Source organism: Streptomyces sp. NPDC048462 (assembly GCF_043200175.1).
In the GTDB taxonomy this organism is placed as follows: Bacteria; Actinomycetota; Actinomycetes; order Streptomycetales; family Streptomycetaceae; genus Streptomyces.
The window spans coordinates 1-41,147 of the sequence record NZ_JBICXG010000044.1 but is presented as its reverse complement, the minus strand read 5'-3'; the positions used below and the strand labels follow the sequence as shown (position 1 = coordinate 41,147).

At 72.3% G+C, this 41,147-nt stretch carries 37 protein-coding genes, 1 rRNA gene and 1 pseudogene; 7 read left to right on the top strand and 32 right to left on the bottom strand.

Going from position 1 to position 41,147, the window contains the following annotated elements; translation table 11 throughout:
• Positions 1–180: 180 nt before the first annotated feature.
• The 5 genes from der to aroH all read right to left on the bottom strand — a co-directional run bounded on the left by der (position 181) and on the right by aroH (position 4,659).
• Positions 181–1,650, bottom strand: coding sequence for a ribosome biogenesis GTPase Der (der, locus tag ACGFU6_RS37660; protein ID WP_393617067.1), 1,470 nt, complete (start codon positions 1,648–1,650; stop codon positions 181–183).
• A gap of 64 nt (positions 1,651–1,714) precedes the next feature.
• Positions 1,715–2,377 carry a lysophospholipid acyltransferase family protein gene (locus ACGFU6_RS37655; RefSeq protein WP_393617066.1) on the bottom strand — a complete coding sequence of 221 codons (663 nt, stop codon included), beginning with the start codon at positions 2,375–2,377 and terminating at the stop codon, positions 1,715–1,717.
• Entirely contained in the window at positions 2,374–3,090 is a 717-nt protein-coding gene (gene cmk / locus ACGFU6_RS37650) for a (d)CMP kinase (protein ID WP_393617065.1), read from the bottom strand. Before cmk ends, ACGFU6_RS37655 begins: the two co-directional genes overlap by 4 nt.
• Before the next feature lie 124 nt (positions 3,091–3,214).
• Positions 3,215–4,300 (bottom strand): prephenate dehydrogenase, encoded by a 1,086-nt coding sequence (locus tag ACGFU6_RS37645; protein WP_393617064.1) that lies wholly within the window; start codon positions 4,298–4,300, stop codon positions 3,215–3,217.
• Positions 4,297–4,659: a chorismate mutase gene (aroH, locus tag ACGFU6_RS37640; RefSeq protein ID WP_393617063.1), complete on the bottom strand. Its 363-nt coding sequence runs from the start codon at positions 4,657–4,659 to the stop codon at positions 4,297–4,299. Before aroH ends, ACGFU6_RS37645 begins: the two co-directional genes overlap by 4 nt.
• Positions 4,660–4,823: 164 nt before the next feature.
• Here aroH and ACGFU6_RS37635 point away from each other — a divergent pair, with 164 nt between their 5' ends.
• Positions 4,824–5,546, top strand: a complete 723-nt coding sequence (locus ACGFU6_RS37635) for a DNA polymerase beta superfamily protein (RefSeq protein ID WP_393617062.1) — start codon at positions 4,824–4,826, stop codon at positions 5,544–5,546.
• A gap of 327 nt (positions 5,547–5,873) precedes the next feature.
• Here ACGFU6_RS37635 and ACGFU6_RS37630 read toward each other — a convergent pair.
• The 14 genes and pseudogenes from ACGFU6_RS37630 to ACGFU6_RS37565 all read right to left on the bottom strand — a co-directional run.
• Positions 5,874–6,134, bottom strand: a pseudogene (locus ACGFU6_RS37630) (DNA polymerase beta superfamily protein); the annotation flags it as partial.
• Positions 6,135–6,149: 15 nt separating this feature from the next.
• Entirely contained in the window at positions 6,150–7,172 is a 1,023-nt protein-coding gene (locus ACGFU6_RS37625) for an ADP-ribosylglycohydrolase family protein (protein ID WP_393617061.1), read from the bottom strand.
• The gene (locus tag ACGFU6_RS37620; RefSeq protein ID WP_393617060.1) at positions 7,169–7,903 is read right to left on the bottom strand and encodes an NUDIX domain-containing protein; all 735 of its coding nucleotides are present in this window, start codon (positions 7,901–7,903) and stop codon (positions 7,169–7,171) included. The genes ACGFU6_RS37625 and ACGFU6_RS37620 overlap by 4 nt, the downstream gene beginning before the upstream one ends.
• Positions 7,900–8,979, bottom strand: coding sequence for an AAA family ATPase (locus tag ACGFU6_RS37615; protein WP_393617059.1), 1,080 nt, complete (start codon positions 8,977–8,979; stop codon positions 7,900–7,902). The genes ACGFU6_RS37620 and ACGFU6_RS37615 overlap by 4 nt, the downstream gene beginning before the upstream one ends.
• A complete protein-coding gene (pnuC, locus tag ACGFU6_RS37610) occupies positions 8,976–9,629 on the bottom strand; it encodes a nicotinamide riboside transporter PnuC (RefSeq protein WP_393617058.1) in 654 nt (217 codons plus the stop codon). The genes ACGFU6_RS37615 and pnuC overlap by 4 nt, the downstream gene beginning before the upstream one ends.
• A 130-nt stretch (positions 9,630–9,759) precedes the next feature.
• Positions 9,760–10,980: a pseudouridine synthase gene (locus tag ACGFU6_RS37605; protein ID WP_393617057.1), complete on the bottom strand. Its 1,221-nt coding sequence runs from the start codon at positions 10,978–10,980 to the stop codon at positions 9,760–9,762.
• Entirely contained in the window at positions 10,980–11,627 is a 648-nt protein-coding gene (gene scpB / locus ACGFU6_RS37600; RefSeq protein WP_393617056.1) for an SMC-Scp complex subunit ScpB, read from the bottom strand. The genes ACGFU6_RS37605 and scpB overlap by 1 nt, the downstream gene beginning before the upstream one ends.
• Positions 11,624–12,658, bottom strand: coding sequence for a segregation and condensation protein A (locus ACGFU6_RS37595; RefSeq protein ID WP_393617055.1), 1,035 nt, complete (start codon positions 12,656–12,658; stop codon positions 11,624–11,626). The genes scpB and ACGFU6_RS37595 overlap by 4 nt, the downstream gene beginning before the upstream one ends.
• A gap of 93 nt (positions 12,659–12,751) precedes the next feature.
• Positions 12,752–13,348, bottom strand: coding sequence for a hypothetical protein (locus tag ACGFU6_RS37590; RefSeq protein WP_393617071.1), 597 nt, complete (start codon positions 13,346–13,348; stop codon positions 12,752–12,754).
• Positions 13,345–14,463, bottom strand: coding sequence for a ParA family protein (locus ACGFU6_RS37585; protein ID WP_123468964.1), 1,119 nt, complete (start codon positions 14,461–14,463; stop codon positions 13,345–13,347). The genes ACGFU6_RS37590 and ACGFU6_RS37585 overlap by 4 nt, the downstream gene beginning before the upstream one ends.
• A 367-nt stretch (positions 14,464–14,830) precedes the next feature.
• Positions 14,831–15,946, bottom strand: coding sequence for an alanine dehydrogenase (ald, locus tag ACGFU6_RS37580; RefSeq protein ID WP_393617070.1), 1,116 nt, complete (start codon positions 15,944–15,946; stop codon positions 14,831–14,833).
• A gap of 143 nt (positions 15,947–16,089) precedes the next feature.
• A complete protein-coding gene (locus tag ACGFU6_RS37575) occupies positions 16,090–18,153 on the bottom strand; it encodes a tetratricopeptide repeat protein (RefSeq protein WP_393617054.1) in 2,064 nt (687 codons plus the stop codon).
• Positions 18,154–18,320: 167 nt separating this feature from the next.
• Positions 18,321–18,947 carry an NUDIX domain-containing protein gene (locus ACGFU6_RS37570; protein ID WP_393617053.1) on the bottom strand — a complete coding sequence of 209 codons (627 nt, stop codon included), beginning with the start codon at positions 18,945–18,947 and terminating at the stop codon, positions 18,321–18,323.
• An 88-nt stretch (positions 18,948–19,035) separates the two neighbouring features.
• Positions 19,036–20,709, bottom strand: coding sequence for a CTP synthase (locus ACGFU6_RS37565; protein ID WP_393617052.1), 1,674 nt, complete (start codon positions 20,707–20,709; stop codon positions 19,036–19,038).
• Positions 20,710–21,117: 408 nt separating this feature from the next.
• On the opposite strand from ACGFU6_RS37565, the gene ACGFU6_RS37560 reads away from it, so the two are divergent.
• A complete protein-coding gene (locus ACGFU6_RS37560; protein WP_393617069.1) occupies positions 21,118–22,920 on the top strand; it encodes a glycoside hydrolase family 15 protein in 1,803 nt (600 codons plus the stop codon).
• Positions 22,921–22,985: 65 nt separating this feature from the next.
• Here the strand turns inward: ACGFU6_RS37560 and ACGFU6_RS37555 are convergent, their stop codons facing one another.
• A complete protein-coding gene (locus ACGFU6_RS37555) occupies positions 22,986–23,846 on the bottom strand; it encodes a sulfurtransferase (RefSeq protein ID WP_393617051.1) in 861 nt (286 codons plus the stop codon).
• Positions 23,847–24,098: 252 nt separating this feature from the next.
• Here ACGFU6_RS37555 and ACGFU6_RS37550 point away from each other — a divergent pair, with 252 nt between their 5' ends.
• A complete protein-coding gene (locus ACGFU6_RS37550; RefSeq protein ID WP_393617050.1) occupies positions 24,099–25,724 on the top strand; it encodes a PucR family transcriptional regulator in 1,626 nt (541 codons plus the stop codon).
• Positions 25,725–25,747: 23 nt separating this feature from the next.
• Here ACGFU6_RS37550 and ACGFU6_RS37545 read toward each other — a convergent pair whose 3' ends face one another.
• The 5 genes from ACGFU6_RS37545 to ACGFU6_RS37525 form a co-directional block, all read right to left on the bottom strand.
• Positions 25,748–26,845, bottom strand: a complete 1,098-nt coding sequence (locus ACGFU6_RS37545; RefSeq protein WP_393617049.1) for a glycosyltransferase family 4 protein — start codon at positions 26,843–26,845, stop codon at positions 25,748–25,750.
• Between the two features lie 229 nt (positions 26,846–27,074).
• Positions 27,075–28,820: a DNA repair protein RecN gene (gene recN / locus ACGFU6_RS37540; RefSeq protein WP_393617048.1), complete on the bottom strand. Its 1,746-nt coding sequence runs from the start codon at positions 28,818–28,820 to the stop codon at positions 27,075–27,077.
• Positions 28,821–28,916: 96 nt separating this feature from the next.
• A complete protein-coding gene (locus ACGFU6_RS37535) occupies positions 28,917–29,822 on the bottom strand; it encodes an NAD kinase (protein ID WP_393617047.1) in 906 nt (301 codons plus the stop codon).
• Positions 29,819–30,634 (bottom strand): TlyA family RNA methyltransferase, encoded by an 816-nt coding sequence (locus ACGFU6_RS37530; protein WP_393617046.1) that lies wholly within the window; start codon positions 30,632–30,634, stop codon positions 29,819–29,821. The genes ACGFU6_RS37535 and ACGFU6_RS37530 overlap by 4 nt, the downstream gene beginning before the upstream one ends.
• Before the next feature lie 7 nt (positions 30,635–30,641).
• Positions 30,642–31,007, bottom strand: coding sequence for a hypothetical protein (locus ACGFU6_RS37525; protein WP_393617045.1), 366 nt, complete (start codon positions 31,005–31,007; stop codon positions 30,642–30,644).
• 43 nt (positions 31,008–31,050) lie between these two features.
• Between ACGFU6_RS37525 and ACGFU6_RS37520 the strand changes: the two genes are divergently transcribed.
• Complete coding sequence (locus ACGFU6_RS37520; RefSeq protein WP_024494660.1) at positions 31,051–31,398, top strand: SCP2 sterol-binding domain-containing protein; 348 nt, start codon at positions 31,051–31,053, stop codon at positions 31,396–31,398.
• 91 nt (positions 31,399–31,489) lie between these two features.
• On the opposite strand, the gene ACGFU6_RS37515 is transcribed toward ACGFU6_RS37520, so the two are convergent.
• The 4 genes from ACGFU6_RS37515 to ACGFU6_RS37500 form a co-directional block, all read right to left on the bottom strand.
• On the bottom strand, positions 31,490–32,305 hold the full coding sequence (locus ACGFU6_RS37515; RefSeq protein WP_393617044.1) for an ABC transporter ATP-binding protein: 816 nt from the start codon (positions 32,303–32,305) through the stop codon (positions 31,490–31,492).
• A gap of 77 nt (positions 32,306–32,382) precedes the next feature.
• Positions 32,383–33,372: a FecCD family ABC transporter permease gene (locus tag ACGFU6_RS37510; protein WP_393617068.1), complete on the bottom strand. Its 990-nt coding sequence runs from the start codon at positions 33,370–33,372 to the stop codon at positions 32,383–32,385.
• 83 nt (positions 33,373–33,455) lie between these two features.
• A complete protein-coding gene (locus ACGFU6_RS37505; RefSeq protein ID WP_393617043.1) occupies positions 33,456–34,415 on the bottom strand; it encodes a FecCD family ABC transporter permease in 960 nt (319 codons plus the stop codon).
• A gap of 117 nt (positions 34,416–34,532) precedes the next feature.
• Positions 34,533–35,294: an FMN-dependent NADH-azoreductase gene (locus ACGFU6_RS37500; RefSeq protein WP_393617042.1), complete on the bottom strand. Its 762-nt coding sequence runs from the start codon at positions 35,292–35,294 to the stop codon at positions 34,533–34,535.
• Positions 35,295–35,369: 75 nt separating this feature from the next.
• On the opposite strand from ACGFU6_RS37500, the gene ACGFU6_RS37495 reads away from it, so the two are divergent.
• A complete protein-coding gene (locus ACGFU6_RS37495) occupies positions 35,370–36,251 on the top strand; it encodes a sigma-70 family RNA polymerase sigma factor (protein WP_393617041.1) in 882 nt (293 codons plus the stop codon).
• A 33-nt stretch (positions 36,252–36,284) separates the two neighbouring features.
• Here ACGFU6_RS37495 and ACGFU6_RS37490 read toward each other — a convergent pair whose 3' ends face one another.
• The gene (locus ACGFU6_RS37490) at positions 36,285–37,313 is read right to left on the bottom strand and encodes an HAD-IIA family hydrolase (RefSeq protein WP_393617040.1); all 1,029 of its coding nucleotides are present in this window, start codon (positions 37,311–37,313) and stop codon (positions 36,285–36,287) included.
• 71 nt (positions 37,314–37,384) lie between these two features.
• On the opposite strand from ACGFU6_RS37490, the gene ACGFU6_RS37485 reads away from it, so the two are divergent.
• Entirely contained in the window at positions 37,385–38,662 is a 1,278-nt protein-coding gene (locus ACGFU6_RS37485; RefSeq protein WP_393617039.1) for a DUF1015 domain-containing protein, read from the top strand.
• A 63-nt stretch (positions 38,663–38,725) separates the two neighbouring features.
• Here ACGFU6_RS37485 and ACGFU6_RS37480 read toward each other — a convergent pair whose 3' ends face one another.
• A complete protein-coding gene (locus tag ACGFU6_RS37480; RefSeq protein ID WP_393617038.1) occupies positions 38,726–39,490 on the bottom strand; it encodes a tetratricopeptide repeat protein in 765 nt (254 codons plus the stop codon).
• A gap of 30 nt (positions 39,491–39,520) precedes the next feature.
• Between ACGFU6_RS37480 and ACGFU6_RS37475 the strand changes: the two genes are divergently transcribed.
• The gene (locus tag ACGFU6_RS37475) at positions 39,521–40,828 is read left to right on the top strand and encodes a hypothetical protein (protein ID WP_393617037.1); all 1,308 of its coding nucleotides are present in this window, start codon (positions 39,521–39,523) and stop codon (positions 40,826–40,828) included.
• 224 nt (positions 40,829–41,052) lie between these two features.
• Here ACGFU6_RS37475 and rrf read toward each other — a convergent pair.
• Positions 41,053–41,147 (bottom strand): 5S ribosomal RNA (rrf, locus tag ACGFU6_RS37470); the annotation flags it as partial.

The window sequence follows — 41,147 nt, the reverse complement described above, 5'->3', positions numbered from 1 at the left end:
AAACGCTCGGCTGGAAAACCCCAGCCGAGCGCCTGCGTGATCTACTGACGGCCACATAAGCCATCAGGTGTTGCGAGGACCCCAAGAATCCGCCGAGTGGTCCGGGGCTCTGTCGTGTCCGGTGGGCCCGGCGGCGTACGGCCGGGGCGCTCGCGCGCCGGGGCCGCACCGCCCGGCCGGCTACTTGTTGCGGCCGCGCTTCTCGCGGACGCGCACCGAGATGTGGATCGGGGTGCCCTCGAAGCCGAACTCCTCGCGCAGCCGGCGCTCGACGAAGCGCCGGTAGCCGTGCTCCAGGAAGCCCGAGGCGAAGAGCACGAAGCGCGGCGGCTTGGTGCCCGCCTGGGTGCCGAAGAGGATACGGGGCTGCTTGCCGCCACGGATCGGGTGCGGGTGGGAGGCGACGATCTCGCCGAGGAACGCGTTCAGGCGGCCCGTGGGAACACGGGTCTCCCAGCCGTCCAGCGCGGTCTCGATCGCCGGGACCAGCTTCTCCATGTGGCGGCCGGTGAGGGCCGAGACGTTGACCCGCGGGGCCCACGCGACCTGCGCGAGCTCCGTCTCGATCTCGCGCTCCAGGTAGTAGCGGCGCTCCTCGTCCAGGGTGTCCCACTTGTTGAAGGCCACGACGATCGCGCGCCCGGCCTCGACGGCCATGGTGACGATGCGCTGGTCCTGGACGCTGATCGACTCGCTGGAGTCGATCAGGATCACGGCGACCTCGGCCTTCTCCACGGCGGCCGCGGTACGCAGCGAGGCGTAGTAGTCCGCGCCCTCCTGCAGGTGGACGCGGCGCCGGATGCCGGCGGTGTCGATGAACTTCCAGGTGATGCCGCCGAGGTTGATCAGCTCGTCGACCGGGTCACGCGTGGTGCCGGCCAGTTCGTTGACGACGACACGGTCCTCGTTGGCCACCTTGTTCAGCAGCGAGGACTTGCCGACGTTCGGGCGGCCGATCAGCGCGATGCGGCGCGGGCCGCCGACCGCCGTGCCGAACGACTGGGCCGGTGCCTCGGGAAGCGCCTCCAGGACGGCGTCGAGCATGTCGCCGGTGCCGCGGCCGTGCAGCGAGGAGACCGGGTGCGGCTGGCCGAGGCCGAGCGACCAGAGCGCGGTGGCGTCCGCCTCGCCGCTCTGTCCGTCCACCTTGTTGGCGCAGAGCACGACGGGCTTGCCGGAGCGGCGGAGCAGCTTGACGACCGCCTCGTCGGTGTCGGTGGCGCCGACGGTGGAGTCGACCACGAAGACGACCGCGTCGGCCATCTCGATCGCGTACTCGGCCTGGGCGGCGACGGAGGCGTCCAGCCCCAGCACGTCCTGCTCCCAGCCGCCGGTGTCGACGACCTTGAAGCGGCGGCCGGCCCATTCGGCCTCGTAGCTGACGCGGTCACGCGTGACGCCCGGCTTGTCCTGGACCACGGCCTCACGACGGCCGATGATCCGGTTCACCAGTGTCGACTTGCCGACGTTGGGGCGGCCGACGACGGCGAGAGCGGGCAGCGGTCCGTGACCGGCCTCCCCGATCGCACCCTCGACGTCCTCGGGGTCGAACCCCTCCTGCGCGGCGAGCTCCATGAACTCCGCGTACTCGGCATCGCCAAGCGCTCCGTGCTCGTGGTCCGAGCCGCCGGAGTGAATCTGGTCGTTCATGAAGTCCGTTCCTCTTTGCATCATCATCGATGGACCACGCAGCACGCGGTCCACTACTCAAGTCTTACTCGGTGCGCCCGGTGAGGCGCCTGGCCTGCTCCAGGTGGCCGGTCAGCCGTCCCTGGATCCGCACCGTCGCCTCGTCGAGCGCCTTGCGCGTCCGCCGTCCGCTGCCGTCGCCCGCGTCGAAAGCCTCGCCGAAGACGACATCGACGCGGCTGCGCAGCGGCGGCAGCGCCGATATCAGCCGTCCGCGACGCCCGGTGCTTCCCAGGACCGCCACGGGCACGATCGGCGCCCCGCTGCGTACCGCGAAGTACGCGAGCCCGGCGCGCAGCGAGGCGAAGTCTCCTTCGCCCCTGGTGCCCTCGGGGAAGATCCCGAGCACTCCGCCGTCCCCCAGCACGCCGAGGGCGTGGGTGATGGCGGTGCGGTCGGCGATCGTACGGTCCACCTTCAGCTGACCGATTCCACGCAGGAACGGGTCCAGGGGGCCGACGAACGCCTCTTTCTTGATCAGGAAGTGGACGGGCCGGGGCGCGGTGCCCATCAGCATCGGACCGTCGACGTTGTGCGAGTGGTTCACCGCGAGTATGACGGGTCCCGAGGCGGGGACCCGCCACGCACCGAGCACACGGGGCCTGAACAGCCCGTACATCAGCCCGATCCCGATGGAACGCCCGACCGCCGCTCCGCGCAGCGTGGGTGCGCCCGTGGCTGGGCTCACTTCGCCGCCTGCTTCTCCCCGACGAGGGTGACGACGCACTCGATGACCTGCTTGAGGGTCAGCTCGGTGGTGTCCACCTCCACGGCGTCGGCCGCCTTGGCGAGCGGAGAGGTCTTGCGGCCGGAGTCCGCGGCGTCCCGCTTGATCAGCGCTTCCTTGGTGGCGGCGAGATCGGAGCCCTGCACCTCTCCGCTGCGGCGGGCGGCGCGCGCCTCCGGCGAGGCGGTCAGGAAGATCTTGATGTCGGCGTCGGGCAGCACGGTCGTGCCGATGTCCCGGCCCTCGACCACGATGCCCTTCTCCGCGCCCTCGGCGATCGTGCGCTGCAGCTCGGTGATCAGGGTGCGCACCTCGGGGACGGCGCTGACGGCGCTGACCTTGGAGGTGACCTCCTGGGTACGGATCGGGCCGGAGGCGTCCTCGCCGTCGACGGTGATCGTCGGGCCGGTGGGGTCGGTGCCGGAGACGATGACGGGCTTGGCGGCCGCGGTGGCCACCTCCAGCGCGTCGTGCACGTCGATGCCGTTGTTCAGCATCCACCAGGTGATCGCCCGGTACTGGGCACCGGTGTCCAGATAGCTCAGGCCGAGCTGCGTGGCGACGGCCTTGGACGTGCTGGACTTGCCGGTGCCGGAGGGCCCGTCGATGGCGACGATCACTGCGGCCGGGGCGGTCCGGGCGGCGGCGCTTACGGTTTCCACGGTGGTGGACACCTTCCTGGTACACGGGGGTGGGCGGGACGGGACGCGCGAACCCGCCCCGCACAAGGTTACCGAGTGCGGGCGCGGGTCCGACCACCCCTGTGGACAAGTGCCCGCGGGGCCCGTCTCCCAAGGGCTACTGCCGGAGCGACCAGCCGCGCTCGCGCAGGGCGGCGCCGAGGCCGGGGGCGGCGCTCGGCTCGACCATGAGCTGCACGAGACCGGCCTGCTGGCCGGTGGCGTGCTCGATCCGTACGTCCTCGACGTTGACCCCGGCCCGGCCCGCGTCGGCGAAGATCCCGGCCAGCTCGCCCGGCCGGTCGCTGATCAGGACGGCCACGACCTCGTAGGAGGCGGGGGCCGCGCCGTGCTTGCCGGGGACCCTGACCCGGCCGGCGTTGCCGCGGCGCAGGACGTCCTGGATGCCCTCGGTGCCCGCGCGGCGCTCGTCCTCGTCGGCGGACTGGAGCCCGCGCAGCGCGGTGACGGTCTCCGCCAGGTCGGCGGCGACCCCGGCGAGGACGTCTGCGACCGGTCCGGGGTTGGCGGAGAGGATGTCCACCCACATCCGGGGATCGGACGCGGCGATCCTGGTGACGTCCCTGATGCCCTGCCCGCAGAGGCGTACCGCGGTCTCGTCGGCGTCCTCGAGCCGGGCGGCGACCATCGACGAGATCAGCTGCGGGGTGTGGGAGACGAGCGCGACGGCCCGGTCGTGGGCGTCGGCGTCCATGACGACCGGCACGGCCCGGCAGAGCGCGACCAGTTCCAGGGCGAGGTTGAGGACCTCGGTGTCGGTGTCGCGGGTCGGGGTGAGGACCCAGGGGCGGCCCTCGAAGAGGTCGGCGGTGGCGGCGAGCGGACCGGAGCGCTCCTTGCCCGCCATGGGGTGCGTGCCGATGTACGGGGCGAGGTCGACGCCCAGCGCCTCCAGCTCGCGGCGCGGGCCGCCCTTGACGCTGGCCACGTCGAGGTAGCCGCGGGCGACCCCGCTGCGCATGGCGGTGGCGAGCACCGAGGCGGTGTGCGCCGGCGGCACGGCCACGATCGCCAGGTCGACCGGTCCCTCCGGCGCCTCGTCGGTGCCCGCGCCGAGCGCGGCCGCCGTCCGGGCCGACTCCGGGTCGTGGTCGACGAGGTGCACCTTGATGCCGCGCCCGGCGAGGGCGAGGGCGGCGGAGGTGCCGACGAGGCCTGTTCCGATGACAGCGGCGCTTCTCACTGGGCGATGTCCTTGCGCAGGGCGGCGGTGGCGCCGAGGTATACGTGGGCGATCTCCGACTTGGGGAGATAGGTCTCGATGTGGACGAGGATCCGGACCACCCGGGGCATCGATCCCTCGATGTCCAGCTCCTGGGCGCAGATCAGCGGTACGTCGACGATACCGATCCCGCGCGCGGCGGCGGCCGGGAAGTCGCTGTGCAGGTCCGTGGTGGCCGTGAACCAGATGCTGATCAGGTCGTCCGGGACGAGGCTGTTGCGCTCCAGGACGGCCTTGAGGAGAGCACCGACCTGCTCGCCCATGTGCCCGGCCTCGTCCCGCTCCAGCTGGACGGCTCCGCGGACCGCTCGTACCGCCACGTCGTACTCCTTGCTTGTCCGTACCGCTCCGTGCGCCTGTGTTACGGCTGTTTCAAGCGTAGAGGGGTGGCAGGGTCCCGCGCCGGGCCGCCCTGTCCGTGAGACGCGCAGGTGGCGCCGGGTCCCGGGGCGGCCCGCTCCGGCTCTCGCGTACCCTCCCCCGCATGATCACTCCGTCCGACGAGGCGCTGGTGCGCGACCACACCGTCTACTCCTGTGTGATGGGTTCGCGCGCCTTCGGGCTCGCCACGGACGGCAGCGACACCGACCGGCGCGGTGTGTTCCTGGCGCCGACCCCGTTGTTCTGGCGGTTCGACAAGCCGCCGGCCCATGTCGAGGGACCGGCCGACGAACAGTTCTCCTGGGAGCTGGAACGCTTCTGCGAACTGGCGCTGCGGGCCAATCCCAATGTGCTGGAGTGCCTGCACTCGCCGCTGGTGGAGCGGGCCGACGCGACCGGCCGCGAGCTCCTGTCGCTGCGCGGCGCGTTCCTGTCCCGGCAGGCCCACGGCACCTTCGTCCGCTACGCGCTGGGCCAGCGCAGGAAGCTGGACGCGGACGTACGGCAGCACGGGGCGCCGCGCTGGAAGCACGCCATGCACCTGCTGCGGCTGCTGGCGAGCTGCCGGGACCTGCTGCGTACGGGCGAGCTCACGATCGGGGTGGGCGAGGGCCGCGAGGGACTGCTGGCCGTCAGGCGGGGCGAGGTGCCCTGGCCCGAGGTGGAGCGGCGCATGGCCGGGCTGGCCGAGGAGAACGAGGCGGCGGCCGCCGCGTCCCCGCTGCCGGCCGAGCCGGACCGGGCGCGGATCGAGGACTTCCTGATCCGCGCCCGGCGGGCCTCGGCCCTGGCCGCGTCACCGCCCGCCGGCGGTTCAGCGGGCTGAGACCGCGCCGAGCCGCGCCCGCACCACCAGTTCGTGCAGCGCGTCGGTCCCGCCCGGCGCGTCCGGAAGGGCCGTGGCCGCCTGCGCCGCGTCCAGCACCCCGTGCAGCGACTCGACGTCCGCGGCCGCCTCCGCCGTTCGGCTTCAGCATCAGCCGGACGAACAAAGACCGGCCGGCAATTGGGAGGCAGCGTCGCGGGTCTGGGCACGCACATCTGCGGCGTTGTCGTCAATCACCATGGCTCCGCCATGTCTCAGTCCTCCGCCTTGCAACTGCACGCACCCAGACCCGCTCCTTCACCCACCCCCCAATTGCCGGCCGGTCTCACGCAGGTCATGGGTGACGAGATCCATCTCCACACCGTCCTGGTCCCACATCCGTGAGCGGGTCTCCTCGGGCTCGCGCAGGCCGAGGAGGTCCGCCGCGGGCAGGAGGTGGACCCCCCGCAGGTCCACATCCGAGTCCTTGGAGGGGAACCCGTACAGATGCGCTCCGGAGACCGTGGCGAACAGCAGCGGGTGGCGTTCCCCGGCGACGACCGGGCCGAGGTCGGTGACCGGCAGCCCGGCTTCACTGAGACGCGTCATGTCCGTGTTCATCGCTCAAGAGTCCCAGAGGGCCGCCAGGGACAGCAGGTCGCTCCGGTACTCGATCCGTTCCGACCACTCCTTGGGCCAGGCCCCCGAGCCCGTGTGGGCCCCCGCGAGTGCGCCGGTCAGGCAGCCGAGCGAGTCCGAGTCGCCCCGGGTGCAGGCGGCTCGGCGAAGGGCGGTGACCGGTTCGCCGGGGAAGAGCAGGAAGCAGTGCAGGGCAGTCGCCAGGGCCTCCTCGGCGATCCAGCCGTCGCCGGTCCTCTCGCAGGGGTCGGTCTCCGGGGACGGGTCGCGCAGGGCGTCCTGGACGCGGGCCAGGGCGGCGAGGCACTCGTCCCAGCCCCGCTGGATGTAGAGCTCGGGCGAGGAGTCGCCTGCGTAGCGCCAGAGGTCCCCGAGCCAGCGGGTGTGGTAGTTGCCGCTGTTCTCGTAGGCGTAGCTGCGCAGCTGCCCGATCAGCCCGACCGGTTCGGCGCCCTGGGCCAGCAGGTGGACCGCGCGGGCCATCAGATCGGAGGCGGCGAGCGCGGTGGGGTGTCCGTGGGTGAGGGCCGCCTGCAGCTGGGCCGCTCCGGCGCGCTGTTCGTCGCTGAGTCCGGGTACGAGTCCCACGGGCGCGACCCGCATGTTGGCACCGCAGCCCTTGGAGCCGGTCTGGCTGGCCTCCTGCCAGACGCGGTCGCTGTCGAGCATCCGGCAGGCGGTCATGCAGGTGCGGCCGGGGGCGCGGTTGTTGTCGGGCGAGTGGTACCAGTCGACGAACTCCTCGCGCACCGTACGCACCAGCCGCAGCGGGGTGAGCAGTCCGCGGTCCGTGGCGGCGCGGATGCCGCGCCCCAGGGCCAGGGTCAGCTGGGTGTCGTCGCTGACGATCGCGGGCCTCGGCAGCCGCATCTGGCGCCACGGCCCGCACTTGGCGAGGATCGAGGGGACGTTGTTGAACTCGGTCGGGAAGCCCAGCGCGTCGCCGAGCGCGAGCCCGGTCAGCGCGCCGGTGGCGGCCTGTTTGGTGATGGTCCTGGTCACGATCACGTGCTTCTTCCTTCCGGTCGCAGCAGTGGGGGGTGCAGGGCGGTCGCGGCGCCCGCCCGGTAGAGGGCGGCCGGCTTTCCCCGTCCGCCGGTACGGCGCGGTGACCCCTCGGCTGCCTGGACGAAGCCGGGCGTGGTGAGGACCTTGCGCCGGAAGTTGGGCCGGTCCAGCTCGACGCCCCAGACCGTCTCGTACACCTGCTGGAGCTCTCCCAGGGTGAATTCGGGCGGGCAGAACGCTGTGGCCAGACAGGTGTATTCGAGTTTGGCGCCGATCCTGATCCGGGCGTCGGCGAGGATGCGGTCGTGGTCGAAGGCGAGTGCGCCGGGCTCTGCGGTGTCCCACCACCCGGCGCCCGCAGCGTCGCCGCCGCCGCGCGGTTCGGGCAGATCCGGTACCAGCGCGGCGTAGGCGACGGAGACGACCCGCATCCTCGGGTCGCGGTCCGGGTCGCTGTACGTCGCCAGCTGTTCCAGGTGGAGGGCCGAGACGGTGTCCTCGCTCAGCCCGGTCTCCTCGGCCAGCTCCCGGCGGGCCGCGTTCCCGGCGGACTCGCGGGGCAGGACGAAGCCGCCGGGCAGCGCCCACCGGCCCTTGTAAGGGTCCTCGCCCCGCTCGACGAGCAGGACGTGCAGCCGGCTCTCGCGGACCGTGAAGACCGCCAGGTCGACGGTGACGGCGAACGGTTCGAACGCGTGCGGGTCGTAGCCCTCGGGCGCGGCGGCGGTCATCGCCGCTCCGGGAGCGGGTCGGCGAAGTGCCAGCCCCTGGCAAGCAGGGCGTCGACCGCCTCGACGGCCGTGGCCAGGCGCTCCTGCCGGCTTCCGGTGACCTCGATGAAATTCCTTCCTGTACGGGTGAGTTCGGCTCGGAAACGGTCGGTCATCCAGGGCCGCAGCTCCTCGCCGTCGCGCAGCCCGTCGTCCTCGAAGGCGACGCCGTCGTGGTCGGTCAGCAGCCACAGGTGATGGGCTACGCGGTCGGCGGTGCGCTCGACGAGCGGGTTGCGGCCGCCGACGTAGCGCTCGTGCCAGACGGTGGTGGCGAAGGAGTCGGTGTCGCAGACGAGCACCGGGGATCCGGTGCGGGCGACCGCCTCCTCCCGGGTGTTCTGGGCCTCGGCTATCAGCGGGAAGTCGTCGGTGGTGAAGGTGACGTCCTCCCACTGGGCGTGGGGCCAACGGGAGCGCAGCGCGGCCAGCTTCTGTTCGCTGAACTCGCGCCCGTACTCGGCGACGTACCCGGTGAGCGCCCAGACACCGCCGCGCCGGCGGTAGTGGGCGGCGAGGGCGCGGGCCAGGGTGGTGGTGCCGGTGGACTCGGCGCCCAGGACGACGATCCGGCGGGTCAGCGCGGCCCGCACCGGCGGTTCGAGGAAGTCCCAGCAGCGCGCCGGGTCCTCGCGCACCGCCGTACCGGAGACCGGGAAGACCGTACGGCCGGGGTCGACGCTGACGGGCTCGGCGCCGAAGCGGCGGGCGAGCTCGTCCCCGTACGACTCCGAGGTGAAGACGGCGTCCACCGGCTCGGGCACGGCCGAGGTGAAAACCGCCATGTGGGCGTCCCAGATCGCCGGGTCGTGGAGATCCATCCGGGTGTCGTCGACGGCGCCCACCACCGTCACGTCCGGGTGCACCTCGCGCATCCAGGCGACCCGGTCGGCGAGCGGGACGGATTCCACCGAGGCGGCGCAGACCAGCACGGTCAGCCGCTCGCAGCGGTCCTGCGCGGTGCGGACGAGATGGTGGTGGCCGGCGTGCGGCGGGTAGAACTTGCCGAGGACCAGGCCGTGCGCGAAGCGTTTCATGCCGCGGCCTCCACGAACTCCCGCTGCCGGACGGTGAGATCGCGCCGCCAGTTGCGCAGACCGATCAGGCACAGCGTCAGGAAGCCGACGTACAGCAGCGAGGTGAGGTAGAGCTCCTTGTACGCGTAGAGCGGGATGTAGACCACGTCGGCGGCGATCCACAGCCACCACGACTCGACGAGCTTGCGGCACTGCCCATACGTCGCGGCGAGGGACAGCGCGGTCGTCAGCGCGTCCCAGAAGGGCACCGTGGAGTCGGTGGCCCGGTCCAGCAGGACGGTCAGCGCGAGGGTCCCCACCACCCCCGCCGCGAGCAGCAGGGCCCACTCGGTGCGGGTGGTGCTCCGCACCGGCAGGCTGTCCGTCCCTGATCCACCCCCGTGGGTCCAGGTCCACCAGCCGTACGCGGCAAGGGCGATGAAGACGATCTGGAGCCCGGCGTCGGCGTACAGGCCGGACTGGGCGAACAGCAGGATGAAGAAGAGGTTGTTGGCGATGCCGACCGGCCAGTTGGCGAGGTGCTGGCGGGCCACGAGCCAGACACACAGCGCTCCACTGCCGAAACCCAGCACCTCGGTCCAGCTGACCGGGGTGTCCAGGACCGTCACCAGGGGCTGCCGCAGGGGATCGAGGACGTCCGCGAGACTCACACCCGCCTCCTTAATAGTCATTCTGACTATAAAGGTCGAACGCAGGTAGCAAAAGACCCGCGGCCGGTTCCTGTCCGAAATTCGGAACCCAGGAACCGGCCGCGGGCCGTGAGCGGTGGGGGCGGGCGGTCTACAGACCGACCTCGCGCATCAGCATGCCCACTTCGGTGTTGGTGAGCCGGCGCAGCCAGCCCGACTTCTGGTCGCCCAGCGGGATCGGGCCGAACGACGTCCGCACGAGCCGCTCGACCGGGAAGCCGGCCTCGGCCAGCATCCGGCGGACGATGTGCTTGCGGCCCTCGTGGAGGGTCACCTCGACCAGGTAGTTCTTGCCGGTGTTCTCGACGACGCGGAAGTGGTCGGCGCGGGCGTACCCGTCCTCCAGCTGGATGCCGTCCTTGAGCCGCTTGCCCAGGTCGCGCGGGAGCGGGCCCTGGATGGCGGCCAGGTACGTCTTCTTCACGCCGTACTTGGGGTGGGTGAGACGGTGGGCCAGCTCGCCGTGGTTGGTGAGCATGATGATGCCCTCGGTCTCGGTGTCCAGCCGGCCGACGTGGAAGAGCCGCGTCTCACGGTTGGTGACGTAGTCGCCGAGGCACTGGCGTCCGTCCGGGTCCTCCATGGAGGAGACGACACCGGCCGGCTTGTTCAGCGCGAAGAAGAGGTACGACTGGGTGGCGACGGTCAGGCCGTCGACCTTGATCTCGTCGTGGTGGACGTCGACGCGCATGCCCTGCTCGACGACGATCTCGCCGTTCACCTCGACGCGGGACTGCTCGATCAGCTCCTCGCACGCGCGGCGCGAACCCATGCCGGCCCTGGCGAGGACCTTCTGCAGCCGCTCGCCCTCCTGCTCGGCGCCGGGGTGCGTCTTGGGCGTGCTGATCTCGGGCTTGTTCGCGTACCTGTCGCGGTTGCGCTGCTCGATCTTGGCGTCGAGCTCGCGCGGACGGGCCGGGGCGCCGTGCGGGGCACGCCGGCCGCCGCTCTTCGAGCCGCTGGACGCCGCCTTCGGGCCGCCCTTGGCGCCGCCGCGGGCGGATGCGCCGCGACCCTTGCGGGTACCGCCGTCACCGCCCGGCTTGTCGTTGCCCACGTCGTAGCGGCGCTCCTCGGGGCGGGGCCGGCGGGGACGCTGGTCCTGCTTGTCCTCGCGCTCGGAGCCGGAGACCCGGGGGCTGGGGTTGGTGTTCCGGCCGGTGCCCATGTTGTTCCTGGCCCCGCTCCGGCCCGCGCCTCCGCCGGCACCGCCGCTCCGGGAGCCGCCGCCGCTCCGGCCCGCGCCTCCGCCGGCGCCACCGCTCCTGCCGCCGCCGCTGCCGCTTCCGCTGTTCCTGCCACTGCTTCGCATCAAAATTCCGTCTTGTCGTGTGCGTGAGTATCCGGGGTGTCCGGTGCGTCCGGATCGAACGACGGCACACCCTCTAGCGTCTCAGCCTCGATCGCGTCCGCCTCCGGGAGGAAGGGCGCGAGCTCCGGGAGCTCGTCCAGGCCACGCAGGCCCATTCGCTCCAGAAAGTAGTTCGTCGTCCTGTACAGGATCGCACCTGTTTCGGGTTCCGCGCCCGCTTCCTCGACCAGGCCCCTCTGGAGCAGGGTCCGCATGACCCCGTCACAGTTCACGCCGCGCACCGCGGAGACCCTGGAACGGCTCACCGGCCGGCGGTAGGCGACCACCGCGAGGGTCTCCAGCGCCGCCTGGGTGAGACGGGCGTGCTGGCCGTCCAGGACGAAGCCCTCGACCGCCGCCGCGTACTGCGGCCGGGTGTAGAAACGCCAGCCGCCGGCGACCAGCCGCAGGTCGAAGCCGCGGCGCTGCACGGTGTACTCGTCGGCCAGCTCCCGCAGCGCGTCCGCGACGGCCCGCCGGGGCCGCTCCAGCACCTTGGCCAGGTGTTCCTCGGTGGCCGGCTCGTCGACGACCATGAGCACGGCCTCCAGGGCCGGTTTCAGATCGAGGCCGGCGACGGCGGATCCGGTGACGTCCTGCTCACTCATGCCTTCACGTCCTGCCGCTCGTCCCGCATGTCCGCCGCCTCCCGGTCGAACTCGTCCGTGACCACGGGCTCGGCCCCCTGCTCCCCGGCCCAGCGCACCATGAGCTCCCCCAGCGCCTCGTCCTGGTCCAGGGTGACGGCCTTCTCCCGGTAGAGCTCCAGCAGCGCGAGGAACCGGGCGACGACGGTGAGGGTGTCCGGGGCGTCCCCGGCCAGCTCCCGGAAGCTCATCTCCCCCGCCTCCCGCAGCCGGGCCATCACGATCCCGGCCTGCTCGCGCACGCTGACCAGCGGGGCGTGGATGTGATCGATGTAGACCTGCGGCCGGGGCCTGGGCTGCATCGCCTTCACGGCCAGCCTGGCGAAGCCCTCGGCGCCGATGCTGATCACGACGTCGGGCAGCAGCTCCGCGTGGTGCGGTTCCAGTCCGACGGTACGGGGGAAGCGGCGGCCCTCCGATTCGAGGCGGTCGCTGAAGATCTCCGCGATGCGCTTGTACGCGCGGTACTGCAGCAGCCTCGCGAAGAGCAGGTCCCTGGCTTCGAGCAGCGCCAGGTCCCCCTCGTCCTCCACCTCGGCGGTGGGCAGCAGCCGGGCCGCCTTGAGGTCCAGGAGGGTCGCCGCGACGACGAGGAACTCCGTGGTCTGGTCCAGGTCCCAGTCCGGCCCCATGGCCCGGATGTAGATCATGAACTCGTCGGTGACCTTGGACAGTGCGACCTCGGTCACATCCAGCTTGTGCTTGGAGATGAGCTGGAGCAGCAGATCGAAGGGCCCCTCGAAGTTCGCCAGCCGAACGGTGAAGCGACCGTCATCGGGCGCGGGTGCGTGGACGGGCGCGGGGGCGTCGTCCCGGACCTGCGGGGCTTCGGCGGCCTGCGGCGCTTCAGCGGTCTCCGGGGTCTGCTGAGACTCCGGCGCCTCGGCCGTCTCCGGGGCCTGCGGCGCTTCAGCGGTCTCCGGGGGCCCGGCGCCCGGCCCGCGGCCCAGTGGGCGGCGGGAGGCGCGGGCGGGCTCGTCGGGTGAGGGCATGAAGATCCAGAGTGCGGCGGGACACGGAGGGCGGACGGCGGCCCGCCGTCGGGCCGGCAGGGCCCTGGCGGCAGGCTACCCGCGCCGGGCCCGTCAGCGGCCGCGCAGCCGCCGTACGAGGATGCTCGCGTCGCCCCGGGACTCCAGGTCGGCCAGGACGACGGCGACCGCCTCACGGACGATCCTGCCCCGGTCGATGGCCAGCCCGTGCTCGCCGCGCAGCACCAGCCGCGCGTGTTCCAGGTCCATCAGCTCCTCGGCGGAGACGTAGACCGTGATCTTCTCGTCGTGGCGCTCCCGGCCGCTGGGCCGGCGGTTCGCGCCGCGCCCGCCACCGCGTCTGCGCTGCTGCTGGACGACCGGCGCCGGAACCGGTTCCTGCGAGGACGGCTGCTGCGGGCGGCGCCCCGCCTGCGCGGCCACCGCCATCCGGTCGTTCTCACCGCCCCGGCTGCGCGAGTCACCCGCGTCGGCCCTGGCCGCGGAGTGCTCCTCCTGGGCGGAGGGGGCGGTCGCCGGTTCCTCCGGGCCGGTCGCCCGGGCGTCGGCCCCGGCATCGCTCTCGCCGGCCGGTGCGGGCACGCGGCCGGCCTCGCCGTTCGCCTTGCGCCGCCGTTCCGCGGGGGACGAGGACTGCAGCCCCATCCCCCCGGTGGTACGGAACAGTTCGTCGGCCCCCGGCAGACTCACTCGGCGTGACACCGGGCGAGCACCTCCCTGGCGAGCTGGCGATAGGCGGCGGCACCGACCGAGTTGGAGGCGTAGGTGGTGATGGGCTCACCGGCGACCGTGGTCTCCGGGAAGCGGACCGTGCGCCCGATGACCGTGTGGTAGACGTGGTCGTCGAAGGCCTCGACGACGCGCGCGAGGACCTCGCGGCTGTGCACCGTACGGGAGTCGTACATGGTGGCGAGGATGCCGTCGAGCTCCAGCTCCGGGTTGAGCCGCTCCTGGACCTTCTCGATGGTCTCGGTGAGCAGCGCCACACCTCGCAGCGCGAAGAACTCGCACTCGAGCGGCACTATCACCTTGTGCGCGGCGGTCAGGGCGTTCACGGTGAGCAGGCCCAGCGAGGGCTGGCAGTCGATCACGATGTAGTCGTAGTCGGCCATCAGCGGCTTCAGGGCGCGCTGCAGGGTGGACTCCCGGGCGACCTCGCTGACCAGCTGGACCTCGGCGGCCGACAGGTCGATGTTGCTCGGCAGCAGGTCCATGTTGGGCACGGCGGTCTTCAGGAGGACCTCGTCGGCCGCCATGCCCCGCTCCATGAGCAGGTTGTAGACGGTGAGGTCGAGCTCCATCGGGTTCACGCCGAGGCCGACGGACAGGGCTCCCTGCGGGTCGAAGTCGACGAGCAGGACGCGCCGGCCGTACTCCGCGAGCGCGGCACCCAGATTGATGGTCGACGTGGTCTTGCCGACGCCGCCCTTCTGGTTGCACATCGCGATGATCTTCGCGGGGCCGTGATCGGTCAGCGGGCCCGGGATCGGGAAGTAGGGCAGGGGCCGGCCGGTCGGGCCGACTCGCTCACGGCGCTGGCGGGCTGCGTCGGGCGCGAGCGTGGCCGCGTACTCCGGATCGGGCTCGTACTCGGCGTCGGGGTCGTAGAAGCGCCCCTGGGGCGCCTCGTCGAAGTCGGCGAAGTGGGCGGTGTCCCGGCCACTCTCGTTGCCGGCCATGGCGTTCACGTGTAGGCCGTCCATCATCTGGGGGGCTGTCGTCATGTGCTGGTGGGTGGCGAAGGTGCGGACAGCGACGGAGCCGACAGCCTCCAGCCCGTTCGGGCTCTGGCCCCGTGCAGGCATCCCTGGTTGAACACCCCCGGGAGTAAATGTCGACTCATTCACAAGTCGTCTTACCTCCTTGGACGTGACCAGGAAACTTATCGATAGGTCAGCGTGGCACCATGCCGACGATTGGCGACTCTATGGCGTGTCACCGGTCCGCAGCAACACAATCCGCCGGACCCGGCCCGATGTGTCGGCAATCGAACACCCCGCTGTCAAGGGCACGCAGCCCTCCGGGCACACTCTTCACGGGTGCACGAATCGGTTAAAGGGTTACGTTCGAGGCGAGTTGCGCGGGGTCCGGCAAGGGCCCGGCATGCGTCCGGCCGGACCTTGCTCGGCAAGGTCCGGCCGGGTGCGCGAGGTTGACGGAGGGGGTTGACCCTCAGCCGAGAAGCGCGCTCAGTTCGACGTGGTCGAGGCCGTGCGCCTCGGCCACCTCACGGTAAACGACCTGCCCGTCATGGGTGTTGAGCCCCTTGGCGAGTGCGGCGTCACGGCGCAGCGCCTCGGCCCAGCCCCGGTTGGCGAGCTCCACGATGTAGGGAAGCGTCGCGTTGGTGAGGGCATAGGTCGAGGTGTTCGGCACCGCGCCGGGCATGTTGGCGACGCAGTAGAAGACCGAGTCGTGAACCATGAAGGTCGGCTCGGCGTGCGTCGTCGGGTGGGAGTCCTCGAAGCAACCACCCTGATCAATTGCAATGTCGACAAGTACACTTCCGGGCTTCATCTTGGCGACGAGCTCGTTGGTGACCAGCTTCGGGGCCTTCGCTCCGGGGATGAGCACGGCGCCGACGACCAGGTCCGCCTCGACGACGGCCTTCTCCAGTTCGAAGGCGTTGGAGACGACCGTCTGCACCTTGGTGCCGAAGATCCTGTCGGCCTCGCGGAGCTTGTTGATGTCCCTGTCGAGCAGCGTGACGTGGAAGCCGAGACCGACGGCGATCTGCGTGGCGTTCCAGCCGGAGACACCGCCGCCGATGATGACGGCCCGCCCGGCCGCCGTGCCCGGGACGCCGCCGGGCAGCACACCGCGGCCGCCGACCGAACGCATCAGGTGGTACGCGCCGACCTGCGGGGCCAGCCGGCCCGCGACCTCGGACATCGGGGCGAGCAGCGGCAGCGCGCGGTTCGCGGTCTCGACGGTCTCGTAGGCGATGGCGGTGGTGCCGGACTCCAGCAGCGCGTCCGTGCACGCGCGGGAGGCGGCGAGGTGCAGGTACGTGAAGAGGGTCTGTCCCTTGCGGAGGCGGTGGTACTCCTCGGCGACCGGCTCCTTGACCTTCAGCAGCAGGTCGGCGGTGGCCCAGACCTCGTCGGCGGTGGGCAGGATCCGCGCGCCGGCGGCGACGTACTCCTCGTCCGTGATGGAGGAGCCGGCCCCGGCGTTCTCCTCGACGACGACCTGATGGCCGTGCCGGACGAGCTCGTGCACACCGGCAGGCGTGATCGCCACGCGGAACTCGTTGTTCTTGACTTCGCGGGGGATGCCGACCTTCACGTCGATCACGGTCCTTGGCTCAGAGGGTTAGCCGGGCATAGCAATACATACCCGGATAGACGCAGCGTAAATGGAGACACCGCGAAGACCCGCGGCAGAGCCAGTCTAATGAAGGGCTTCCCGCTGTCTAGCCTTACAAAGCATTAATTTTCCGTCGTCGCACTACGGATTTCGTAGGCTGCGCTCTCCTCACCCAGCAATCTGTCGGCCGTACCCCGGTGCAGACCCGCAGCTGCGGGGTCGCCGAGCCGGTCCAGCGTGTCGGCCAGCCGCAGCTCAAGGGCGGCCTGCAGCCTCACGTCCTTGGCCTGCCGCGCCCACTGCACCGCCTCCCGGCAGGTCTGCAGGGACTCCTGCGGACGGCCCGCGTACTCCTGGACCCGGGCGACCTCGCTGAGCGCCCGCGCCTGGGCGGGCAGGTCGCCGAGCCTGCGGTAGCCGGCCGCGGCCGCGCGCCAGTTCCGCAGCGCCTCGCCGTACCGGCCCGCGTAGGTGTGGACGGTGCCTAGGCGCCCGTAAAGCCGCGCCTCGTCGGCCTTCTCGCCCTGGGTGAGCCGCTGGGCGAGCGCCCGCCCGTACCAGTCCGAGGCCCGGTGGAAGTCGCCCAGCTCGGCGTAGGCGCCGCCCACGGATTCCATCGCGCGGCCGGTGGCGTACGGGTCCTTCGCGGCCCGTCCGGCATCCAGCGCGGCCCGGTAGCGGGCCAGCGCCTCCCGGGTCCGGCCGGTCCCGGCGTCCAGGTCGGCGAGGTTGAGCAGGGCGGCCGCCCGCTCGCGGGGCAGTTCGCGGCGCTCCGCGACGGACAGCACCAGAGCGTGCAGCCCGTACAGCTCGGGCGCGGCCGCCTCGGTGCCCTCGTGCACTGCCAGCGCCCGCACCAGTGCGGCCACCAACCGCCTTGCCAGCGTGTCGAGTTCACCGTCCTGCACGGCGATCCGGGCGGAGGCGAGCAGGGCCGGACGGCGGATCCGCAGCCATTCGGCGGCGGCCTCGGGGCCGGGGAAGCGCAGCGAGCGCGGCAGGCCGGCGAGCCTGCGCCGGGCCGGTGAGCCCTCGGGTTCGGTGACCGCCCGGCAGGACTGGAGCAGGCGCACCGTCCGCTCCAGCATCCTCGCCCGCGCGAGCTGGATCTCGGCCGGGCGGTCCCGGTCCTCCAGCAGTGCCCGCAGCAGCGGGGCCAGGCAGCCGGGCACCTCGTACTGCGGCCCGTCCGCCTCGTCCCTCCGCAGCACACCGAGGCGGACGAAGTCGTCGAGCGTGGTCTGGGCGGCCGATACGGAGCAGCCGGCCAGCGCGGAGGCGGTCTGGGCGTCGGCCAGTCCGGCAGGGGCGAGGATGAGCAGTCGCAGTATCCGGGCCGCGGTCGGCGCGAGCGAGTCATGGACCAGCCGGAAGGCGCGGGCCAGCGGCCGGGCGCCGGTGGACTGCTCGGCCTCGTCCGGCAGTTCCCGCAGTCGCTTGGTGACGTCGGCCACCGAGGCCGTGGGGTGCGCGGCCAGCCAGCCGCCGACCATCACCAGTGCGGCGGGCTGGCCGCCGCACTCCTCGGCCAGCGTCTCGGCGGTCCGGGGATCGACGGTGATGCGGACCTGTCCGATGGTGCGGGCGAGCAGCTGGACCGCCGGCCCGGCCTCCAGTCCGCCGATCGTGCAGGGCCGGACGCCGGGGATACCGGTCAGCGGGCCCTGCGCGGTGGCGACGACCAGGCAGTCCGGGTTGTCCGGGAGCAGCGGGTCGACCTGTTCGGCGTCGGGTGCGTCGTCGATCAGGAGGAGGGCCCGGCGCACGGCGAGGGCCTCGCGCACCATCTCGGAGAGCTCGTCCTCGTCCGCGCCGGGCGGTCCCACCACGCCGAGCCGGCCGAGGAGGTCCCTGGCGGCGCGTTCGGTGGGGACCGGGGCGCCGCCGGGTTCGGTGAGCCGGACGCGGAACAGGCCGTCGGGGTAGTCGCCGGTGGCGAGCAGTCGCCGGGTGAGTTCGCCGGCCAGTGCGGTGCGGCCGGAACCGGGGCGTCCGGCGATCAGCAGGACCCGGGCGCGGCCGCTCTTGCGGCCGGCCATGGTGTCCAGTCCGGCCCGCTCGATGTCGGCCCGGAGTTCCTTCAACTCGCGCTCTCGGCCGAAGAACTGAGATGGCTCGACGGTGGCCGGCTCCTCGGTCCCCGCAGCCTCGGCCGGGTCGCTGGTGTGCACCGCCTGATCCGTCACGGGCCACGCTCCACTTCGCTGCACGCGTCGCCCGCCGGGACTCCGGTCAGGGCATTCCGAGCGTAGTTCAGGCGGGTGGGCGAATCCGGTGGAGCGCGGCGGGCACATCCCCCGATCGGATCAGCGTTTTTTCCGACCGGGTGACGTGCCGGGTCCGCGACGGCCCGTCAGGCCTCGAACGGCCGGGCGGGCCAGGGCGCCTCGGCGGGCCGCAACGAGTCGACCCCGTCACCCGCGAGCACCGCGGCGAGCGACATCACGCCCACCACCAGGCAGCTGTTGTGCAGGTCGCCGGCGAGCACGCCCCGGACGAGCTCCTGGAGCGGCACCCGGGCCTGCTCCATGTCGGCCTCCTCCTCGGAGACCTCGAAGCGCTCGCCGTCCGCCTCGGAGATGTTCCGGGCGAGGAAGATCCGTACGGCTTCGTCGCAGCCGCCCGGCGTGGTGTAGACGTCGGTCAGCACCCGCCAGTCCTCGGCCTTGACGTACGCCTCCTCGTAGAGCTCGCGCTGCGCGGCGTGCAGCGGGTTCTCACCCGGGATGTCGAGCAGTCCGGCCGGGATCTCCCAGAGCTTGTGGCGGACCGGGTGGCGGTACTGGCGCAGCACCAGGACGCGGCCCGCGTCGTCGAGTGCGAGCACGGCGACCGAGCCCGGGTGGACCTGGTAGTCGCGGCGCACGACGGAGCCGTCCGGCATCGCGACGTCATCGGTGCGGACGCTGGTCTTCTTTCCCCGGAACGGGGTCTCGGTCGCGGTGACCGGCCATTCCTCGGGCGTGTCCTGGAAACACATCTACGTCCTCCCACAAAAAGCAGTGACCGGGGTACCCGTCCTCGAAGGACGCGTACCCCGGTCAACCGTAACGCCTGCGGGGGTGCCGTTACTTGCCCGGCGTGCCCTCGGCCGCCGCGCCCGCCCGGCGTGCCACGGCCGCCTTCACCAGGCCCGCGAACAGCGGGTGCGGGCGGGTCGGGCGGGAGCGGAGCTCCGGGTGCGCCTGGGTGGCGACCAGGTAGGGGTGGACCTCGCGCGGGTACTCGACGTACTCGACGAGCTTGTTGTCCGGGGAGGTGCCGGAGAAGACCAGGCCGGCCTTCTTCTCCAGCTCCGCGCGGTAGGTGTTGTTGACCTCGTAGCGGTGGCGGTGGCGCTCCTCCACGTACGGCAGGTCGTCGTACGCCTCACGGACGAGCGAGCCCTCGGCGAGCTTCGCCGGGTAGAGGCCGAGGCGCATGGTGCCGCCCAGGTCGCCCGCGCCCTCGACGTACGCCAGCTGCTCCTCCATCGTCGAGATGACGGGGTGGGAGGTGGCGGCGTCGAACTCGGTGGAGTTGGCGTCGGGGATCTCCGCGAGGTTGCGCGCGGCCTCGATCACGATGCACTGGAGGCCCAGGCAGAGGCCGAGCAGCGGCACCTTGTTCTCACGGGCGTACTGGATGGCGCCGACCTTGCCGATGACGCCGCGCTCGCCGAAGCCGCCGGGGATGCAGATGGCGTCGACGTCACCGAGCTGCTGCTTGGCACCCGCCGGGGTCTTGCAGTCGTCGGACGCGACCCACTTGACCTTGACGCGGGCCTTGTTGGCGAAGCCGCCGGCCCGGATGGCCTCGGTGACCGAGAGGTAGGCGTCGGGCAGGTCGATGTACTTGCCGACCAGCGCGACGGTGACCTCGTGGTCGGGGTTGTGGACGCGGTCCAGCAGATCCCCCCAGGTGGTCCAGTCGACGTCCCGGAACGGCAGGTCGAGCTTGCGCACGACGTAGGCGTCCAGGCCCTCGGAGTGCAGCACCTTGGGGATGTCGTAGATCGACTTGGCGTCCGGGCAGGCCACCACGGCGGCCTCGTCGACGTCGCACATCAGCGAGATCTTGCGCTTGATCGCGGTCGGCACCTCGCGGTCGGCACGCAGCACGATCGCGTCCGGCTGGATACCGATGTTGCGCAGCGCCGCCACGGAGTGCTGGGTCGGCTTGGTCTTGAGCTCGCCGGACGGGCCGATGTAGGGCAGCAGCGAGATGTGCACGACGAAGACGTTGTCCCGGCCGACCTCGTGGCGGACCTGACGGACGGTCTCGAGGAAGGGCAGCGACTCGATGTCGCCGACCGTTCCGCCGACCTCCGTGATGACGACGTCCACGTCGTCGGTGGCCATGCGGCGGATGCGGTGCTTGATCTCGTTGGTGATGTGCGGGATCACCTGGACCGTGTCGCCGAGGTACTCGCCGCGCCGCTCCTTGGCGATGACCTGCGAGTACACCTGGCCGGTTGTGACGTTGGCCGAGCCGTCGAGGTCGACGTCGAGGAAGCGCTCGTAGTGCCCGATGTCCAGGTCGGTCTCGGCGCCGTCGTTGGTGACGAACACCTCACCGTGCTGGAAGGGGTTCATCGTGCCCGGGTCGACGTTCAGGTACGGGTCGAGCTTCTGCATGGTGACCCGAAGGCCGCGCGCCTTGAGCAGGGCACCGAGGCTGGAGGCAGTCAGACCCTTGCCGAGGGAAGAGGCGACACCCCCGGTGACGAAGATGTGCTTGGTCGTCGTGGATGTGGGCTGCATAGCCAAAGGGGGCTCCCGTGGTCGCGATCGTGAGGTGCGTACCGGCTTTGCCGTCCGGAGATTCCGGAGGCGCCGTCGCTGCGGTTCGGGGGCCTCGTCTGCTGTCGCCAGACGACCACCGGTCCACGGGCTACCAGGGTAACAGCGACGGGGGGAGCCTGCTTCCGGCCACTCCCGGCACAGTCCTCACACACGATCCCCTCAGCTCCCTCACGCCCCACCCGTTCGGCTCATCTCTCTTGCCGGGACCGTCGCGCGGATCACCCAGGTGCGTCGTATCCTGCTCGGACACTCGTTCCGGGCGAGGTATTGAGCTCGCAGGTTCCCCCACCTCAACACCTAGCAACGACCTCTTGACCCGCAGTAAGCGCCCTACGGGGCGACATGGCCGTTCGACTGGAGACGCACGTGGCCGGGCGCATCGAGGATTACGCACTCATCGGAGACATGCAGACCGCAGCCCTGGTCTGCCGGGACGGAACAGCCGACTGGCTGTGCCTCCCACGCTTCGATTCACACGCCGTCTTCGCGGGACTTCTGGGCACCGAGGAGCATGGCTTCTGGCGCCTCGGGCCGGCCCGTGCCGAGGGCGCGGAACCGCCCTCGGCCGACCGCCGCCGCTACCGCGGGGACTCACTCATCCTGGAATCGGAGTGGGACACGCCGCGCGGCACGGTCCGGGTGACCGATTTCATGCCGCCGCGTGACGGCGCACCGCAGCTGATCCGGATCGTGGAGGGAGTCAGCGGCCGGGTGCCGATGCGCTCCGAGCTGCGCATGCGGTTCAGCTACGGGCGGGTCACCCCGTGGGTGCACAAGGTGGACGGGCGCACGGTCGCCGTCGCCGGACCGGACTCGGTCTGGCTGGACACCTCCGCCGACACGTTCGGCGAGAACCTGACGACGTACTCCGACTTCACCGTCGCCCCCGGTGACCGGATCGCGTTCACGATCAGCTGGCAGCCCTCGCACCGCGAGCCGCCCGCGCTCCCGGACCCGGAGGGTTCGCTGGAGGCGACCGCGGACTTCTGGCGCGAGTGGGTCGAGCAGTGCACGTACCACGGGCCCTACCGCGAGGCGGTGGTCCGCTCGCTGATCACGCTGAAGGCCCTGACGTACGCCCCGACCGGGGGCATCGTCGCCGCACCCACCACCTCGCTGCCCGAGGACATCGGCGGCTCCCGCAACTGGGACTACCGCTACACCTGGCTGCGCGACGCCGCGATCACCCTGTCCTCGCTGCTGCGCACCGGCTACCGCGAGGAGGCCCGAGCCTGGCGCGAGTGGCTGCTGCGGGCGGTCGCGGGCGACCCGGAGAACCTGCAGATCATGTACGGGATCGCGGGCGAGCGGGAGCTGGGCGAGGCCGAGCTCGAGTGGCTGCCTGGTTACGAGAGCTCCGGCCCGGTCCGGGTCGGCAACGGCGCCGCGGGCCAGCTCCAGCTGGACGTGTACGGCGAGGTCACCGAGGCGCTGCACCTGGCGCACATGACCGGGCTGACCCGCAACGACTACGCCACCGGCCTCCAGCTCAAGCTGATCGAGTACCTGGAGAAGCACTGGGAGGAGCCGGACGAGGGCATCTGGGAGGTGCGCGGGCCGCGCCGCCACTTCGTGCACTCCAAGGTGATGGCCTGGGTGGCGGTCGACCGGACGATCAAGCTGATCGAGGCCGGGGACGCGGACGGGCCGCTGGAGAAGTGGCGCGAGCTGCGCGACGACATCCACCGCGACGTCTGCGAACGCGGCTACGACAAGGAGCGCAACACCTTCACCCAGTCCTACGGGTCGAAGGAGCTGGACGCCTCCCTGCTGCTGATCCCCCAGATGGGCTTCCTGCCGCCCGACGACAAGCGGGTCATCGGCACGATCGAGGCGATCCAGCGGGAACTGTCCACCGAGGACGGCTTCGTGCTCCGCTACCCCACCACGGGCGGCGACGCCGGTGTGGACGGTCTGGAGGGCGACGAGGGCGCGTTCCTGGCGTGCTCGTTCTGGCTGGCCGACGACCTGGCGATGATCGGCCGGGTCGACGAGGCCCGCCAGCTCTTCGAACGGCTGCTGTCCCTGCGCAATGACCTGGGCCTGCTGGCCGAGGAGTGGGACTCCCGGCTGCAGCGCCAGGTGGGGAACTTCCCGCAGGCCTTCAGCCACGTGCCGCTGATCGACACGGCACTGCGGCTGACGGCGAGCGGGGCGTACGTGGGCTGACGGCGACGCCCGCGGGGTGCCGGAAGGCGCCCCGCGGCGTACCCGTACCCCGCGGCGCCGGCCGGTCAGCCGCTCCCGGGTCCCGTCACGGGTCCCGTCACGACGGGGCGCCCTTGCGACGGCAGCCCCCACTCGCTCCAGGAGCCGTCGTACACCGCCGGCCCGGAGTATCCGGCCAGCTCCGCCCCCAGCGCCAGGACGCAGGCGGTGACCCCCGATCCGCAGCTGAGGTACAGCCGTGCGCGGTCGCCGGCCAGGGCGCCGAACACGGCGCGCAGTTCGGCCGCCGGGCGCATCCGGCCCCCGCGCAGGACCTCACCGAAGGGCAGGCTGACCGCCCCCGGCATATGGCCGCCGCGCAGCCCCGCACGCGGTTCGGGGGCCGTGCCGAGAAAGCGTTCCCGGGCCCTGGCGTCGAACACGGCGGCCGCCGGGTCCGCGAGCGCGGCCACCACCTCCTCGGCGCCGACGAACAGCCCCGGGCGCGGTACGGCCGTGAAGTCACCTCGCTCCGCCGCCCCGGGCGCACCGCCCTCCAGCGGCAGCGCGGCGGCCACCCAGCCGGGCAGCCCGCCGTCGAGCACGGTCACCCGGTCGAAGCCCATCGCACGGAGCATCCACCGGGCGCGGGGACTGGAGTAGACGCCCGCCCCGTCGTAGACGACGACGGTGTCACCGGTGCGCAGGCCCAGGGCGCGCAGCTCGTCGGTGAACCGGGCAGCGTCCGGCATCGCATGGGGCAGCGGCACCGAGTGATCGCTGAGCGCACCGTCGATGTCGAAGGGCCGCGCTCCCGGAATCCGCTGTCCGGCGTCCCGGTGCACGCCGACCGAGGCGTCGAACACCAGCAGTCCGGGTGCGCCCAGCCGCTCGGCCAGCCAGTCGGTGCCGACCAGCGGGCCGGGCAGCCGCAGGTTCTCGTCCACTGTTCCCCACTCCCCCGATTCCCGATCCCTGTTTACCGGTCCCGGTCTCTCCGGGTGCGGGCCGGATCACCCGCGTCCGGAGGGATTTTCAAGATCGCAGCGGCCCCGGGCGCTGTCAACAGCCGCCCGTGCGGCCGCCCCGGCCCGGCCCGGCCGCCCCGCCCCGGCGCCGCCGACAGCGCCCGGGGCCGGTACCTTCCTGAACAGGGCGTCCGCCCGACCCGACCCGACCGAAGCGCGAGGCCAGAGCCAGTGGAGACCCAAGGCGGCATCACCGTTCAGCGGGCCCTCGAACTGCCGGGGCTGCGCGGCGGACTCCCCGAGGTGGTGTCCGGGGCCGACCGGCTCAGCCGTACGGTGCGCTGGGTGCACGCGGGCGAGGTCCCCAACATCGCCTCGCTACTCAAGGGCGGCGAGCTGCTCCTCACCACCGGTCTGGGGCTCGGCGCCCGTCCCGCCGAGCAGCGCGCGTTCGTCCGCAGGCTCGCCGACCGGGGCATCGCCGCCCTGGTGGTGGAGCTGGGTCCGCGTTTCAGCAGACTGCCCGCCTCGATAGTGGACGCCGCACGCGCCGCCGGGCTGCCGCTGGTCCAGCTGCACCGCGAGGTGCCGTTCGTGACGGTGACCGAGGAGATCCACACCGAGATCGTCAACGGTCACTACGCGCTCCTGCAGCAGGCCGAGGAGGTCCACCGGCGCTGCACCCAGGCGCTGCTGGGCGGCGGCGGAGTGCCCCAGGTGCTGGGCATCCTGGCGGACTTCACGGCCAACCCGGTGTTCCTGGAGACCGCCGACGGCCAGCTGCTGTACGCGGCGGGCACCGAGTCCGGGCCGGTCTCCGCCGATCCGCTCCAGGTCTGGGACGGGATGCGCGGCGGCCGGGCGGCCCGTGAGTCGCCGCCCGTCGGCGCGGTGCTGGCGGATGTGCCGGGCGGCGGTCCGGGGACGAATTCGGTACGGGCCCGGCTGGTGCTGCTGGCCGTGGACGGTCCGCTGGTGACGGTGCACCGGATGGCGGCGGAGCGTGCGGCGGGCCTGCTCGCCGTGGTGCTGATGCAGGCCCGTCAGGAGGAGGAGCTCGCGGCGCGCGGCCGGGGTGACTTCCTGACGGATCTGGCGGAGGGCCGGATCGCCCCCGACGACGCCCCGGCGCAGGCCCGGGTGCTGGGCTTCAGGCCGGGCGAGATGCCGCTGCTGCCCGTGGTGATGCGGCTGGCCCCCGAGCTGTCCCCGTCCGGCAACTGGGCGCTGCTTGCCCGTGCGGTCCTGGAGGAGCTGTCATCGGTGGGGGTGCCGGTGCTGCTCGGGGTGCGTCCGGTGGAGGGCAGGGTGCCGCTGCTGCTGGCGCTGCGGACCGAGACGGAGCGGACGGCGGTGGCCGAGCGGGTCGCCGCCGCGCTGCGGGCCGGGGTGGAGCGGGCCGGCCTGGAGCGGGCGGGTTCACATCCCCCGGTCGTGGTGGTCGGGGTGGCGGGCAGCTGGGCGACGGCCGGTGCGGGGCTCCGGCACGCCGCGGAGACGGCCACGGCGGCGCAGGGGCTCAGCGACCGGCCCTGGTACGACGCCCGGCGCCTCGATATCGATCTGCTGCTCTGGCGGCTGCGGGACCACCCGGATCTGGCGGCGTTCGTCGAGCGGGCGATCGGCCCGCTGCGCGATCACGACCGCACCTCGCGCCCGCCGCTGCTGCCCACCCTGGAGACCTACCTCGCGCACGCGGGCCGCAAGGCGGAGACGGCGCGCGAGCTGCATCTGAACCGTCAGACGCTCTACAACCGGCTCGCTCGTATCGGTGAACTTCTCGGCACCGATCTGGACGACCCGCAGGCGGTACTGGCCCTGAGCCTGGCCCTGCGCGCCCGCCGCCACACCTCGTAGCGGCCGGGCCGCGCGCCACCACCTCAGCGATTGCGGGCCACCGCCAGCGGCTGCGCCAACTCGTCGTACACGCCGAGCACTTGCGCGATCGTGTCGTCCTCGGTCGGCCAACTCGCCGCCTGCACAAGCCCCGCGGCCGCCAGCCGGTCCCGCTCCGCCGGGTCCCCGAGCAGCCGGGCCACCGCGCGGGCGAGCGCCTCCGCGTTCCCGTACGGCACGAGTTCGGCTGCCTCACCCACGAGTTCGGGCACCCCGCCGACCGCGGTGGCCACCAGCGGTACGCCGATCCGCAGCGCGTCCTGGGCAAGCAGCGAGCGGGCCTCCCAGCGGCTGGCCAGTACGGCCAGGTCGGCGGCGGCCAGCAGCTCGGTCACATCGGAGCTGCTGCCGATCAGCGCGACGGGCAGGTCCTCGGCCTTGATCCGGCGCTGCAACGCCGCCCGCTCACGCCCCTCCCCCGCGATGACCAGCAGGGGTACGGTGTCCAGCCGCCGCCACGCACGCGCCGCGTCGAGCAGGGTGCCGAATCCGTGATGCGGCACCAGGCTGCCCACAGCCACGATCAGCGGCCTCTCCACGGCACCGAGTTCGGCCCGCACCTTGCCGTCGGACGGGGCGGCGGGGATGCGTGGCGACGGCGTGGCGACGGGTGCGAGCCGGGCGTCGCGCGCGCCGCGCCGCCTGGCCCGGTCGACCAGGTCCGAGGAGGCGCCGAGCACAACGGCCGCCGCGCGGGAGGCCCTTCGCTCCAGCAGGTGCAGCAGCCGGCGGCGGGCGCCCTCGGCGTGGGACCGGGTGTGCCAGGTGACGACCAGCGGGACGCGGCGACCGCCGAGGGCCAGGGCGGCCCGTACGGCGGCGTTGAGTCCGTGCGCGTGGACCACGTCGGCGCCGGCGCAGGCACCGCGCAGTGCCGCGACGGCGGCAGGGTCGCCGCGCCTGGGGACGGGCGCGAAGTGCGCCCCCGTCGCGGCGAAATCGTAGGTGCGGTCCAGTCCGGTGGGCGCGCAGACCGTGACCTGCACGCCTCTCGCGACCAGTCCGGCGGCCAGCGAGCCGACATGGGCGCTGCTTCCCGCACTGCCTCCGCCCAGCACTTGGACCGTACGCAGCTGTGACACGTTGAATGGCTCCCGGGGCTGCCGAGTCGGCGGTGTGTACACGGCCAAGGATGCCAGTCCGTACGCACGTTCCGGCACGACCGGACCGTAACTCCGGTGCGCATCGCAACAAACCGGGCGTGGCGCACCACCCGCACGGGTGAAGATCACGGGACGCGCGCGGCCCGGGTGAGCGGCCCGGCGGCCCGCCGCGGGGCGGCCGGGGCCCCCGCGACCCGCCGGGCGGCCGCTATCCGTCCGTCCGTGCGGTGGCGAGGAGTTCCTCCGCGTGGGCGCGGGCCGTCTCGGAGTCCTCCTGGCCCGCGAGCATCCGGGACAGCTCCCGCACCCGCTCCTCGCCCTCCAGGACGGTGACACCGCTCCTGGTCACCGAGCCGTCCACGGTCTTCTCGACCAGCAGCTGACGGTCGGCGAACGCGGCGACCTGGGGCAGGTGGGTGACGACCACGACCTGGGCGGACTTCGCGAGCTTCGCCAGCCGCCGCCCGACCTCGACGGCCGCCTTGCCGCCGACGCCCGCGTCGACCTCGTCGAAGAGGTAGGTGGGTACGGGGTCCGAACCGGCGAAGACCACCTCGACGGCGAGCATCACCCTGGACAGCTCACCGCCCGAGGCACCCTTGGCGATCGGGCGGGGCTGGGCGCCGGGGTGCGGGGCCAGCAGCAGTTCGACCTCGTCGGCGCCGGACGGCCCGTAGACCACGCCGCGTCCGCCGATGTCGATGCCCGAGGCCTCGTCGGCCGCCTCGGTCTGCCGGATGTCGAAGGAGACCCGGGCGTGCGGCATGGCCAGGGAGGCGAGCTCCGCGGTGACGGCCTCGGCGAAGAGCGCGGCCGCCGCCGTACGGGCGTCGGTCAGCGCCTGGCCGAGTCCGGAGAGTTCGCGGCGCAGCGCGTCCCGCTCCGCGGTCAGCTCACCGATCCGGTCGTCGTCGCTCTCCAGCTCCATGAGGCGCGCGGCCCCCTCCTCGGCCCAGGCCAGCACGGCGGTGATGTCCTCGCCGTACTTGCGGGTGAGCGCGGTGAGCGCGGCGCGCCGCTCCTCGACGGCGGCGAGCCGCAGCGGGTCGGAGTCCAGCTGGTCGGCGTAGCCCGCGAGTTCGCCCGCGACGTCGGAGAGCAGGATGGAGATCTCACCGACCCGGTCCGCGAGTGCGGCCAGTGCCGGGTCGTGCGCCCGCACCCCTTCCAGCGCCTGCCCGGCCGCCGCCACGATCGTCGTCGCGTCGACCGCCTCCTGGTCCTCGGGGTTGCCGGCCAGCGCGGTGTGCGCGAGGGCGGCGGCGGAGGCGAGGGCGTCCGCGTGGCCGAGCCGCTGGGCCTCGGCGGCCAGCTCGGTGTCCTCACCGGGCAGCGGTTCGACGGCGGCGATCTCGTTCAGCCCGAAGCGCAGCAGGTCGGCTTCCTGGGCGCGTTCGCGGGCGCGCGTGGTCAGCTCGTCGAGTTCGCCGGCGACCTCCCGCAGCCGCCGGTAGGCCGCCGCGTAGGCGGCGTGCGGTACGGCGACGCCGTCGCCCGCGTACCGGTCCAGGGCCTGCCGCTGCCGGGCCGGCTTGAGCAGCCCCTGCTGGTCGGTCTGGCCGTGCACGGCGACGAGTTCGTCGGCGAGTTCGGCCAGCACGCCCACCGGCACGGATCTGCCGCCCAGATGGGCGCGGGAGCGCCCCTCTGCGGAAACGGTACGGCTGATCAGCAGCGCACCGTCCTCGATCTCCGCCCCGGCCTCCTCGGCCCGCAGCGCCGCCGCGTCGCCCTCGGACACCGTGATCCGGCCCTCGACGACCGCCGCCTTCGCGCCGATCCGTACGAGGGCGGGGTCGGCGCGTCCGCCGAGCAGCAGCCCGAGGCTCGTGACGACCATGGTCTTGCCCGCGCCGGTCTCACCCGTCACGGCGGTGAAACCGGGTGACAGCTCCACCACCGCGTCGTCGATGACTCCGAGCGACCGTATCCGCATCTCCTCCAACACGGACATGACCATACGAGGTTTCGTGGCCCGCGCGCACACGGGCTGTGGCCGGGACACCGGATCGGGTGGACGGGGCGGGTTCCCCGGGTGCCCGGTCCGGGGTCAGTGCGGCGCGCCCCGCCACCCCGACACCGGCAGCGCGAACTTGGCCACCAGCCGGTCCGTGAAGGACGCCTGGTGCAGCCGGGCCAGCCGGATGGGCACCGTGCCGCGCCGCACCTCGACGCGGGCGCCGGCGGGCAGCTCGACGGTCCTGCGCCCGTCGCACCACAGCACCCCGTGCGGGGTGTGCGGCTGGACCTCCACGGCCAGCACCGACGTGGGCGAGGTCACCAGCGGCTTGGCGAACAGCGCGTGGGCGCTGATCGGGACCATCAGCAGCGCCTCGACCTCGGGCCACACAACGGGCCCGCCGGCCGAGAAGGCGTACGCGGTCGAGCCGGTGGGCGTCGCGCACACGATGCCGTCGCAGCCGAACCCGGTCACCGGCCGGCCGTCGATCTCCAGGACGACCTCCAGCATCCGCTCGGGCGACACCTTCTGCACGGCCGCCTCGTTGAGCGCCCAGTCGGTGTGGACGACGGTGCCGTTGCTGTGCACGACGACATCGAGCGTCATGCGCTCCTCGACGGTGTACGCCCGGGTGACGACCCGGTCGACGACCTTGTCCAGGTCGTCGCGCTCCGCCTCGGCGAGGAAGCCGACCCGGCCGAGGTTGACGCCGAGCATGGGCACCCCGGAGGCGCGCGAGAGCTCCGCGCCGCGCAGCAGTGTCCCGTCCCCGCCGAGCACGATGAGCAGCTCGCAGCCGCTCAGCGGCTCGGGGGTGGCGTCGGTGACCGTCTCGACGGACGGCGGCAGCGGCAGGTCGGCCGCCTCGGTCGCCAGCACCCGGACGCCCAGACCGTTGCGCAGCAGGCCCTGGACGACCAGCTCGGCGCTGCGGATCGCGGCCGGCCGGCCGGTGTGCGCCAGAAGAAAGACTGTTCGTGCCGTATTCGTCGTCAACGGGGCCCCTCCGCCACTGCACGGTCGACATCTGCGGGATCCAGCTCCGGTGCTCCGGCCCGCAGCCACAGAAAGTACTCGACATTCCCCGAAGGTCCGGGCAACGGGCTCGCCGTCACACCCCGGACCCCCAGACCCAGCGCCCCGGCCCGGCGCGCCACCTCACGTACCGCCTCGGCCCGCAGCTCGGGGCTGCGCACCACCCCGCCGCTGCCGAGCCGCTCCTTGCCCACCTCGAACTGCGGTTTGACCATGAGGACCAGATCCGCGTCGGGGGCGGCGCAGCGCGCCAGGGCGGGCATGACGAGCCCCAGCGGGATGAACGACAGATCGCCCACCACCAGGTCGACGGCCCGGCCGTCGATCGCCTCCAGCGTCAGTTCCCGCACGTTGGTGCGGTCCTTGACGGTGACGCGTTCGTCGGACTGGAGCGACCAGGCGAGCTGCCCGTAGCCGACGTCCACGGCGACGACGCGCGCCGCCCCGGCCCGCAGCAGGACATCGGTGAACCCGCCGGTGGAGGCCCCGGCGTCCAGCGCCCGCCGCCCCTCCACCTTCAGCCCCAGGGGTGTGAAGGCGGCGAGGGCGCCCGCCAGCTTGTGGCCGCCCCGCGACACGTACTCGGGGTCGCTGTCGTCCTTGGTGACGACGACAGCGGCGCTCGTCTCGACCTGGGTGGCCGGTTTCGCCGCGGTGTTGCCGCCGACGGTCACCCGGCCTGCGGCGATCAGCTGGCTGGCATGCTCACGCGATCGGGCGAGCTTTCGGCGTACCAGCTCGGCGTCGAGGCGGCGACGGGCCACTCCTGCCACGTTCGGTTCAGCTCCTGTTGTCGTACGAGTTGTGGTGCGGGGTGTTGCGCGAGGTGTTGTGCGGGTCGGTGTGCGCGGGCCCCGGGACGGGTACCGGCGCGGCGTCCAGCGCGGTCAGCGCCTCGCGCAGTCCACGGTGTACATCCTCGTACACCTCGGTGTGGCCGCCCGCCGGGAGGTGGTCGGCGTCGGCCAGACGCTCCAGTTCCGCGTCCACCCCGGCGTTGCCGGTGGGCGTGCGGACGACGCCGAGGGGCGCGGGGGCCGCCGGGTCGTGCGCAACCGCGGGGGGCGGCTCCTGCGGCGCGTCCTGCGGGATCTCCCCGGGCGCGGTTCCGGCGGCCGTCCCCGGCCCCGGCATCGAGTCGCTCATGCGGGAAACGCTACCCCGAGGCGCTGCGGTACCGTCGATCACGATGGCGACCATGGCGGAGTGCCGCAGCGCACTCGACAGACTTTCGGACAACCTCGCGGGGGCCGACGGCGACGTGCGCAGCGCGGCGTCCCTGGACCGTTCGCTGAGCTGTCACATCAAGGACCTCGATGTCACGTTCACCGGCCGGCTGGCCGGCGGCCGGATCCAGGTCCTGGACACCGTGGAGGGGCCACCCGCGGAGAAGGCCGAGATCCGTCTCGCGATGACCGGGGACGACCTGGTGGCCCTGGTGAACGGCGAGCTGAACTTCGCCAAGGCGTGGGGCTCGGGCCGGGTACGCCTGGAAGCCGGCTTCCGCGACCTCCTGAAACTCAGATCCCTGCTGTAACCAGCCCAGCCCCGTCCAAACCAAGCCCGTCCGGCGCTTGAGGACGTCGTTCAAGCCCGTCCGGCACTTGAGGACAAGGCGTGGCCGAAGGTCACGCGCCCCCGCCCACCGCGGCCCGCGCCCCCCGCACCCGCGCGGCCGGCACCACCAGCGGCGTCCCCGTCTCCGGGTCGGGGATCACCTGGCACCGCAGCCCGAACACCCGCTCCACCAGCTCCGCGGTGACGATCTCCTCGGGCGCGCCCTCCGCGACGATCTCGCCCTCGCGCATCGCGATGAGATGCGTGGCGTACCGCGCGGCGTGGTTCAGGTCGTGCAGGACGGCCACCAGGGTGCGCCCCCGCGTCTCGTGGAGCTCCGCGCACAGGTCGAGCACGTCGATCTGGTGCTGGATGTCCAGGTACGTCGTCGGCTCGTCCAGCAGCAGCAGCGGCGTCTGCTGCGCGAGTGCCATCGCGATCCAGACCCGCTGCCGCTGTCCGCCGGACAATTCGTCGACATAGCGATCACCGAGTTCACCGACGCCGGTCGACGCCATCGATTCCTCGACAATGCGTTCGTCCTCGGGCGACCACTGCCGCAGCAGCCCCTGGTGCGGGTAGCGCCCCCTGGCCACCAGATCCGCCACGGTGATGCCGTCGGGCGCGATCGAGGACTGGGGCAGCAGCCCCAGTGTCCTGGCGACCTTCTTCGCGGGCAGCCGGTGGATCGCCTGCCCGTCGAGCAGCACCTGGCCCCGGCTCGGCTTGAGCATCCGGGACAGCGCCCGCAGCAATGTCGATTTGCCGCAGGCGTTCGGGCCGACGATCACGGTGAACGAGTGGTCGGGTATCTCGACCGAGAGGTTCTCCGCGATGACCCGCTGGTCGTAGCCGAGGGTCACCGAGTCCGCGGTGAGGCGCTGCATGGTCGTACTCCGTGAGTCGGTCGGGGTGCTGGGGGGATGCGGGGCGGGTGAGGGCTTCGGGTGTCCGGCGGAAGAGTTCATATGCGGCCCGCCTTGCGCTCGGACACCAGGAGCCACAGCAGGTAGCAGCCGCCGAGCACACCGGTCACCACACCGACCGGCAGCTGCCGGTCGCCGAAGGCGTCGAGCGCGACCCAGTCGGCGACGAGCAGCAGGGCGGCGCCCATGAAGGTCGCGGCCACCAGGTTGGGGCCGGTCGAGCGGGTCAGCCGGCGGGCCAGCTGCGGGGCGCTGAGCGAGACGAACGCGATCGGCCCGGCGGCGGCCGTGGCGACGGCGACGAGCAGCACGGCCGAGCCCATCAGGACGAGCCGGGTGCGTTCGACCCGTACCCCGAGCGCGTACGCGGCGTCGTCGCCCATCTCCATCACCCGCAGGGCCCTGCCGTGCCCGAAGACCAGCGGCAGCAGCACGGCGCAGACCGCGAGCAGCGGCCAGACCTGTGCCCAGTCCCGCCCGTCGAGCGAGCCGGTCATCCAGACGACGGCCCGGGTGGCGTCGACGAGGTTGGCCTTGGTGATCAGGTACTGGGTCACGGCGGTCAGCATGGCGGCGGCGCCGATCCCGACCAGCACGAGCCGGAAGCCGTGCACTCCGCGCTTCCACGCCAGCAGGTAGACGGCCACCCCGGTCAGCAGCCCGCCGGCCACCGCACCGCCCGCGACCGCCGTCGCCCCGCCCTGGAACACCACGATCACGGTCAGCGCGCCGACCGTCGCGCCCTGGCCGAAGCCCAGCACATCGGGGCTGCCCAGCGGGTTGCGCGAGATGGTCTGGAAGACGGCGCCGCCGGCACCGAGCGCCGCACCCACCAGGAGCCCCACCAGCACCCGGGGCAGCCGCAGGTCCGTGACGATGAACTCCTGCTGGAAGGTGCCGTGCCCGAAGAGGGTGGTGACGACCTCGCCCGGGGTCATGGAGAAGTCGCCGCTGCCGATGAGGACGACTCCCGCCGCCGCCACCACCGCGGCGAGCAGCGCGATCACCGCAAAGGCCCGGACGTTCATCCGGAACGAGTACCCGCCGACCGTACGCACGGCCTTCACCGACCGGGCCGTCCCCGCGGCCCCCGGCTTCTCCTTCGTGGCCTTCACAGCTGGGACATCCTCTTGCGTCGTACGAGGTGGATGAAGACCGGCCCGCCGATCAGCGCGGTGACGATGCCGACCTGGAGCTCGGACGGACGGGCGACGATCCGGCCCACCACGTCCGCGCCGAGCAGCAGCACCGGGGAGAGCACGGCCGCGTACGGCAGGATCCACCGCATGTCGGGACCGGTGATCGCGCGCACCAGGTGCGGGATCATCAGCCCGATGAAGACGATCGGGCCGCAGGCGGCGGTCGCCGCCCCGCACAGCAGGGTGACGGCGAGCATGGCCAGGACCCGGGTCCTGGTCAGATGGGCGCCGAGGGCGCGCGCGGTGTCGTCGCCCATCTCCAGGGCGTTGAGCGGGCGGGCGATGAGCAGGGTGAGCACGACACCGACCGCGATGAACGGCCACACCTTGCCGACCGTCTCGGTGTTCGCGGAGGCCAGCGACCCGACGGTCCAGAACCGCAGCCGGTCCAGCGCCGCCGAGTCCAGCAGCTGTACGGCGTTGACGTACCCGTACAGCGCCGCGGTGACCGCGGTCCCGGCGAGCGCGAGCCGTACCGGAGTGGCGGACCGGCTGCCCCCGAGCAGGTACACGGCCACCGACACGATCCCGGCGCCGGCGAAGGCGAACCAGACGTACCCGGTCAGCGAGGTGACGCCGAAGAAACTGATGGCGGAGACGACCGCCGCGGAGGCTCCCGCGTTGACGCCCAGCAGTCCGGGCTCGGCCAGCGGGTTACGGGTCAGAGCCTGCATCACCGCCCCGGCGAGACCGAGCGCGCTGCCGACGATCAGCCCGAGGACGGTCCGGGGAATCCGCACCTTCCGCACCAGGACGTCGTCGCTGCTCCCGGCGTAGTGGAACAGGCCGTGCCAGACATCGGCGAGGGGCAGCGCCTTGGCGCCGATCCCGATACTCGCCAGGCACACCAGCACCAGGAGCGCCAAGGCCACCAGGAGCCCTGCGGCTCTGACCGCGTGGCGCCTGGGGGGCGAGGGTTTGTCCGGTGCGGCTGTCGGGCCTGCACTCGGTTCCGGGGGACTCTCAACGAACACGCCGGTTAGGTTAGCCTACCCTCCTGTGGCCTCGATCCAGCCTCCCACGCCCGTGCTCCGGCCCACGCCCGTGCTCCGGCCCTTGCCCGGGCCCGCGCCGGACAGCGCCGCCGCGATCACGTCCGCCCGCGCCGCGGCCAGCGAGCTCGCCGCCTGCCGGCGGAAGGGTGCCAGACCGGGGACCAGCTCGGCCATGGTCAGCTCGGCGGCGATGAAACAGAGATCCTCCGGGGCCACCCCCTTCTCACCGAAGTACGCCCGCAGGTAGGGCGTCTGGAAGTCCCAGCCCTCCCGAGGGGTCCCCGGACCGTAGGCACCGCCCCGCGCGCTGATCACCACCACTCTCGTCCCCCGGAGCAGGCCGTCACCCGTCTCCGGTTCCGTGAGAGCGCCGGGAAAGCCCACCCGGTCGATCCACGCCTTCAGCGAGGCGGAGACCGAGTAGTTGTACATCGGGGCGCCGACCAGCAGCGTGTCCGCCGCCAGGAGTTCGGCGATCAGCGGGCGGGTCGAGGACCACTCCCGCCGCTCGGCCTCGCTCCCGATCAGCGTGTCCACCCCGTCCGGCGGGACGAGGCCGGTCCGCTCCGCCCTCCGACCGAGCGAGCAGTAGGCGGTGCCCAGCGGCGGCACCGGGTCCGCGGCGAGGTCCCGGTACCGGTACCCGGCCGGTCCGTGCGCGCTCCGCCAGGTACGGGCGAACAGTGCGGTCAGCTGCCTGCTGACCGACTCCTCGGAGCGATTGGCACTGGAATCCAGATGCAGCAAGGACGTCATGGCTGCTCCCGTGTCACTTCGGTTGCTTGGCGTTCGTCAGGGGAGGTGACGGAACAGCGCGGCGAAAGGTGACCGGTGGACGAGCGCGAGGCACTGGCGGAACACTTCGAGGCACAGCGCGGTCTGCTGCGCGCGGTGGCCCACCGCATGCTCGGCTCGCTGGACGAGGCGGAGGACGCGGTCCAGGAGGCCTGGCTGCGTCTGTGCCGGGTCGACGCCGGAGAAGTGGACAACCTGACCGGCTGGCTGCGGACCGTGGTGACCCGCATCTGCCTCGACATGCTGCGCACCCGCAGGTCGCGCCGGGAGGATCCGGCCGACCACGACGTTCTCGACCAGGTCGCCAGGTCCGGCCGGGACAGTCCGCCGGAGGACGAGGCGATGCTGGCCGACTCGGTGAGCCGCGCGCTGCTCGTGGTGCTGGACACACTGGACCCCGTCGAGCGCATCGCGTTCGTGCTGCACGACATGTTCGCCGTGCCGTTCAGCGAGATCGCGCCCGTCGTGGACCGCACACCGGGTGCCACGAAGAAGATCGCCAGCCGTGCGCGTCACAAGGTGCGGGGCACTCCCTCGGTCCCGGCGGCCGAACTGGCGCGGCAGCGTCAGGTCGTCCGCGCGTTCCTGGCCGCCGCGCGGGCCGGTGACCTCACCGCGGTCCTCGCGGTACTGGCCCCCGATGTGGTGCGGCGTGCCGACCCCGTCGCGGTGCCGCCGGGCGGCGCGGCCGTGGCCCGAGGCGCGCGAGCCGTCGCGGAGGGGACGGCCGCCCTCGCCCACCGGTCACGACTGGCCGAACCGGCGCTGGTCAACGGCATGGTGGGCCTCGTGGTGGCCCCGCGCGGCCGCCTGCTGTTCGCGCTCACCTTCACCATCGAGGACGACCGGATCACCGCCTACGACGTGATCGCCGACCCCGCACGCCTCCGGCGGCTCGACCTCGCCGTCCTCGGCTGACGCGGGACGGGGCCATCGACCGGGTCAGTGCCGCTACAGCCCGAGCCTGGCCACGGCCTCGCCCGCGTCCAGCGTGCTCGACCCGTCTCCGGCGTGCGACCACGCCGCCCCGCACAGCGCCCGCAGACCGTCGAGCGGCTCCCCGTCCCCCTCCAGCACGAACTGCTCGCCCCGGACGGACGCCGTCCAGCCCCCGCAGCCGAAGCCTTCGCCGACCGGAGTCACCTCGGGCTGCCCGGTGAGCAGTCCCCGCAGATCGGCGTCCACGTACGTCGGCCGGTGCTCCGGCTTCGCGCCCACCAGTTGCGCCGCGTCAGCCACCCCGGTCAGCACCAGGAGCGAGTCGACACCGCCGTTGAACGCCCCCTCGATGTCGGTGTCGAGCCGGTCCCCGACCACCAGCGGCCGCTTCGCCCCGGTCCGCAGCACCGTCTCCCGGTGCATCGGCGGCAGCGGCTTCCCGGCCACCTGCGGCTCGGCACCCGTCGCGATCCGGACGACTTCCACGGCCGCCCCGTTGCCGGGCGCGATGCCCCGGGCGCTCGGGATGGTCAGGTCCGTGTTGGACGCGAACCACGGCAGCCCGCGGTTGACCGCGTGGGCGGCCTCGGCGAACCTGCCCCAGGTCATGTCGGGGCCGCCGAACCCCTGCGCGACCGCCACCGGCTCGTCGTCCGCCGTCTCCACCGGCTGCAGCCCCCGTTCCCGCAGCGCCACCCGCAGCCCCTCGCCCCCGATCACCAGCACCCGGGACCCGGACGGCAGCTGATCTGCGATCAGCCGGGCCACCGCCTGCGCCGAGGTGATCACGTCGGCGGCCTCGGCCGGCACCCCGAGCTCGGTCAGGTGCTCCGCCACCGCGTCCGGCGTCCGCAGCGCGTTGTTGGTGACGTAGGCCAGGTGCATTCCGCCGTCCCGCGCCGTGCCCAGCGCCTCGACCGCATGGTCGATCGCCTGCCCGCCCGCGTACACCACCCCGTCGAGATCGAGCAGAGCCGTGTCGTACGCCTCGTTCAACGCGGTGCTGATCCCGCTCGGCCTGGTCCTGCTCGCCTGACTCATATCCCGCGCTCCTCAGTGCCTGTGTCTCCCCCGATCATCGCGCATCCCGGGACCGCGCATACGATGCGGAAATGAACTCACGAGGCCCTGCGGACCAGGGACTGCGGCTGATTCCGTTCCGTGGACTGCGTTACGTCCCCGAGCTGGTCGGCAGCCTCTCCGCGGTGACCTCGCCCCCGTACGACGTCGTGGTACGGCCCGACGGACTGCTCCACCTGGAATCGGCGGATCCGCACAACATCGTGCGTCTGATCCTCCCGCAGGCCGACACCGCGACCGCCCGTCACGAGCAGGCCGCCGCGACCCTGAACAGCTGGCTGGCCGAGGGAATCCTCGCTCCCGACCCCGAGCCCGCGCTCTACGTGTACGAGCAGCGCAACGGCGACATGCTGCAGCGCGGCGTCATCGGCGCGCTGGCGCTCTCCGGCCCCGACGACGGCATCGTGCTCCCGCACGAGGACGTGATGGCCGATGTCGTCGAGGACCGCGCCGATCTGATGCGGACCGCCGAGGCCCACCTCGAACCGCTGCTGCTGACCTACCGCAGCGACGGCGACGCGACGGGGGCGACCTCGGTCATCGAGCGGACGATCCACCGTCCGCCCCTGCTCGCCACCACCACCGAGGACGGCTTCAGCCACCGGCTCTGGGCGCTCACGGACGCCTCGGAACAGTCGGTGGTGCAAGCGGACCTGGCCCGTCGCCAGGCCCTGATCGCCGACGGCCACCACCGCTGGGCCACCTATCTCAGACTTCAGCGGGAGCACGCCGTCCCCGGCCCGTGGGACTTCGGTCTGGTCCTCCTGGTAGACACGGCCCGCTACCCGCTCCGGGTACGGTCCATCCACCGGCTGCTGCACGGGCTGCCGGTCACCGACGCACTCGCCGCGCTGACCGGTCTCTTCCGCATCCGCGAAGTCGAGGGCCCGCTCCCCCTGGCGCTGGACGCCCTGTCCGGGGCGGCCGCCGAGGGAAACGCGTTCCTGCTCGCGGGCGACGGACGATTCCATCTGGTCGACCGCCCCGACGACGCCCTGCTGGCCCGCACCGTACCGGCCGACCGGCCGGACGCCTGGCGCACCCTCGACGCGACGGTCCTGCACTCGGCGCTGCTCGACCATGTCTGGCGGATCCCGGACGACCCGGCGCACATCGCGTACATCCACGACACCTCGGCCGCCGTCGAACAGGCCGAACGCCACAACGCCACGGCGGTGCTGATGCATCCGGTACGCGAGGAGGTCGTCCGGGACCTGGCCCGTCAGGGCGTCACCATGCCTCGCAAGTCGACCTCCTTCGGCCCCAAGCCGGCCACGGGCCTGGTCCTGCGCAGCCTGCCTCTCGGCTGAACCCGGGCCCGGAAACGCGGAAGAGGGCGGTACCCCGAGTGGGGTACCGCCCTCTTCCGTGCGTTACGCCTTGACCGGACCGTCCTCGTCGTCCTCGTCCTCGTCCTCGTCGTCCTCGTCCTCGTCCTCGTCGTCCTCGTCCGCTTCGTCGAGGTCGTCCGCGGGGGCGGTGGGGGCGGACGCGGGGGCGGGAGTGCCCTCGTTGTCGTCTCCGAGGGCGTCGACGAACTCGACACCGTCCAGCTCGGCAAGGCGGTCCGACGCGTCGGTCGAGCCGTCCTTGTCGGCCTCGAGGGCCTTCCCGAACCACTCGCGCGCCTCGTCCTCGCGCCCGGCGGCCAGCAGGGCGTCCGCGTACGCGTAGCGCAGTCGCGGCGTCCACGGGTGGACGGCGCTGGAGGCCAGCTCGGAACTCTGCAGAGTCACGATGGCGGCATCGATCTGCCCCATGTCGCGACGGGCTCCGGCAGCGACCAGCCGCATCTCGACCTGTCCGGCCTTGTCCAGCTTCTGGACCTCGGGCTCACCGGCCATGGCCATCGCCCGCTCCGGCCGGCCCAGTCCGCGCTCGCAGTCGGCCATGACCGGCCACAGCTCGACGGAGCCGGTCATCCGACGGGACGCCCGGAACTCCGCGAGTGCCTCCGCGTACTTCTGCGTGGCGTAGGCGGCGAAGCCCGCCGCCTCGCGGACGGCGGCGACCCGGGAGGCCAGCCGCAGGGCGATGCGCGAGTACGCGTACGCCTGCTCGGGGTCCTCGTCGAGCAGCCGGGCCACCATGACCAGGTTCCTGGCGACGTCCTCGGCGAGGGTCTTGGGCAGGCTCATCAGCTCCTGCCGGACGTCCTTGTCGATCTCGTGGCCGGTGACCTCTTCGGGAATGGGAAGCCGCTTGATGGGCTCGCGCTCACGCTCGTCCCGGCGCTCGTACCCGCCACGGTCGTCGCGGCCGCGGTACCCGCCCCGGTCGCCACCCCGATCGCCGTCGTCCCGCCGACCGCGGAAACCGCCGGAGGCGCCTCCCCGGCTGTCGTCACGACGGAAACCGCCACCGGACGAACCACCACGGCTGTCGTCACGACGGAAGCCACCGCCGGAGGAACCGCCACGGTTGTCGTCGTCGCGACGGGGTCCACGCGGCCGGTCGTCACGCCGCTCGAACCCACCACCGGAACGACCACCACGGTCATCATCCCGACGCGGAGCCCGGTCATCACGACGGAAACCGCCACCGGACGAACCACCACGGTTGTCATCGCGACGGAAGTTACCACCACCGCTGCTGGGCCGGCTGTCATCACGGCGGAAGCCACCGCCGGTGCTGCCACCACGGTTGTCATCGCGACGGAAGTTGCCGCCACTGGAGGAACCGCCACGGCTGTCGTCACGACGGAAGCCACCGCCGGTGCTGCCACCACGGTTGTCGTCACGGCGGAAGCCACCGCCGGAGGAACCGCCACGGCTGTCGTCACGACGCGGCGCACGATCCCGGTCACCGCGGTTGTCATCGCGACGGAAGTTACCGCCACCGCTGCTGGGCCGGCTGTCGTCGCGACGGAAGCCACCGCCGGTGCTGCCGCCACGGTTGTCATCACGGCGGAAACCGCCACCGGAGGAACCGCCACGGTTGTCGTCGTCGCGACGGGGTCCACGCGGCCGGTCGTCACGCCGCTCGAACCCACCACCGGAACGACCACCACGGTCATCATCCCGACGCGGAGCCCGGTCATCACGGCGGAAACCGCCACCGGAGGAACCACCACGGTTGTCGTCGTCGCGACGGGGTCCACGCGGCCGGTCGTCACGCCGCTCGAACCCACCACCCGAACGACCACCACGGTCATCATCCCGACGCGGAGCCCGGTCATCACGACGGAAACCGCCACCGGACGAACCACCACGGCTGTCATCGCGACGGAAGCCACCGCCGGTGCTGCCACCACGGTTGTCGTCACGGCGGAAACCGCCACCGGAGGAAGAACCGCCACGGCTGTCGTCACGACGCGGCGCACGATCCCGGTCACCGCGGTTGTCATCGCGACGGAAGTTACCGCCACCGCTGCTGGGCCGGCTGTCGTCACGACGGAAACCGCCACCGCTGTTGGTGGGTCGGCTGTCGTCACGGCGGCTTCCACCGCGGTCGTTGTCTCGGCGCTGGCCGCCTGACCGGTCGTCACGACCACCGCTGAAGCCGCCCCGGTCACCGCCGTCCCGGCGACGCGGCTCGCGCTCCGAACGATCGTCGGGAGAGTTGGTGGACATCGGTGGTGCTCCTGTCATCGGGTACTACAGACATTCTTGCGCAGCCGGACTGCCGACGCGCTTCGGAAAAACAAAAAGGACCCTTGGTCCCAGCGTTGAACGCTGGGACCAAGGGTCCTTCAAAGATTGTTCGGCGGCGTCCTACTCTCCCACAGGGTCCCCCCTGCAGTACCATCGGCGCTGAAAGGCTTAGCTTCCGGGTTCGGAATGTAACCGGGCGTTT

Excerpts from the sequence above, each read along its gene's own strand:
- der (WP_393617067.1), bottom strand. The coding sequence starts at position 1,650 with ATGAACGACCAGATTCACTCCGGCGGCTCGGACCACGAGCACGGAGCG.
- ACGFU6_RS37635 (WP_393617062.1), top strand. The coding sequence starts at position 4,824 with ATGATCACTCCGTCCGACGAGGCGCTGGTGCGCGACCACACCGTCTAC.
- ACGFU6_RS37620 (WP_393617060.1), bottom strand. The coding sequence starts at position 7,903 with ATGACCGCCGCCGCGCCCGAGGGCTACGACCCGCACGCGTTCGAACCG.
- ACGFU6_RS37615 (WP_393617059.1), bottom strand. The coding sequence starts at position 8,979 with ATGAAACGCTTCGCGCACGGCCTGGTCCTCGGCAAGTTCTACCCGCCG.
- ACGFU6_RS37605 (WP_393617057.1), bottom strand. The coding sequence starts at position 10,980 with ATGCGAAGCAGTGGCAGGAACAGCGGAAGCGGCAGCGGCGGCGGCAGG.
- scpB (WP_393617056.1), bottom strand. The coding sequence starts at position 11,627 with ATGAGTGAGCAGGACGTCACCGGATCCGCCGTCGCCGGCCTCGATCTG.
- ACGFU6_RS37595 (WP_393617055.1), bottom strand. The coding sequence starts at position 12,658 with ATGCCCTCACCCGACGAGCCCGCCCGCGCCTCCCGCCGCCCACTGGGC.
- ACGFU6_RS37585 (WP_123468964.1), bottom strand. The coding sequence starts at position 14,463 with ATGCCTGCACGGGGCCAGAGCCCGAACGGGCTGGAGGCTGTCGGCTCC.
- ACGFU6_RS37570 (WP_393617053.1), bottom strand. The coding sequence starts at position 18,947 with ATGTGTTTCCAGGACACGCCCGAGGAATGGCCGGTCACCGCGACCGAG.
- ACGFU6_RS37565 (WP_393617052.1), bottom strand. The coding sequence starts at position 20,709 with ATGCAGCCCACATCCACGACGACCAAGCACATCTTCGTCACCGGGGGT.
- recN (WP_393617048.1), bottom strand. The coding sequence starts at position 28,820 with ATGTCCGTGTTGGAGGAGATGCGGATACGGTCGCTCGGAGTCATCGAC.
- ACGFU6_RS37525 (WP_393617045.1), bottom strand. The coding sequence starts at position 31,007 with ATGAGCGACTCGATGCCGGGGCCGGGGACGGCCGCCGGAACCGCGCCC.
- ACGFU6_RS37520 (WP_024494660.1), top strand. The coding sequence starts at position 31,051 with ATGGCGACCATGGCGGAGTGCCGCAGCGCACTCGACAGACTTTCGGAC.
- ACGFU6_RS37515 (WP_393617044.1), bottom strand. The coding sequence starts at position 32,305 with ATGCAGCGCCTCACCGCGGACTCGGTGACCCTCGGCTACGACCAGCGG.
- ACGFU6_RS37510 (WP_393617068.1), bottom strand. The coding sequence starts at position 33,372 with ATGAACGTCCGGGCCTTTGCGGTGATCGCGCTGCTCGCCGCGGTGGTG.
- ACGFU6_RS37500 (WP_393617042.1), bottom strand. The coding sequence starts at position 35,294 with ATGACGTCCTTGCTGCATCTGGATTCCAGTGCCAATCGCTCCGAGGAG.
- ACGFU6_RS37490 (WP_393617040.1), bottom strand. The coding sequence starts at position 37,313 with ATGAGTCAGGCGAGCAGGACCAGGCCGAGCGGGATCAGCACCGCGTTG.
- ACGFU6_RS37485 (WP_393617039.1), top strand. The coding sequence starts at position 37,385 with ATGAACTCACGAGGCCCTGCGGACCAGGGACTGCGGCTGATTCCGTTC.
- ACGFU6_RS37480 (WP_393617038.1), bottom strand. The coding sequence starts at position 39,490 with ATGAGCCTGCCCAAGACCCTCGCCGAGGACGTCGCCAGGAACCTGGTC.